General features: G+C 63.7%; 52 protein-coding genes (2 of these 52 only partly in view). 22 read left to right on the top strand and 30 right to left on the bottom strand.

The genetic code is table 11. The features are described 5' to 3' along the window. From BGI01S_RS11780 to BGI01S_RS11765, 4 genes are all read left to right on the top strand, one after another. Positions 1–398: the final stretch of an alpha/beta fold hydrolase gene (locus BGI01S_RS11780; RefSeq protein WP_042325455.1), read on the top strand. It extends 406 nt beyond the left edge of the window; the window shows 398 of its 804 coding nt (coding positions 407–804); its start codon lies off the left edge, out of view; its stop codon occupies positions 396–398. A 4-nt stretch (positions 399–402) separates the two neighbouring features. Continuing rightward, complete coding sequence (locus BGI01S_RS11775) at positions 403–2,733, top strand: hybrid sensor histidine kinase/response regulator (protein WP_042325453.1); 2,331 nt, start codon at positions 403–405, stop codon at positions 2,731–2,733. A gap of 149 nt (positions 2,734–2,882) precedes the next feature. After that, positions 2,883–3,971: a cell division protein ZapE gene (gene zapE, locus BGI01S_RS11770; RefSeq protein ID WP_042325451.1), complete on the top strand. Its 1,089-nt coding sequence runs from the start codon at positions 2,883–2,885 to the stop codon at positions 3,969–3,971. Positions 3,972–4,135: 164 nt separating this feature from the next. Continuing rightward, the gene (locus BGI01S_RS11765) at positions 4,136–6,052 is read left to right on the top strand and encodes an SMP-30/gluconolactonase/LRE family protein (protein ID WP_042325449.1); all 1,917 of its coding nucleotides are present in this window, start codon (positions 4,136–4,138) and stop codon (positions 6,050–6,052) included. 30 nt (positions 6,053–6,082) lie between these two features. Here BGI01S_RS11765 and BGI01S_RS11760 read toward each other — a convergent pair whose 3' ends face one another. The 4 genes from BGI01S_RS11760 to BGI01S_RS11745 all read right to left on the bottom strand — a co-directional run bounded on the left by BGI01S_RS11760 (position 6,083) and on the right by BGI01S_RS11745 (position 10,700). Continuing rightward, entirely contained in the window at positions 6,083–7,195 is a 1,113-nt protein-coding gene (locus BGI01S_RS11760; RefSeq protein WP_052400456.1) for a HAMP domain-containing sensor histidine kinase, read from the bottom strand. A 176-nt stretch (positions 7,196–7,371) separates the two neighbouring features. Beyond that, the gene (locus tag BGI01S_RS11755) at positions 7,372–8,001 is read right to left on the bottom strand and encodes a response regulator transcription factor (protein ID WP_042325447.1); all 630 of its coding nucleotides are present in this window, start codon (positions 7,999–8,001) and stop codon (positions 7,372–7,374) included. 67 nt (positions 8,002–8,068) lie between these two features. After that, positions 8,069–8,443 carry a response regulator transcription factor gene (locus tag BGI01S_RS11750; protein ID WP_042325444.1) on the bottom strand — a complete coding sequence of 125 codons (375 nt, stop codon included), beginning with the start codon at positions 8,441–8,443 and terminating at the stop codon, positions 8,069–8,071. Between the two features lie 226 nt (positions 8,444–8,669). Further along, on the bottom strand, positions 8,670–10,700 hold the full coding sequence (locus tag BGI01S_RS11745; protein ID WP_052400455.1) for a PAS domain-containing protein: 2,031 nt from the start codon (positions 10,698–10,700) through the stop codon (positions 8,670–8,672). A gap of 305 nt (positions 10,701–11,005) precedes the next feature. On the opposite strand from BGI01S_RS11745, the gene BGI01S_RS11740 reads away from it, so the two are divergent. Beyond that, positions 11,006–12,100 carry a branched-chain amino acid ABC transporter substrate-binding protein gene (locus BGI01S_RS11740; protein WP_052400454.1) on the top strand — a complete coding sequence of 365 codons (1,095 nt, stop codon included), beginning with the start codon at positions 11,006–11,008 and terminating at the stop codon, positions 12,098–12,100. Between the two features lie 144 nt (positions 12,101–12,244). Then, positions 12,245–12,847: a cysteine hydrolase family protein gene (locus BGI01S_RS11735; protein ID WP_042325973.1), complete on the top strand. Its 603-nt coding sequence runs from the start codon at positions 12,245–12,247 to the stop codon at positions 12,845–12,847. Between the two features lie 83 nt (positions 12,848–12,930). Here the strand turns inward: BGI01S_RS11735 and BGI01S_RS11730 are convergent, their stop codons facing one another. Next, positions 12,931–13,293, bottom strand: coding sequence for a translation initiation factor Sui1 (locus tag BGI01S_RS11730; RefSeq protein ID WP_042325440.1), 363 nt, complete (start codon positions 13,291–13,293; stop codon positions 12,931–12,933). 121 nt (positions 13,294–13,414) lie between these two features. Then, a complete protein-coding gene (locus BGI01S_RS11725; protein ID WP_042325438.1) occupies positions 13,415–14,377 on the bottom strand; it encodes a 2-hydroxyacid dehydrogenase in 963 nt (320 codons plus the stop codon). Positions 14,378–14,686: 309 nt separating this feature from the next. On the opposite strand from BGI01S_RS11725, the gene BGI01S_RS11720 reads away from it, so the two are divergent. The 5 genes from BGI01S_RS11720 (at position 14,687) to BGI01S_RS11700 (ending at position 19,952) form a co-directional block, all read left to right on the top strand. Next, positions 14,687–15,445, top strand: a complete 759-nt coding sequence (locus BGI01S_RS11720) for an SDR family oxidoreductase (protein WP_042325437.1) — start codon at positions 14,687–14,689, stop codon at positions 15,443–15,445. Positions 15,446–15,500: 55 nt separating this feature from the next. Next, on the top strand, positions 15,501–16,817 hold the full coding sequence (locus BGI01S_RS11715; RefSeq protein ID WP_042325434.1) for an MFS transporter: 1,317 nt from the start codon (positions 15,501–15,503) through the stop codon (positions 16,815–16,817). Positions 16,818–16,843: 26 nt separating this feature from the next. Next, complete coding sequence (locus BGI01S_RS11710; RefSeq protein ID WP_042325432.1) at positions 16,844–17,236, top strand: VOC family protein; 393 nt, start codon at positions 16,844–16,846, stop codon at positions 17,234–17,236. A 108-nt stretch (positions 17,237–17,344) separates the two neighbouring features. Next, on the top strand, positions 17,345–18,580 hold the full coding sequence (locus tag BGI01S_RS11705) for a citrate/2-methylcitrate synthase (protein ID WP_042325430.1): 1,236 nt from the start codon (positions 17,345–17,347) through the stop codon (positions 18,578–18,580). A 277-nt stretch (positions 18,581–18,857) separates the two neighbouring features. Further along, positions 18,858–19,952: a hypothetical protein gene (locus tag BGI01S_RS11700; protein WP_042325971.1), complete on the top strand. Its 1,095-nt coding sequence runs from the start codon at positions 18,858–18,860 to the stop codon at positions 19,950–19,952. Positions 19,953–20,049: 97 nt separating this feature from the next. Here BGI01S_RS11700 and tkt read toward each other — a convergent pair whose 3' ends face one another. The 4 genes from tkt to BGI01S_RS11685 all read right to left on the bottom strand — a co-directional run bounded on the left by tkt (position 20,050) and on the right by BGI01S_RS11685 (position 23,973). Beyond that, complete coding sequence (tkt, locus tag BGI01S_RS11695; RefSeq protein ID WP_042325428.1) at positions 20,050–22,137, bottom strand: transketolase; 2,088 nt, start codon at positions 22,135–22,137, stop codon at positions 20,050–20,052. Between the two features lie 429 nt (positions 22,138–22,566). Next, positions 22,567–23,112, bottom strand: coding sequence for a cupin (locus tag BGI01S_RS11690; RefSeq protein WP_042325426.1), 546 nt, complete (start codon positions 23,110–23,112; stop codon positions 22,567–22,569). A gap of 350 nt (positions 23,113–23,462) precedes the next feature. Beyond that, on the bottom strand, positions 23,463–23,633 hold the full coding sequence (locus tag BGI01S_RS30540) for a hypothetical protein (protein ID WP_167335643.1): 171 nt from the start codon (positions 23,631–23,633) through the stop codon (positions 23,463–23,465). A gap of 76 nt (positions 23,634–23,709) precedes the next feature. Next, entirely contained in the window at positions 23,710–23,973 is a 264-nt protein-coding gene (locus BGI01S_RS11685) for a hypothetical protein (RefSeq protein WP_042325424.1), read from the bottom strand. A 162-nt stretch (positions 23,974–24,135) separates the two neighbouring features. On the opposite strand from BGI01S_RS11685, the gene BGI01S_RS11680 reads away from it, so the two are divergent. Beyond that, complete coding sequence (locus BGI01S_RS11680) at positions 24,136–24,372, top strand: hypothetical protein (protein WP_042325422.1); 237 nt, start codon at positions 24,136–24,138, stop codon at positions 24,370–24,372. 86 nt (positions 24,373–24,458) lie between these two features. Here BGI01S_RS11680 and BGI01S_RS11675 read toward each other — a convergent pair whose 3' ends face one another. Further along, positions 24,459–24,704 carry a DUF6723 family protein gene (locus tag BGI01S_RS11675; protein ID WP_042325419.1) on the bottom strand — a complete coding sequence of 82 codons (246 nt, stop codon included), beginning with the start codon at positions 24,702–24,704 and terminating at the stop codon, positions 24,459–24,461. Between the two features lie 546 nt (positions 24,705–25,250). After that, positions 25,251–26,357 carry a porin gene (locus BGI01S_RS11665; protein WP_042325416.1) on the bottom strand — a complete coding sequence of 369 codons (1,107 nt, stop codon included), beginning with the start codon at positions 26,355–26,357 and terminating at the stop codon, positions 25,251–25,253. Between the two features lie 326 nt (positions 26,358–26,683). Here BGI01S_RS11665 and BGI01S_RS11660 point away from each other — a divergent pair, with 326 nt between their 5' ends. Together BGI01S_RS11660 and BGI01S_RS11655 are read left to right on the top strand one after the other, a co-directional pair. Next, a complete protein-coding gene (locus tag BGI01S_RS11660) occupies positions 26,684–27,925 on the top strand; it encodes an AAA family ATPase (RefSeq protein WP_042325415.1) in 1,242 nt (413 codons plus the stop codon). A gap of 14 nt (positions 27,926–27,939) precedes the next feature. Beyond that, positions 27,940–29,715: a cobaltochelatase CobT-related protein gene (locus BGI01S_RS11655; protein ID WP_042325413.1), complete on the top strand. Its 1,776-nt coding sequence runs from the start codon at positions 27,940–27,942 to the stop codon at positions 29,713–29,715. 37 nt (positions 29,716–29,752) lie between these two features. Here BGI01S_RS11655 and BGI01S_RS11650 read toward each other — a convergent pair whose 3' ends face one another. The 3 genes from BGI01S_RS11650 to BGI01S_RS11640 all read right to left on the bottom strand — a co-directional run bounded on the left by BGI01S_RS11650 (position 29,753) and on the right by BGI01S_RS11640 (position 32,294). Further along, positions 29,753–30,613: an MBL fold metallo-hydrolase gene (locus BGI01S_RS11650; RefSeq protein ID WP_042325411.1), complete on the bottom strand. Its 861-nt coding sequence runs from the start codon at positions 30,611–30,613 to the stop codon at positions 29,753–29,755. 94 nt (positions 30,614–30,707) lie between these two features. Beyond that, positions 30,708–31,541, bottom strand: coding sequence for a class II glutamine amidotransferase (locus tag BGI01S_RS11645; RefSeq protein ID WP_042325409.1), 834 nt, complete (start codon positions 31,539–31,541; stop codon positions 30,708–30,710). 75 nt (positions 31,542–31,616) lie between these two features. After that, entirely contained in the window at positions 31,617–32,294 is a 678-nt protein-coding gene (locus BGI01S_RS11640; RefSeq protein WP_042325407.1) for a MarC family protein, read from the bottom strand. 375 nt (positions 32,295–32,669) lie between these two features. On the opposite strand from BGI01S_RS11640, the gene BGI01S_RS11635 reads away from it, so the two are divergent. The 4 genes from BGI01S_RS11635 to BGI01S_RS11620 all read left to right on the top strand — a co-directional run bounded on the left by BGI01S_RS11635 (position 32,670) and on the right by BGI01S_RS11620 (position 37,373). After that, entirely contained in the window at positions 32,670–32,885 is a 216-nt protein-coding gene (locus tag BGI01S_RS11635) for a DUF3311 domain-containing protein (protein WP_042325405.1), read from the top strand. Then, the gene (locus BGI01S_RS11630; RefSeq protein WP_042325404.1) at positions 32,882–34,354 is read left to right on the top strand and encodes a sodium:solute symporter family protein; all 1,473 of its coding nucleotides are present in this window, start codon (positions 32,882–32,884) and stop codon (positions 34,352–34,354) included. The genes BGI01S_RS11635 and BGI01S_RS11630 overlap by 4 nt, the downstream gene beginning before the upstream one ends. A gap of 334 nt (positions 34,355–34,688) precedes the next feature. Further along, a complete protein-coding gene (gene glgA / locus BGI01S_RS11625; protein ID WP_042325401.1) occupies positions 34,689–36,326 on the top strand; it encodes a glycogen synthase GlgA in 1,638 nt (545 codons plus the stop codon). A 390-nt stretch (positions 36,327–36,716) separates the two neighbouring features. Continuing rightward, complete coding sequence (locus BGI01S_RS11620) at positions 36,717–37,373, top strand: glutathione S-transferase family protein (protein WP_042325400.1); 657 nt, start codon at positions 36,717–36,719, stop codon at positions 37,371–37,373. A 12-nt stretch (positions 37,374–37,385) separates the two neighbouring features. Here BGI01S_RS11620 and BGI01S_RS11615 read toward each other — a convergent pair whose 3' ends face one another. Next, entirely contained in the window at positions 37,386–38,216 is an 831-nt protein-coding gene (locus BGI01S_RS11615) for a phytochelatin synthase family protein (RefSeq protein WP_042325399.1), read from the bottom strand. Positions 38,217–38,443: 227 nt separating this feature from the next. Here BGI01S_RS11615 and BGI01S_RS11610 point away from each other — a divergent pair, with 227 nt between their 5' ends. After that, a complete protein-coding gene (locus tag BGI01S_RS11610; RefSeq protein WP_322786965.1) occupies positions 38,444–38,716 on the top strand; it encodes a DUF1289 domain-containing protein in 273 nt (90 codons plus the stop codon). Here BGI01S_RS11610 and BGI01S_RS11605 read toward each other — a convergent pair. Together BGI01S_RS11605 and BGI01S_RS11600 are read right to left on the bottom strand one after the other, a co-directional pair. Next, on the bottom strand, positions 38,711–39,886 hold the full coding sequence (locus BGI01S_RS11605; RefSeq protein WP_042325397.1) for a GGDEF domain-containing protein: 1,176 nt from the start codon (positions 39,884–39,886) through the stop codon (positions 38,711–38,713). The two genes, BGI01S_RS11610 and BGI01S_RS11605, sit on opposite strands and share 6 nt — an antisense overlap. Further along, positions 39,843–40,754, bottom strand: a complete 912-nt coding sequence (locus BGI01S_RS11600) for a hypothetical protein (protein ID WP_232624399.1) — start codon at positions 40,752–40,754, stop codon at positions 39,843–39,845. Before BGI01S_RS11600 ends, BGI01S_RS11605 begins: the two co-directional genes overlap by 44 nt. A gap of 507 nt (positions 40,755–41,261) precedes the next feature. Between BGI01S_RS11600 and BGI01S_RS11595 the strand changes: the two genes are divergently transcribed. Continuing rightward, entirely contained in the window at positions 41,262–42,329 is a 1,068-nt protein-coding gene (locus BGI01S_RS11595; RefSeq protein WP_042325393.1) for an aromatic acid exporter family protein, read from the top strand. Between the two features lie 13 nt (positions 42,330–42,342). Here the strand turns inward: BGI01S_RS11595 and BGI01S_RS11590 are convergent, their stop codons facing one another. The 9 genes from BGI01S_RS11590 to BGI01S_RS11550 form a co-directional block, all read right to left on the bottom strand. Continuing rightward, positions 42,343–42,687: a cupredoxin domain-containing protein gene (locus tag BGI01S_RS11590; protein ID WP_042325391.1), complete on the bottom strand. Its 345-nt coding sequence runs from the start codon at positions 42,685–42,687 to the stop codon at positions 42,343–42,345. A gap of 66 nt (positions 42,688–42,753) precedes the next feature. Next, positions 42,754–43,698 carry a metallophosphoesterase family protein gene (locus tag BGI01S_RS11585; protein WP_042325967.1) on the bottom strand — a complete coding sequence of 315 codons (945 nt, stop codon included), beginning with the start codon at positions 43,696–43,698 and terminating at the stop codon, positions 42,754–42,756. Positions 43,699–43,899: 201 nt separating this feature from the next. Next, positions 43,900–46,065, bottom strand: a complete 2,166-nt coding sequence (locus tag BGI01S_RS11580; protein ID WP_042325389.1) for a M1 family metallopeptidase — start codon at positions 46,063–46,065, stop codon at positions 43,900–43,902. Positions 46,066–46,623: 558 nt separating this feature from the next. Continuing rightward, positions 46,624–47,640 (bottom strand): aldo/keto reductase, encoded by a 1,017-nt coding sequence (locus BGI01S_RS11575; protein WP_042325388.1) that lies wholly within the window; start codon positions 47,638–47,640, stop codon positions 46,624–46,626. A 125-nt stretch (positions 47,641–47,765) separates the two neighbouring features. Beyond that, positions 47,766–47,963 carry a hypothetical protein gene (locus tag BGI01S_RS11570; protein WP_157004156.1) on the bottom strand — a complete coding sequence of 66 codons (198 nt, stop codon included), beginning with the start codon at positions 47,961–47,963 and terminating at the stop codon, positions 47,766–47,768. Positions 47,964–48,000: 37 nt separating this feature from the next. Next, entirely contained in the window at positions 48,001–48,645 is a 645-nt protein-coding gene (locus tag BGI01S_RS11565) for a glutathione S-transferase family protein (protein WP_042325384.1), read from the bottom strand. Positions 48,646–48,684: 39 nt separating this feature from the next. Further along, positions 48,685–49,137 carry an SRPBCC family protein gene (locus tag BGI01S_RS11560; protein WP_042325382.1) on the bottom strand — a complete coding sequence of 151 codons (453 nt, stop codon included), beginning with the start codon at positions 49,135–49,137 and terminating at the stop codon, positions 48,685–48,687. Continuing rightward, complete coding sequence (locus BGI01S_RS11555; RefSeq protein WP_042325380.1) at positions 49,134–49,469, bottom strand: ArsR/SmtB family transcription factor; 336 nt, start codon at positions 49,467–49,469, stop codon at positions 49,134–49,136. Before BGI01S_RS11555 ends, BGI01S_RS11560 begins: the two co-directional genes overlap by 4 nt. A gap of 101 nt (positions 49,470–49,570) precedes the next feature. Next, on the bottom strand, positions 49,571–50,185 hold the full coding sequence (locus BGI01S_RS11550) for an HAD family hydrolase (protein ID WP_042325378.1): 615 nt from the start codon (positions 50,183–50,185) through the stop codon (positions 49,571–49,573). Positions 50,186–50,428: 243 nt separating this feature from the next. Here BGI01S_RS11550 and BGI01S_RS11545 point away from each other — a divergent pair, with 243 nt between their 5' ends. Next, on the top strand, positions 50,429–51,514 hold the full coding sequence (locus tag BGI01S_RS11545; protein WP_042325376.1) for a TIGR03118 family protein: 1,086 nt from the start codon (positions 50,429–50,431) through the stop codon (positions 51,512–51,514). A 64-nt stretch (positions 51,515–51,578) separates the two neighbouring features. Here the strand turns inward: BGI01S_RS11545 and BGI01S_RS11540 are convergent, their stop codons facing one another. Both BGI01S_RS11540 and BGI01S_RS11535 read right to left on the bottom strand, forming a co-directional pair. After that, positions 51,579–52,916 carry a sigma-54-dependent transcriptional regulator gene (locus BGI01S_RS11540; RefSeq protein WP_042325374.1) on the bottom strand — a complete coding sequence of 446 codons (1,338 nt, stop codon included), beginning with the start codon at positions 52,914–52,916 and terminating at the stop codon, positions 51,579–51,581. Between the two features lie 448 nt (positions 52,917–53,364). Beyond that, complete coding sequence (locus BGI01S_RS11535) at positions 53,365–54,528, bottom strand: epoxide hydrolase family protein (RefSeq protein ID WP_042325372.1); 1,164 nt, start codon at positions 54,526–54,528, stop codon at positions 53,365–53,367. Positions 54,529–54,908: 380 nt separating this feature from the next. Here BGI01S_RS11535 and surE point away from each other — a divergent pair, with 380 nt between their 5' ends. Beyond that, positions 54,909–55,688: a 5'/3'-nucleotidase SurE gene (surE, locus tag BGI01S_RS11530; protein WP_042325370.1), complete on the top strand. Its 780-nt coding sequence runs from the start codon at positions 54,909–54,911 to the stop codon at positions 55,686–55,688. Between the two features lie 71 nt (positions 55,689–55,759). Here surE and BGI01S_RS11525 read toward each other — a convergent pair whose 3' ends face one another. Then, positions 55,760–56,531: the 3' portion of a hypothetical protein gene (locus tag BGI01S_RS11525; RefSeq protein ID WP_157004155.1), read on the bottom strand. 128 nt of this gene lie beyond the right edge of the window; the window shows 772 of its 900 coding nt (coding positions 129–900); its start codon lies off the right edge, out of view; its stop codon occupies positions 55,760–55,762.

The following is a 56,531-nucleotide window of genomic DNA, read 5'->3' as shown; positions in this document are numbered from 1 at the left end:
ACGATATCGAAGACCTGCTGCACACGCTGGAGAGCAACTACCTCGGCTGGTCGAGCACGATGGCGCCGGCCATCATGGGTGCGCCGGAACAGCCGGAGCTCGGCGTCGAACTGACCAACAGCTTTTGCCGTACCGACCCGGAGATCGCGCGGCAATTCGCGCGCGTCACGTTTCTGTCCGACCACCGCGCGCTGCTCCCGCGCAGCACCACGCCCACGCTAATCCTGCAATGCAGCGACGACATCATCGCGCCGCGGGCGGTCGGCGAATACATGCAGCGGGTCATGCCGCGCAGCACGCTGCACGTGATCGACAACGTCGGCCACTGTCCGCATCTGAGTTCGCCGGACGCCAGCTCGGCGGCCATGAACGCCTTTCTCGGGCCGCTGAGCCTGTAGCGCGATGCACAGCACGAACCACCTGCTGCCTTCGGCCGACACGTTGTACGAGCACGCCGCGTGCGGCCTGCTCCTCACCGACGTCAGCGGCCGCATTCAACGCGTGAACGCGACTTTCTGCGGCTGGCTCGGCTATGACGCGGCGGAGCTTGCCGGCACCAGGCACATCCAGGACCTGCTGAGCGCCGGCGGCAAGGTGTTCTATCAGACGCATTGGGCGCCGCTGCTGCAGATGCAGGGCTCGGTGGCCGAAGTCAAGCTGAACATGATCCATCGCGATGGCCACATGGTGCCGATGCTGCTCAACGCGGTGAGTCGTCGTCACGGCGACGCGAGCTACTTCGAAGTGGCGGTGCTGATCGTCGCGGATCGTCACAAGTACGAACAGGAACTGCTGCTCGCGCGGCGCAACGCCGAGGCGTCGGTGGCCGCGCATCAACTGGCGCAGAAAGCGTTGCAGGAAAGCCGCGACGTGCTCAGTCTCGCAATGCGCGGCGCGCGCATGGGCGCGTGGTCGCACGAGCCGAAGTCGGGCACGTTCTGGTGGAGCCGCGAACTGGAAGCGCTCGCGGGTTACGCCGAAGGCCGCTTCGCGAACACGCCCGGCGGCTTCTTCGCGCTGATCCATCCCGGCGATCTGGTGGGGCTGAACGAAGCGGTCGATCGTGCGGTGGCGAGCGGCGACGACTACGTCGCCGAGTTCCGCTTCATGCATGCGAGCGGCGACTGGTGCTGGATGGAAGGACGTGGCCGCGCCACCTACGACCGCCACGGCCAGCCGTTGACGATCTATGGCCTCGGCCTCGACATCACCGAGCGCAAGGAGGCGCAGACCGTGCTGCTGCGTCAGGCCGCGATCTTCGAGCATCTGAGCGACGCGATCGTGATCACCGATCTGCGCGGCAACATCACCGACTTCAACATCGGCGGAGAGCGCATGCTCGGTTATCGCACACGCGAGATTCTCGGCAAGCCGATCTCGATCTTCCATCCGCCGGAAGACGCGCTGCGCATCCGCCGCGAAGCGCTCGCCGCGCTTTCCGCCGACGGCACGTGGCGCGGCGAACTCACCTTCGTGCGGCGCGACGGCTCGCGCGGTGTCTGCGATACCGTCGTCAAGCCGCTCGCGAATGCGCGTGGCGATATCTACGGTGCAGTGTGCGTGAGCCGCGATACGACCGAGCGCCGCCGCGCCGAACAACAAATGAAGCGGCTGAATCTCGAACTCTCGAAAGCCGACCGGCGCAAGGACGAATTCCTCGCCACGCTCGCTCACGAGTTGCGCAATCCGCTCGCGCCGATGCGCAACGTGCTCGAAATCCTGCGTCTGAAGGAGTTCGTCGATCCGCAGTTGAGTTGGTCGCGCGACGTGTTCGACCGGCAATTGCAACACATGACCCATCTGGTCGACGATCTGCTGGAAGTGTCGCGCATCACGCAGGGCAAGCTCGAATTGCGCAAGCAGCGCCTCGAACTCGCGCGTGCGATGCAGTCGGCGATGGAAGCCGCGCGGCCGACCGTGCAAGCGTCGTCGCATCATCTGAGCGTGACGCTGCCGCGCGAGGTGCTTTATCTCGACGCCGATCCGACGCGTCTGTCGCAAATGATCCTGAACCTGCTGAACAACGCGGCCAAATACACGCCGGCCGGCGGCAACATCTCGCTCGCCGCGGAGCGTGAAGGCGACGAGGCGGTGATCGTCGTGCGCGATTCCGGCATTGGCATTCCGCGCGAACATCTGGACAGCGTGTTCGAAATGTTCTCGCAACTCGCGCCCGCGCTGGACCGCTCGCAAGGCGGTCTCGGCATCGGCCTCGCGCTGGTGCGGGGTCTCGCGGAACTACACGGCGGCACAGTCGCCGCATTCAGCGGCGGACCCGGCACCGGCAGCGAATTCATGATCCGCCTGCCGCTGTCCACTGCCGCCGCCGCGCCCGCCGACGATCCCGCGCCCGACACATCGCACGCGGCCGGCCTGCGTGTGGTGATCGTCGACGACAACGCCGACGCCGCCGACAGCCTCGCGATGGTGCTCGAACTCGAAGGCCACGAAGTACGCACGGCGGGCGACGGCCTTGCCGGTTTAAAGTTGATCGGCGAATTCGCGCCGCACGCGGTGATTCTCGACATCGGCTTGCCGCTTCTGAACGGCTATGAGGTGGCGCGGCGCATCCGGCTCGATCATCGCGACGCCGGCATTCTGCTGATCGCCGTGACCGGGTGGGGCCAGCAGCAGGACAAGCAGACCGCGATCGACGCCGGCTTCGATCATCACTTCACCAAGCCGGTCGATCCGCGCGAATTGCAGCGCGTGTTGAACCGGCAGCAGGTTTGACGGGAGACGTGGCTGTTAAAATGGCGCGCTCATCGCCCGCCGTCACGTCATGCTCAACGACCTCGCCGCCGTTTTTCTCCCATCCGCCGCCGCGCGGTTCGCCGCGCTGCCCGCCCCGCCGGTCGCGTCGCGCACCGGCACGTCCGCTCATGTTTGACGAAGCCCACATCACTCGCGCGCTGGCCGCTCGCGGCATCACGCCCGACGCGCGTCAGCGCGACGCGATTGGCGCGCTCGTGGCGATGCTGGGCACCAGTCGCACACGTCATGCGAAGTCCGCCGCGTTCGCCGCGCAAGGCGTGTATTGCTATGGACTGCCTGGACGCGGCAAGAGTCTGGTGGTCGATACCGCATTCGAGTTGGCGACCTGCCGCAAACGGCGTCTGCATTTCCACGAATTTCTGCGTGAGATGAACCGGCGGCTGGTCAGCGAGCCACGCGGCGACGACCGGCTCGGCTCGGTGTCGCGGCAATGGCTCGACGGCATCGAACTGCTGTGCTTCGACGAATTCCATGTGCACGATATCGCCGACGCGTTCCTGATGGGCCGCTTTCTCGATACCGCGATCGATCAGGGCACGCGCATCGTGCTCACATCGAACTACGCACCGGACGCACTGCTGCCCGACCCGGAGTTTCACGAACGTTTCCTGCCGACCATCGCCCAGATCAAACGTTGCTTCACGGTGATTCATTTCGACGGCGCGCGCGACTATCGCTTCGGCGGCGAAGAAGCCGAGGTGCCGCGCTTCTTCGCGCCGCTGGACACGACGAGTCACGATGCGCTGCGCGAGATATTCATGCGCCACGAAGGCAACCGAGGCGTCGAGCCGGTCAAACTGAGCGCGGCGGGCCGGCCGCTCATCGCACGCGCGGCAGGCGCCGCGCTCATGTGGGCGGACTTCGAGCAACTGTGCGTGGCGAGCCGTTCGCACCTCGACTATCTGGACCTCGCCGAGCAATGGCGGGGGCTGATTCTCGACAATCTGCACACCGCGTGGCTCGCGCAAGCGCATACGCTACAGCGACTCGTCTGGCTGATCGATATCTTCTACGACCGCAAACGCGCATTGTTCATTGCATCGGACCGGCCGCTCGCCGCTGCGCTCAACGGACTCGAAGGCGCGCACGATCTGTCGCGAACGCTGAGCCGGCTTGCTGAAATGCAATCGTGTGCGTATCGCAGCACGCTTGAAGAACTCGGCAACACGAGCGCGAGCGACATCATCGAGTCCTGAGCGCGGCACTGCGCTGCCCTCTCCCGCCTTTTCACATTCTCCCTTTACGTCAGCCATTTTTTTTCGACTTTTTATTGTCTGACGTTTCCATTTTTTTCTCCGATACTCAGTGCTCCGCCCTGCGGTTTATGTGACCGAGGCATTCCCTTCAGGACACATCACCGATGGTCAAGCAACGACTCCACGCGCTATTCCTTGGCGCATTGATCGCGATGGCCGCGCCGCTATGTTACGCTCAATACAGCACCGACTGGCTCGCCAACACTTACGGAACCCTCGCCGCTCACGTGGGTAATGCCGCGCGCTCGATGTGGGTCTCGCCCGAAGGCGTCATCTACACGGCGTCGCTGTGGGACGAAAACGAAGGCGGCGTGGCGATCTACCAGAACGGCAAGAGCATCGGTTCAATTGGGATCAATAGCGAGTTCCAGGGCGGTGCCATTACGGGCAATGCTACCTCGATCTTCGCGGCGTTGCAGTTCGGCAACCCGGCCGGCACGGGTTCGGTCGCGCGATACAACCGCGTTACCGGGCAGCGCGATCTCGTCATCAACGTCAGCGTATGGAACGCGGTCAGCCGCGGCGATGTGATCACCGGACTCGCCACCTCGGGCTCGCTCCTCTACGTGAGCGACACGTTCAGCAATCGCGTGCGGGTCTTCACCACCGACGGCGGCTGGCAGCGGGACATCGGCGTGTCGAGTCCCGGCGCACTCGCCGTGGATGGCACGGGCAATCTCTGGGTGGCGCGGGAGAGCGCGGGCACCGTCGTCGAATTCAGTCCGGCCGGCGCTACGCTGAATACGATCCAGATGCCGGTTGGGTCGCGACCGTCCTCGCTCTATTTCGATGCGTGGTCCGGGCAACTCATGATCGGCGATCAAGGCCCCGACATGAATATCAAGCTGTACAACATCGCGGGTACGCCGACTCAAGTCGGTACGTTCGGCGTTCAGGGCGGCTATCTGGACACCACCACTGGCACAAAAGGCCAGGTCGGCGACAAACGCTTCACGCGCGTCGTTGGCATCGGCAGGGATGCGGCCGGCAATCTGTACGTGCTCAACAATCCGTGGGGCGGCGGCTGGGACCTGGGCCGCAACGGCGCCACCGACCTTCATGCCTACGATAGCGCTGGCAATCTGCAGTGGAAGCTTCAGTCCCTGAACTTCGAGGGAGTGGCCGCGCCGGACCCCGCCACCGACGGCGCTTACTTCTATGGCGGCTCCCATATCTACACCGGCACGGCGGGAGGAACGTTCGTCGCGAATACGATCGACCCGTTTACCTATCCATCCGATCCGCGTCTGAACATGAACGATACACAGCGCGACGAGCACTTCGGTCAGCTCGTGACGGTCGGCGGCAACCGGATACTCGTGGCGTCCGGCCAGAACCCCGATACCTTCTACTTCTTTCATTTCAACGCGGCGAATGGCTACATCGCAATACCGGACGCATCGCTTCCGGGGACCGCATTCAATACGAACATCAAGGTCACGGGCGGATTTTGCATCGATAGCCGCGGCGACGTGTGGGCCGGTCTGGACCGGACGAACCATATCTACCACTACCCGCTGACCGGCTTCGACAGCAATGGCAAACCGACATGGGGACCGGCGGTCACGATATCGATACCGCAGAGCATCCGGCCGCTCACGCGCATCATTTATCTGCCGGAAAGCGACACCATGATCCTGGCTCAGGGCATCGCCGGAAGTTGGGACTGGACGGCCATGCAGACGCGGATCGAGGTGTATCACGGCTGGAGCGCGGGCAATACCAGCAAGCCCGACCCGGTAATCAACATCACGAGCGCCAATCCGAAGTCGATCACGGCGGCCGGCAACTATCTTTTTCTCGGGTACGTGCATACCGTGCCGAACATCGACGCGTTCAATCTCACCACCGGACAGCTGGACACCACATTGATCAATACGAGCGCGGGCACGGTGGATGTGGGTAACGACGTGGATTCGATGTACGGGCTCAGGGCTTACCTGAGATCGACCGGCGAATATGTGGTCACGAAAGATAACTACAACGGTTCGAGCATCGTTGTTTATCGCTGGACGCCTTGAGGGTGATGCCGGGTTCGGTTCGATGCTTCGTCATCTTCTGGTCGACAACGAGAGACCCACAGCGCCCGCCGCGTGGCCGCAATCGCGAACCGTCGCGACAGCGGCACGTCCCCGGCAGAGTCCTTCGGCTCCGTTTTCGTCGACGACACGCGATACGCCACCGAGTCCGTGTACAACTGACGCATGGCTCAGGCTCAACCGTGCTTCGAGTCCGCCTTCATTGCGGTTCTCCAGCCGCAAATCCGCATTCATGGCTATCGCAAGCTGGCGAGCGATCGCGAGTCCCAGCCCCGAACCCGCGACACTTTTCTGATCGCGCGGCGGGCCGCGATAGAAAGGCTTGAATACATTTTCCAGTTGATCGGGGCGAATACCCGGCCCGTTATCCAGCACAGAAATCACCGGCCCCGATGATCGGCGGCACGCACAAATGCACACCGCGCTGCCGAATTTCAACGCGTTATCGACGAGGTTGATCAAGATTCTGCGAAGCGCATTCGGAAGCGTCATGACCGGCTCTGCGATGCGGGAGTCCAGTATCACGATATGTCCGGCGTCTTCGTAGTCCGAGATGATGCTTTCGAGCAGCGCGCGAAGATCGATGCGCGACGGCGGCTCCGTCGTGCCATGCAGCGTGCGCGCGTAGGTGACGCCTTCCTTGACCAACGCGTGCATCGTGTCGAGATCCTGCAAGAGCCTGGCGCTGTCCTGCCGGCTTTCCAGCGACTCGGCACGCAGTCGCATTCGTGTGATCGGTGTTTGCAGATCGTGAGAAATCGCGGCAAGAACCTCGACGCGCTCGGCGGTGCACCGTGCAAGCCTTTCCTGCATGTTCCTGAAGGCCAGGATTGCCTGCGAGATCTCTTTGGAGCCATACTCCGGCAATTCTCGCGGCCGTAAGTCGGGGCCCAGATGATCGGCGGCATCCGTCAAACGCGTAATCGGCTCGCTTATCAGCTTCTCCACATGAGAAGTGAACACGCCGAGAACAATCAACTGGATTATCAGAGCCAGAAACGCCCAGACCATGATGGACGTCTGCGATAGCGCCGATAATGAAACTATCGCGCACACCTGACCGAGCACCGCGCTCGTCGCCAGTACGCAGAACAGTAATCTCGCAACAGGCAACTTGTTGAGCATCGACAGCTCCCTTTGGAAGGCTAGACGCGACGGACAGCACGGAGTCGACTATTGCAATTAAAGCGCGAGATAGAGAAGCTTTCTATTGGACGATGGTGTTGGTCGGTACTTTGGTATCGATTGAATACGCGCGGTCCGTAATATGCCGCGCGTGATGCAAACTGGCTAATCGCGTATTAGCGTTTCGACTCTGCCGACAGTTGCAGTTTTGTAGCCATGATGACCAAATCAGGCAGTGACGCCGCTTTCATTTTTCGCATGACATTCCCGCGGTGGGCTTTAACGGTGATTTCGCTGATGCCCAATTCGCCACCAACCTGTTTGTTGAGGCGACCCGCCACCACGAAAGCCATGACTTCGCGCTCGCGCGGAGTCAGCGACTCATAGTCTTCCCGGAGTTCGCATAATTGCGCCTCGTCCGCCAACGCCGCGGCACTGCGCTCGATAGCGTGATTGATGGCGCTTAATAAAGCCTCGTCGCTGAACGGCTTGGTGAGGAAATCGACCGCGCCCGCTTTCATGGCCTGGACAGTCATGGGTACGTCGCCGTTGCCGGTTATGAAAATAATGGGCATGTCGGCGCGCTTTCCACTAATCAGCTTCTGGAGATCCAGACCGCTCATTTCAGGCAGCGATACGTCGAGCACAAGGCAGTTCGGCACGAATACCCGTGGATGGGCGAGAAACATCTGCGCGGACGCAAAGGTTTCCGGTTGCCAGCCCATGCTGGCAATAAGCAATTCCAGAGATTCGCGAACCGAGATATCGTCGTCGACAATGAATATGACTGGAACAGGCTTCTCCATGGTTTTGCGATCTCGACAAGGTCTGATCAATTATGTGAGTCAAGTATTCGTCCGGCGATATTGCACGTCAATGCTTGCCGAACGCTCTATGCAGTGCCTCATGCAACGCGCTTTCGCTAAAAGGCTTTAGCAGGCACGCGACCGCGCCCTCGCCAATCAGGTGCGCAGCCATTGCTCCATCTCCCTGCGCGGTGATGAAGATGACGGGAATCTGCTTTCGCCGCTGTGCCAGTTCGCGCGCCAACTCGGGGCCGGACATACCCGGCATGGCGATGTCGAGAATCAGGCAACCGGTCGCATCGATCTTATCGGAAGCCAGAAACGCTTCCGCCGACGCAAAAGTTTCCGCGGCAAAACCCAATTCGTTCAGCAAATCGGGTAGCGACTCGCGCACGGATTCATCATCGTCCACCACCGACACGAGCGACCGCAAGACCGTCATAGATTCCCCACCAGATGCTGGTTATACACATGCCAGCGTCCAGACAACGGAAGTCGCCGTTAAATATTCGACTGTCCCCTCCGTCCGGACGCACGTCAACATCAAGCATGCGCCATCGAAGGGACAAATGGATATGATACTTTGGTATCGAACTCGGGGAAGCAGCGGCGGCACTTTTCCATCGACGATCGCTCACGGCCCGCTCCAGCCGTCGCGGCAAAGCCAGTCATTTGGACTGCGGCGAGTCGGTCACGCCGGCGATCCAGCGCCCGGTCCGGCCATTACCGCCTTTATGCTGCTTCGGGTGCTTCGGAATCGAGAACGAAAACGTAGCGCCGCCGCTGTCATTCGACGCTGCCCACAAGCGGCCATCATGATTGTCGATGATCGACTTGCTCACCGATAACCCGATGCCCATGCCGCCGGGCTTGGTCGTATAGAACGGATCGAATACCCGCATCGGCTCATGGCCGCCGAAGCCGGTGCCCGTGTCCGCCACGGACACACGCACGCCGTCGGCGGCATGATATTCGGTTTTGACGAGCAGTTGCCTTGGACGATCGTCGATGCCGCTCATTGCCTCCAGCGCATTCAATAGCAGATTGAGGATCACCTGCTGAAGCTGGATCCGATCTCCAGCAACGTACGGCAGATCGCCGGCAAGTTCGATCTGAACCGTCACCCGGCTACGGTGCAGTTCACTGCGGAACAGCGTGACGATCTCGTTGATGGATTCGTTCAGATCGACGTTTTCGATCGTGGCGTCCGTCTTGCCAAAGAGCGCACGCAACCGTTTGATCACGTCCGACGCGCGGTTGCCGTCCCGAATCGTGCGCCGTGCCGTTTCGCGCGCACCATCCAGGTTCGGAGGATCGGCGCCCAGCATCCGCAGACACGTGCTGGCGTTCGTGATGATGCCGGACAGCGGCTGGTTGACTTCATGCGCGATGGAAGCCGTCAGTACGCCGAAGCTCGACGCCCTCGCCACTCTCGCCAGCTCCGATCTTGCCTCGATCAATGCGGCTTCCGACCGGCGGCGCTCGGTCACGTCCTGAATGGCGGCAATGTACTCGACCCGGCCGCTCACGTCCTTCGTTGCGTGCGCCACGACGTGCATGTACTTGACGGACTGATCGGGCATCAACAACCGGTATTCATGTTCATAGTCGATGCCGCGTTGCTGCCGGTCCAGCATATCGTCGAAAGAAGCGCGGTCTTCGGGATGCACACGCGAGCGGATCAATTCGAGCGAGACAGGCTTGCTCGCATCGAATTCGAACATCCGGTACACCTCGTCGGACCAGTTGATCTCGCCGGTAGATACGCACTTGGAGAAGCCGCCGGTCGAACTCAATCGTCGCGTTTCCGCGAGGAACGCCTCGCTTCTTCTGAGCGTCGCGTCGCGCTGTGTGCGCTCGACCGCCACACTTGCAATACGCACGATCTGGCCCATCAACTCATGATCGAGCGGCGCGGACGTTCGACGGCGATCGTAATGGATCGAGCACACGCCCATCACCTTGCCGCTCGCCGAAACAAGCGGCGTCGACCAGCAAGCATCGATTCGACGATGCACGGCCAGTTGCCGCCACGAACAGCGCTCCCACCGGCAATCCGCCAGGAGATCGGCCACGATGACCTGCTGGTTCGACAGAGCCGCTGTCGCGCATGGGTCGCTGTCGGCGGGACCGTCGATAACCGATTGGATGAACTCGCGAGGCAGGCTCGGCGCCGCTCCGAGTTCCAGACGCTCGCCCTCCTGCTGCATGACCGCAATGCTGCAATAGCAACCGGCAGCGACGCTCTCGACAAGACGACACAGCCATTCGAGTATGACCGGCATGGGGCGGGCACCCGCCACCATCTCCAGCAGTTCCGTCTCGCCGGCAAGTAGCGCCTCCATTCTTCGCCGGTCTTCGATCTCCGTATTCAATCCGCACCACTTCACTACGTGACCGGATGCATCCAGGATGGGACGCGTGCGAATCAGGAACCAGCGGTATTCGCCATCGAAGCGGCGCAGGCGCGCATCGATCTCCCTCGGTTCGCCCGAGGTCAGATTGTCGCTCCAGCGTCTAAGTAGCTCCGGCAAGTCGTCCGGATGAATTGCGTCCTGCCAGTATTGAAGAATATTTTCCGCGCTTATGCCGGTGTATTCACACCAGCGTCGACTGAGAAAAGTGACTTCACCATTGGGTAGCGCGGTCCATACGAGGCCCGGCAGCGCATCGACCACTTGAAGGAATTCGTTTTCCATTCCGATAATGGGGCGGAAAGTTGTTGTTCATGCCGGGAATAAGCGCCACTCACTAAAGCAGCGGCGCTCGCATGGCCGAATACGCCGCGTTGCATGACGACGGCGGTATTCGGCCATCAATAAACCGCGTGAAGTACGCGCTATTGACTCCAGCCGACCCTTACCATTAGATTGACGCCTTCTTAATACGCGTTGTTGCAGTGCGCTATTTATCGACACACAAGGTGACAATGTCTTATCAATTGGGGCGAGCACCGTCGAGATATTACCACCCGCTCAAAAGGCTGTTTGCCACCGCGCTCGTTATGGCGACCGTATCGTCGGCACGGGCGGACAGTGTTGTGGTGATCGGTTACGCGGGTGCGTTGACGGGCCCGCAGGCGCATCTCGGCAAAGACATCGAGCATGGCATCAGGCTCGCTATCGATGAGATCAACGCGTCGCATCCGGTCATTGCGGGCACACCGACGACGTTCCGGCTCGACGCTCAGGACGACGCGGGCGACCCGCGAATTGCGACGCTGATTGCACAGCGTTTCATTGACGCCGGTGTGAACGCGGTGGTCGGGCATCAGAGCTCCGGCACATCGATCGTGGTCGCGCGGCTCTACGCAGCCGCCAACATTGCCGAGATCACGCCTTCCGCGACGAATCCGCAGTTCACTAAACTCGGCTATCGCACGACATTCCGGCTGCTGGCGAATGACAACTTCCTCGGTACGGCGGTGAGTCGTTACGTCATCGACACGATGCACATTCGGCGCGTGGCGGTTATCGACGATCAGACTGCTTACGGCCAGGGGCTCGCCGATGTATTCGTGGACGCCACGCGTCGCGCGGGTGGCACGATCGTCGCTCGTGAATATACGACCGATAAAGCGGTGGATTTCAATTCATCGCTCACGCTCTTCAAGGGGAAACGGCCTGAAGCGATCTTCTTTGGCGGCGTCGACGCGCAAGCCGGCCCGATGCTGCGCCAGATGAAGAAGCTCGGCGTCACTGCGCCCATGCTCGGCGGCGACGGCCTGTGCACCCGTGAACTGGCAAGATTGGCGGGCGACGCGCTCGCCGGCAATCTTTATTGCGCGGATGGCGGATTGAGCCTCGCCTCGATGCCGGGCGGTCCTTCCTTCGAAAGGAAATTCCATGCGAAATTCGGCGAGCACGTGCAACTCTATGCCCCTTACGCTTACGACGCAATGATGGCCGTGTATTACGCGATTGTGCGAGCGCAATCGGCGAACCCGGCGAAGATCGTCGACGCGCTGCGCAGTGTCCAGTTTCAGGGCGTGACCGGACAGATTTCATTCGACGACGCAGGCGATCTGCGCATGCCCGCCGCTACTATCTCGACGTTCAGGGAGCATAAGAAAGTAACGCTGCTGGAAATCAAAAGATAGTACTGGGTGCACGGTCAGTCGGCGCGTAAGGGGCTGGCTGAACGTGATAAAGTCGGACTTCTTTTGCTGTTGCGCAGCGCTTATTTCTTGGCGCATTCGCGCATTGAATTGGGACCCGTCAAACCGGCGGATGATCAACAAAGCATGGAAAGCGCCCTGGCCGCGCAAAGCCTGAACATGCAGACTCCATCGATCGTTCCAGCACAAACCGCTCTGATAGTGATGCATTATCAGACCGACATCATTGGGTTATTCCCATCGGTCGCGCCTGCTTTGCTCGCCAATACGCGCAAGTTGTGTGACGCCGCACGGGCGATAAATGTCGGCGTCTATTTCGCGCAAATCCACTTCAGTCCCGGTTATCCCGAAGTCAGTGCGCTGAATAGAAACGGCCAGGGAATCAGGCAACTGGGTCTTTTCGTCGACGACACGATCGCACCGCAACTCGGCCGGCGCGCGACTGAACCGCTCATCATCGCGCATCGCGCCAGTGTTTTCTTCGGCACCGATCTTCAGGCGCAGCTTGCCGCGCAGGGTATCGATACGTTGATCATGGTGGGCATAGCATCGACCGGCGTCGTGCTGTCGTCGGTTGCGTACGCGAGCGATGCGGACTACCGCTTATTCACGGTCAAGGATTGCTGCTACGACCCGGATCAGGTCGTGCACGATCATCTGTTTTCAACGGCATTCGATTCGCGCACGACGGTGCTCTCACTTGCGGAGACCCTGGTGTTGCTTGCTTAAACGAGCGCCGCGCTTCGACAGCTTGCAGTAAAAGCAACGCGCGCGAACCATTGAGTGCTTCGCGGCGCCATTCATCGAAGCGATTAGCCCCCGGCCCGCTTCGCGTTGTGGCCGTGCTTTTTGAGCGTTTCGATGATCCGCTCGCAATGGTCGCCCTGCACTTCGATCACGCCATCCTTGACCGTTCCGCCAGAACCGCAAGCCGTGCGCAACTGCTTGCCTAACAGCGCCAAAGCAAGCGGATCGAGTGCAAGCCCTTTCACAACAGTCACACTCTTCCCGCCTCGGCCCTTCGTCTCGCGAGTCACTCGCACCGCACCGTCGCCGACCGGTTGTGACTTTGCAACTGTTTTGCACGCACATGCCGCAAGCGGTTGTCTGCATTCGGGACACATCCGGCCGCCTTCGGTGGAATAAACAAGGCCGCCTTTCGAACTGGTCTTCATGGTTGGCTACTCAAAAACGCTCGGCGCGAGTTTAGCAGGTGGGCTGTGGCATTGATGGACGAGTGGCCGGGCCCGCCCCAACCACTCGCACCCCGCAAGCCCGCAGCTGTCCACACCGCCCTTAAACCGGATTCAACGCCGCCCGCCCCTCCAACACCGCAGCAACATTATCCAGCGCCGTAAAACCCATCTGGTCGCGCGTTTCGAGCGTGGCGCTAGCCATATGCGGCGTCAGGAACACGTTGTCGAGTTCCGCGAAGCGCTTGTCGACATTCGGCTCATTCCGGTACACGTCCAGACCCGCGCTAAACAGATGCCCCGAAGTCAGCGCTTCATACAGCGCGTCCTCGTCCACCAGCCCGCCACGCGCCGCGTTGACGAAAACCGCGCCCTTGGGCAAGCGCCCAAACTTGTCCTTCGTCATCAGCGGTACGCCCCCGCCGGGCACGTGCAGTGTCAGCACCTGGCAATGCGGCAGCATCTCGTCGAGGCTGGCGTAATACGTCGCGCCATTTTCCAGCGAAGCCGGCGCGCGATTGATGTCCGTGTAGATCACGCGCATGCCGAAACCCTGCGCCCGCTTCGCGACCGCCCGCCCAATCCGCCCAAAGCCGACGATGCCGAGCGTCTTGCCATTCACGCGCGTACCGAGCATCTCCGTCATGCCGAACGATTTGCCCCAGCCGTTGCGCATGATCCGTTCGTATTCCGACGCACGGCGGCACGCCGCCAGCACGAGCAGCATCGAGAAATCGGCCGTGCATTCGGTCAGCGCGTCGGGGGCGTTCGTGACGACAATCCCTCTTGCGCGGGCGGCCGCCACGTCCATGTGATCGAACCCGGCGCTCGCGTTCGCAATGATCCTCACCGTTGAAGGCAGCGCGGCGATGTGCTCCGCCTGCAAACCGGACTTCTTGCCGATCAGCACGGCGGGCACTTCGTGCTTCTTGAGGAAGTCGACGACGGACCACGAGTCCATATCGGACTCGGTCACGAACGCATGGAATTCGGCCTCGGCGCGATTCGCCACGGCCGTGGGGACTTTTCGCGCAATCAACAGCCTGGTGCGGTTTTGCTCCGACATGGTTTTTCCTTGGGTAGACAGACGTCGAGAGACTACGAAACCGCGGACTGGCCCGTCAATGTTGATTGGATGAATCAACCTCTCGGCAATCATGCGCCGCTCATTCGTGTCGACGCGCGTCGCGCGTTGCGGTTCGCTTGCCTTCCTGCCCCCGTCGGTCGCGTTGCCAGCCGCGTGCCCATCAGGAAAACCCTGGTGCACTCCCCGTCGGCTGGGCGCCCAGATGTTGATTCAATCAATCAAGATTGCTCGACACATGATGCGGATGCAACCTCCTCCCATGTTCAATCGAATCATCGAGGAATTGAAATGCCTGCATCGAAGAAGTTTGCCGCTGTCACGGGTGCCGGGTCCGGGATCGGTCGCGCCGCCGCCGTGGCACTCGCCAACGCCGGATTCGCGGTCGCGCTGATCGGGCGCAGAGCCGAGCCGCTGCTGGAAACGAAGGAACTCATCAGCGTGGCGGGTGCGGAAGCGGAGGTGTTCCAGGCCGACGTCGCCGACGCGGCATCGGTCGAGCAGGCGTTTTCGAAAATCGCCGGGACGTTCGGCCGGCTCGACGTGCTCTTCAACAACGCGGGCCGCAACGCGGGCGCCGTGCCGCTGGAAGACTACGAGACCGATTTCTGGAACGACGTCGTGGCCACCAATCTGACCGGCGTCTTTCTGTGCGCGCGAGCCGCGTACCGCCTGATGAAAACCCAATCCCCGCAAGGCGGACGAATCATCAACAACGGTTCGATCTCGGCGCACTCGCCGAGGCCGCATACCATCGCTTATACGGCGACAAAACATGCGGTCACCGGCATTACCAAATCGATTGCGCTCGACGGCCGCGCTTACAACATCGCGTGCAGCCAGATCGATATCGGCAACGCGGCGACTTCCCTCACGGAGCGCATGAACCGCGGCGTGCTGCAAGCGGATGGACGCATGGCGCCCGAAGCACGAATGGATGTGACGCACGTGGCGAACGCGGTCGTGCATATGGCCAGTCTGCCACTGGAAGCCAATGTGCTCAGCATGACCATCATGGCGAGCGCCATGCCGTTCGTCGGCCGCGGATAAAACGCCCTTTCGCCTGAAAAATAAAAAGCAGCAGGCCAATGTTATGGAGACACCGATGAAAATCGCAGAGGAACAAACATTGCCGGCGCGAAACCCGGCCTACGCGGATACCACGCGGCGCACGAGAGTCCGCTACGTCGTGCTGTCGATGTTGCTCATCGCCACGATCCTCAACTACGTGGACCGCTCGGCACTCGGCATCGTTGCGCCGGGCCTCTCGAAGAGTCTCTCGCTCAACCGGATGCAGATGGGCGAACTGTTTGCCGCTTTCGGTCTGGCCTATTCCATCGCTCTCGTGCCCGGCGGCATACTGACCGACGTTCTCGGCTCGCGCCTTGCGTATGCGCTGTCGCTGGTCGGCTGGTCGTTCGCCACGCTGACCCAGGGCCTCGCGACCGGCTATCAGATGTTGCTCGGATCGCGGCTCGCCATCGGCGCACTCGAAGCGCCGGCCTTCCCGTCCAACGCGCGCGCCGTGACGTTATGGTTTCCCGCGCGCGAGCGCGGCTTTGCCACCAGCGTGTACGTGATGGGGCAATACATCGGCACACCTCTGTTCACCGGCCTGTTGCTGTGGATTTCCGCCGCGTACGGCTGGCGTGCGGTCTTCTTCGTGACCGGCGGCTTCGGCATTCTGTTCAGTCTGCTCTGGTACAAGGTGTATCGCGATCCGCTGCAGCACGCGAACGTGAATGCCGCCGAACTGCAATACATCAACGAAGGCGCCACCGCGACGCGCAAGGCGCGCGAGAAGTTCGACTGGCGCATGGCACTCAAGCTGCTCGGCTATCGGCAGATTCTCGCCATCTGTCTCGGCAAGTTCTGCAACAACACGTTGCTGGTGTTCTTCACGACGTGGTTCATGACCTATCTGATCGAAGCGCGTCACATGTCGATGATCAAGGTCGGGATCTTCCAGGCGCTGCCTTTTATCGGCGCGACGGTCGGCATTCTGCTGGCCGGGTTCCTGTCGGACTTTTTCATTCGACGCGGCGTGTCGATTTCGACGGCGCGCAAAACGCCGCTCATCATCGGCACGTTGCTGGGTGCGTCGATCGTTCTCGTCAATTTCGTCGAGTCGAACGAGTTGGTGATTGCGATCCTGACCATTGCGTTCTTCGCGCAGGGCATCGGCTCGATGTCGTGGGCCGCCGTTTCGGAAATCGCACCCCGGCAGTATGTAGGACTGACCAGCAGCATCACGAGCCTCGCGGCCAACATCGCGGGCGTCACCACGCCGCTGATGATCGGCTACATCACGCACCACACGGGCCACTTCTACTGGGCTCTCAACCTGATGGGCGCGATCTGCCTGCTCGGCGCGCTCTCTTATTCCGTGTTGCTGGGGAAGCTCTCCCGCATCGAACTGTGACGCTGTTTACTTTCCGGTGAAATCGAATGATTGAATTCAAGTGGGATCATCTGCAACTGTGCTCGGCCGATGCCGAGGCCACCGCCGCGTGGTTCGCGCGCTGCCTGAACGCCGAGATCGTGCGTCGGCCCGGCCGAGTGGATTTGCGCATCGGCGGCATCAATCTTTTCATCACGCCGCTGGCGAGCGCGTTGACCACTCGACCATCTCATGACGAGCGCAAACAGGGCATCGATCATTTCGGCGTGGTCGTCGAGGATCTCGATGCCGCGTTCGATCACCTGGTGCGCTGCGACGCGGAAATCGTCGAGCCGGTCAAGCAGGTTCGCGCGGGTGTGAGAGCGTGCTTCGTGCGATCACCCGGCGACATCCTCGTCGAGATTCTGGAGCGGCGACCCGCCGAGATGACTTTTACCTGAAATGGCGTCAGAATCGATGCCCGGATCGTCGCGCTCGCATGCGACGCGCGGCCCGCAGAGTGAGTCCGCTACTGCGCCGCTCCACTGCACCACCTGGCCTGTCACCCTATGCGAAACTGGATCACTCTGACTGAAGCAGCCCGCCAACTCGGAGTGCGCGCGCAGACCGTCTACGCGTACGTCAGTCGCGGCAATATCGCGGTCATGCCGGATCCGCACGATCCACGCAAAAGTCTCTATCGCGCCGAAGATGTCGCCGGCCTGTGCCGCAAAAAGCAGGTGGGACGAAAACGGGAGGCGCTGGCCGCCGGCACGATCTTCGGTGCGGAGCCCTGCATTTACAGCAGCATCACCGCGTTCGCGAAGGGACGGCCCTATTACCGGGGACGCGACAGCATCCGGCTGGCGGAGACAGCGACACTCGAAGACGTGGCGACCATTTTGTGGAATGCCAGCGCGCCGGTTTCCTTCGACTCCGTCGACATGCCGCTACAAGGCGACGAGCGCGGCAGGCAATGCGCGTTCACGTCGCTGGCGGCGCTCGCGGCCAGCGGACACTCGACCCTCGGACGCACGGATGGCGCGTTGCATGTCGAGGCCGGCCGGCTGGTGGCGCTCATCGCGCAGGCGTTCGGCGCGCGCCGTGACGCGAGCGCGCCATTGACACATGAACGGCTCGCGCTCGGTTGGGGCCAGGATCGCGACGGCGCCGAGTTGATCCGCCGTGCGATGGTCCTCGTGGCCGATCACGAGATTACGAGTTCGGCGTTCGCCGCGCGCATTACCGCGTCCACCGGCGCATCGTTGCCGGGCTGTCTGCTCACGGGACTCGCGACGCTCTCCGGTCCGCTGCATGGCGATGCGTCGGGCCGCGTGCGGGCCGTGTTCGACGACGTGCGAAGACTCGGCGCGGAGCACGTCGTCGCGCATCATTTGCAATCGGCGATTCCGCTGCCGGGGTTCGGGCACCATCTGTATCCCGACGGCGATCCGCGTGCGAGCGCCCTGCTCGACGTGTTGAATCCGCCGCAAGAGCTTACGTCCTTCATCAACCAGGTGGTCGCGCTGACCGGGCTCAAACCGAATATCGACGTTGCGCTCGCCGCGTTGGCGGCGCAGTTGGAATTGCCGCGCGATGCTTCGTTCGGGCTGTTCGCCACGGCGAGAAGCGTCGGTCTGCTCGCGCATTGCATCGAACAGTTGCGGGTCGGCAAGGTCATCCGGCCGCGTGGTCGCTATACCGGTCATGCACTGGAGGACGAGAACCCGGCGGAAGACGATGGGAAAACGCTCGATCCCATCACGCTCGACAAGAACCGGTTGTTCAAGGCGGTCGAGAGTTGAGCGGACCCATGAATAAACGTTGTCATTGGGCGCGATTGAATAAATCTTCGCGCTTGCCGTCCCGCACTCGTCCCGCACTCGCCGCGCATTCATGCAAATCTTGCAAGCAGCCGGCAAATCCTGCGCAGCTTCTCTCGTATGGCACGCGAGCGCGAAGCGCCTATCGACAGGGCCAAACAGAAAAACCCCGCCACTTTTTCATCGCGCGGGAATGCGCCCTGCTACCGCCGTTGCGGGTCCATTCTTCAGCGGATTGCCGTCCGCCATTCTCGCCGCCATGTTCAGAACAGCTTCCATCGCCGCAGCGCTATGCGCCGCGTGCCTCACTTCCGCCTGCGTGCATATCGGACCGTCCCGCCTGAAGGCGGATCAGGTCGACTACGCGCGCGCGCTCGGCGATGCGAAGAAACGCGAGATACTCGCCGCCGTGATAGGTTTGCGTTATGGCGATGCACCGGCCTTTCTGACCGTCAGCAGCATCATCGCGGCCTACACGTTCGACACCACCGGCGGCGCCACCCTCAACGCCGGTTCCGGCAGCATGCCGAACTACGCGCTCGCGACCGGCAGCGTGTCCTATTCGAACCATCCGACTTTCACGTTCACGCCGACCACCGGCGAAGCGTTCGCGTCCGCGTATATCCGGCCGCTTGCGCCGTCGCTGGTATTGCCGCTTGCCGAAGGCGGCATTCCGATCGATCTGCTGTTGCGCATCACCGCGCAGTCGGTGGGCGGCTTGCAGAACGGCAACGCGCTCGGCGGCGAGAACAGCGCGGGCGCGCCGGGTTTCTTCGAATTACTGCGGGCGCTGCGGCGTCTGCAACTGGCCGGCGAACTGAACGTCGAGTCGCGCCAGGCGGACGGCAAGAACGGCAAGAGCGGCCCGATGGGCGTGTTCCTCGTGATGGGCGCGACCACCAGCGGCGAGTCGCCGCAAACGGCTGCGGATCTCGCGCGCGTGCGCAAGCTGCTGCGGCTGTCGTCGAATACGCGGACCTATGAGATCGTCTACGGACCTTCTTCGACCTCGCAAAAGGGCGACCGGATTCCGATGGTCACGCGCTCGGTGCTCGGCATCCTGACCGATCTCGGCGCGCAGGTGCAGGTGCCGGTCGAGCGCATCAGCGACGGCTCGACGAAGCCCACCGTCGGCCTGATCGGCGGCGAAACGCGGCCGACGATCATCATCCACTCCGGTGAGCGCGCGCCCGATAATGCGTATGTGTCGATCGCTTATGGGTCTTCGGTGTATTGGGTCGAACGCAACGACTTCGATTCGAAATATGCGTTCACGGTCGTGCAGAATCTGATGGCGCTCGCCGAAGCCGATACGAGCAGCAAGGCGCCGGTGGTGACGATTCCGGCAAATTGACGGTGACGGGTGGCGAATGAAAAAGCCGGCGGTTGTTCCACCGCCGGCTTTGTATCGACACTCAGGCTTCACCACTTCTCGTATCACTCCGTGCACATCACTCCGAACTGCTTCGCTTCGACTGAACGCGCGCGATCTGCTGCTTCGCCGCTTCATACACATGCTCCGGCGTGAAGCCGAACTTCTTCTTCAGATCGGCAAGCGGCGCCGATGCGCCGAACGTATGCATCACAATCTGCGCGCCGAGCCGGCCGACATAGCGGTCCCAACCGAGGGTGGCGGCCTGTTCGACGGCGACGCGCGCGTCCACGTCGGCGGGCAGCACCGACTCCTTGTACGCGTCGTCCTGTCGCTCGAAGACGTCCCACGACGGCATCGACACCACGCGCGCCGCGATGCCCTCGCCCTTGAGCTTCTCGTACGCGTCGACGCACAGCGACAGTTCGCTGCCCGTGCCCATCAGAATCACCTGCGGCTTCTGCCCATCGGCCGCATCGGCGAGCACGTACGCACCTTTGCGAACACCGCTCGCCGCCGCATAGCGGCTGCGGTCCAGCGTCGGCAACGCCTGGCGCGACACGACGATGCACGAGGGCCGTCGCGGATCGGCCAGCGCCACGCGCCATGCCTCGGTCACTTCGTTCGCATCGCCGGGACGCAGCACCGTCAGCCCCGGCACGCCGCGTAGCGACGCCAGCTGTTCGATCGGCTGATGCGTCGGACCATCCTCACCCACGCCGATCGAATCGTGCGTGAACACGTAAATAGCCGGCACTTCCATGATCGCCGACAGACGGATCGGCGGCTTCATGTAGTCGCTGAAAATCAGAAAGGTCGAACCGTACGGCCGCAGATTCGACAACGCGAGTCCGTTGACCACCGCGCCCATCCCATGTTCGCGAATGCCGAAATGCAGATTGCGGCCGCCGTAGTTGTCGGCTTCGAAACTGCCGGCCCCTTCGAATTTCAGGTTGGTCTTGGTGGACGGCGAGAGATCGGCCGCACCGCCGATCATCCACGGAATGCGCGCGGCAATCGCATTGAGCACCTTGCCCGACGATTCGCGCGACGCAACACCCTTCGGGTCCGCGTCGAAAGTTGGCATATCGCTGTCCCAGCCGGCCGGCAATTCATGCGCCTCGATCTGCGCGAATTCACGCGCGAGTTCCGGGTACTTCTTGTTGTACACGTCGAGCCGCGTCTGCCATTCGGCACGCGCCGCCTTGCCGCGCGCGCCGACGCCGGCGGCGAAACGTTCGGGCACGCCGTCAGGCACGTAGAAGAATTTGTCCTCGGGCCAGCCGTAGAATTTCTTCGCGAGCGCCACTTCCTCGACGCCGAGCGCTTCGCCGTGCGCCGCCGACGTGTCCTGCTTGTGCGGCGCGCCCCAGCCGATGATGCTGCGGACCACGATCAGCGTCGGCCTGTCGGTAATGCTCTTCGCTTCGACGAAGGCCGCTTCGAGCGCGGCGGCGTCGTTCGCGTCGTTCACATGCAGCGTATGCCAGTTGTAGCCGCGAAAGCGGCTCTCCACGTCGTCGCTGTACGCGAGGTCGGTGTGGCCTTCGATCGTCACGCGGTTGCTGTCGTAAATCCAGATCAGGTTCGACAGCTTCAGATGCCCGGCCAGCGATGCCGCTTCGTGCGAGATGCCCTCCATCATGTCGCCGTCGCCGCATAGCGCGTAGACGCGATAGTCGAACAGGGGCGCATCCGGCTGGTTGAACCGGCTCTCATACCAGCGCGCGGCCATCGCCATGCCGACGCTGTTGCCGAGCCCCTGGCCGAGCGGACCGGTCGTGGTTTCGACGCCGGTGGTCATCCGGTACTCGGGGTGCCCTGGCGTTTTGCTGTCGATCTGGCGGAAATGCTCGATGTCGTCGATCGACACGGCGGGACCACTGGTCGGGTTGCCGTCGTGATCCACGGCCTTCACGCCGGCCAGGTGCAACAGCGAATACAGCAGCATCGATGCATGTCCGACCGACAACACGAAGCGGTCGCGATTCGGCCACAGCGGCTCGTCCGGGTCGTAGCGCAAATGGTTTTGCCACAGATGGTAGGCAACCGGGGCCAGTGCCATCGGCGTGCCGGGGTGCCCGGAATTGGCCTTTTGCACAGCGTCCATCGACAGCGTGCGGATCGTGTTGATGCACAGCTGATCGAGGGCGGGATCGTTTTGCATGGAACACTCCTTGTTCGGCGTTGAAGAAGATGGCCGCGACGCACTGCTCGAACGAGCGTGCCGGCGAACCGTGTGAGTGGGAAACGGAACAACGCATCAGGAACGCAGCGAGGCTCATCGATGATGCGCCGATGCGCGCAACTCTGCACGGCGCTTTACAGATGCAGCCATGTGATGACTTTGAGGCGCGGGAAGTTCAGAAAAGCGACGGCCGGCACGATGGCGGTTCTTTCAGAGCGCTTGCGGGCTGCTTGCGACAGCAGGCTCCGCTGCCTGTCTTTGAGATCGCTCGTGTCGCTCGTGTCTCTTCGCGTTCTTCCATCCCGCGAAGGCGCAGCGCTTTATTCACGCAATGCAACGATTCCGCGCGGAAAGAAACGACGGGCGCTTCTGCGACGCGCGACCAACCGCGCGCGTCTTCGCGCCGCATCAAGCCGCATGCAGCCAGTGCTCGATGAGCGGGCCGCGCTTACCGTCGATCGGGTCCAGCGGCGGGAACGGCAACGCCTCCATCGTGCGCTGCTCTTCCGGCGTCAGCGCTTCGCGGCGAATGTCCCATTGCTGGCCTTCCGGATAACCGGCCACCACCTGAAAATGCCGCGCGAACGATTGCAGACAGTGGCCGGTACCGGCCGGCAGCAACAGCGCGTCCCCCGCGGATATCGTCACCACTCTGCCTCCCGGCCCGCCGACGATCACCTGCGCCGAGCCGCCGCAAACGCCGAGCACTTCGTGAGCGGTCGCGTGGAAATGGTGGTAATCGAAAATGCCGTCGCGCCATTGCGGCGGCCAGTCGTTGCTCTCGAAGAGGATTTCGAACGCGGTCGCCAGATCGCCGCTGTCCGGCATCAGCACGCGACGATAAATCACGACCGGCAGCTTGCGGTTGTTCGGCACCCAATCGTGCGGTTCGAGCATGAACGTCTCGTACTCGGTTTGAGCCGCATCGAATCCGTGTTGCGTATCGTTGAACATGTTGGCTCCTGGCTTGATGATGCTTGGGCGCCGTCTCTGAGGGGGCTGCGGCTGGATGCGGGCGACGAGGCGTGGTGTCCGGCGGGCACCGTGGCATGACTCGCTACGGGCTGCGAATGCCGCGAGCCTGGCTGCTGCGCCAGGTGTTCACGGGTGTTCACACGTACGCGCAAGCATCTCAGTGTCGCAGCATAAAGCACGCCCGGCCCGCGAACAGGCATAACCGCGGCCTTGCTGGGTATCAGCGGCAGAGGCCGTCGCAAACGAACACGCAAAGGTCATCGGCTGGCAGCGCGCAGCGCGACCGGCACCGCCGGATAGATCGCTTGCCGCGCGTGTACACCGTCACCTCACCCGCCACCAATGCCTTGCAGCACCTTTCCCGTGCCGCCGCACACCGCGCAACGCGCCCCTTCAACCTTGCCCGTGCCGTTGCACGCGGCGCACAGATCTTCGCCGGCGCCCGGCGTATTGGGCGGCGCTTCGTCGCCGGGATTCATTGCTTCGTTGTCCTGTTGCATACATTGCTCCGTTCGGTTTCCACATTTATCGCGGTCGATGCGACTCGACCCACTACGCGTGACGCGAAGCGGCGCGTCAATTTTTGCGCTGAGGTTCGCGCCCGCCACCGCCCGGCGGCTCGGCCCGTTCGCCGGTGCCCAACGGCACCTCGGCGGTCTGCGCGGGCCGTTCGCTCGAACGTTGCGGATTGGTCTGTTCGTCCACGCCGGTTTGCTCCACCGGCTCGATGCCGAGCGGACTCGGTTCGACATACTGCGCTCCGCTGGGTTTGTTGCGCGCTTCCGTTTCCGGCGAGACGCTCGGCGCGTCGCTGCTATCGGCGGGTTTGTCGTCCTGCATGGCGTTCTCCTCGTTTGGGCACACAGTGTATGCAGCAACATCCGGTCCCTCTCCATCATCGTGCGATGCGAGCGGTGCAATGCCGGCCAGCGTCACGTGGGCACAGCCATTGCGGCGCCCCTACGGCAGGTCCGGGCCACTGTTTGTAAAAAGGAGAACCTCATGACAATCACGACGATTCGCGTATCCGATACGGAAGTCCAGGTGGAACGCACGCTGTACACGTTCGCGCAGAAAAGCGACGCCGACGCATTCCAGCGCTGCCTGGTCGACACGTCGATCGATAGTTGCTATCGCTCGCATCCGCCGTTGTCGGCGCAGCCCACGGTGCCCGACGCGCAACCGGACGATCCCGCCCGCGGCAGCACGATTTCGCCATCGCTCGGCGGCATGCCCTAACACTTGATGCACGACTTGACGCGCGCGCCGACTCATCCGGCCGCACGCGCGCCGGTTAAGCGAGTCGCTATCGCGATCGCTGTCGCTTACTTCTCCGGCGCCGCGCGATCGGCGGCCACGATCTCGCGACCGTAATCGATCGCGGCGCGGCGTGCCTCGTCGGCGGTCGCGTAGGGGCCGATCTGCGGCGCACCGTCGAATGGAAACAGGATTCTCCTGTCCGCCTTCCTGACTACCTTCAGTCCACCTACGTAACGGCCGTCGCCAGTTCCGTGATAGCTCGCAAAAATCTCGAAGTCATCGTCAGCAACGTCGGCCTTATGTCGCGCCATGGGTTGTCCTCGTCCTGCACTTTCAGTGCGCCATATGTCGTATGTGGTGCGCGCGGCCATCGCGGCAGCGCGTGTCTGCCGGAATCGAGCAATAGCCGTTCCACGCGGCGCAAGCCGCGTCCGCCATGACGATTAGCGTCGAGGCATGAGGGTTGCGTGGCTCGGATCACGTGAGAGACTGGAGGGAAAAGCGATGAATTTATCGAGTGCTTCGGATCGCATCCGTGACGCCTGCCGCGTGCGCGGACTGCGATTGCATACACCAATGCCGCCCGAAATCGATCCCGACGCGCCGCCGCCTCCGGCCGTCGATCCCGATCCCGTGCCGAACGACGATCCGGCAAACGATCCGTCCCGTGCGCCCGAAGGCGATCCACCGATGAAGCCGCCGCCCGTCGCCACGCGTGCGCGTTGCCGCGTTGTCGGTAGCACGGACGGTAGGCGCTGTACGCGCGCGTTCAGTCAATACACGGAAGCGGCGTCTCCAGACACAGGCCGCGCGCTGCGAACGATGGCGAACGACGACGAACGATCGCGAACGACGCGTCAGAACTGATGCATCATCCCGACGTAAGCGCCGGTTTGCGACTGGCCGACCAGCGGACTCGTATTGCTGGTCGAATCGCGCGGTGAGGCTTCGAGCGAGAAGTTGGAATTGCTGCTGTTGCGCACATACCCGACCGTGCCGTACAGGAAGGTGCGCTTCGAGAGGTTGTAGGTGGTGCCGAGCACGTACATCATCGCGTGGCCGGACGGATCGTGCGCGACGTCGCCGTCACCGTCGCCCACCTTGATGTAATAGCCGCCCGCCGTCACCGCCCAGCGCGACTGAAGGTTGTAGGTCGCGCCGAGCCAGTAGTGGTCGGCGGTATCCGCGACGCCGACCGGCGAGTCCGGCGCCGAGTAATGCGTATAGGCGCCCTGAATCTTGATCGAGTCGAAATGCAGGTTCGCGCCGACGAAGTATTCGCGCGACGCCTGGAAGATGTTGCTGAAGTGGCCGTTGCTGTCGCGCAGTTCGTCGTAGATGCCGCGCACGTCGAAAAGCGGCGAGTGATACGTCAGCATGATGCCGTTTGAACGGCCGAACTCGCCCGGCGCGCCGCTGTTGAACGCACCCGGCTGATTGCCGAGCGCATACTGCCCCTGCACGTCGAAGCCCCAGAACACCGGGCTCTTGTATTCGATGTTGTTGTTGGTCTGCTGCCAGTTGCGTCCGCGCACGAGCGACGCCGACGAAAACGCCTGCTGCACGAATGGGTCGAACTCCCACACGCCGTCGCTATCGATGAACAGATTGCGCCCGGCCTGCAACGTGCCCCACTCCTCGCTCTTCAAGCCGACGAACGCGCGCCGCGACCAGAGTCGTCCGCCGCTGGTCGTGCCGTCCATCACCTGCAAACCGGTTTCGAGGTTGAAGATCGCACTGAGGCCGCCGCCCAGGCCCTCGCTGCCCTTCAGCCCCAGCATACTGGTGCCCCAGTTGCCGCCTTCCGCACGCCAGCGGCTCGAACTGCCGCCCGCGCCGTCGTTGATGTGATTCAGATATTCGACGCCGCCGTCGAGGCGGCCATACAGGCTCACGCTCGTTTGACCGTATGCCAGCGGACTGACCACCGCCAGCGCTGCAATTAATTTTGTGGGGAGTCTCATTGTTTGCCGTGAATTTTTCTGTTGCGGTGCCGACGCAAAAGCGGAACCCAAAGCGTGACCAAAGCGGTGGCAAAGCGGACTGCGGATGAATCGACGCCACCCACGGCCAGCGGCCGAACTATAGGGGATATGCGTGCGACGGCCTAACCGTTTGACGCAATAAACTCTTGCGAGCCACCGGCTCGACAGGCAAACCCGCCACGCCATACCCGCCACCTGAAACGATTCGCGTGGAAGATCGAAAGCTGCCCAAGATAAGATAGTCGGTCATTCGGCTTCAGCCAAATCGAAATGTACTTTTTGTTTATCGACCATTCATCCTTGCCATGAACGCGCCCGACCTGACTGAAGACGACAACGCCGAACACCTCGGCCTTTACCAACGCGCGACGGAAAGCGGCGCGGAGTGGTGGCGCGTCAGCGTGGCCGACCGGCCGCAGACCTATCGCCTCGAACATGGCGTCGACGATGCCGGCCGCGTCGGCACGGTCGATATCGATCTGGTGGTCGATGCGGAGAACCTGCGCGCGAAGCTGAAGAAGTGGCGCCGCGAAGGTTTCGCAATCGATGCTGACGACAATGGCGAAAGCGACTCCGATTTGAATCGGCGGCTCGCCTTCATGCCGGAGTTGCAGCGAGTCGCGGCGCTCGCATCGGCTTCGACGGCGAAGCAACGGCCGCGCGCGGACAGCGGCGAGACCGTGCGCATCGCTCAGGTCGAAGTGCCATGCGGCGTCGGCGGTGCGCTCGTGCCGCCGGTCAACGCCGCGTATCTGTTCCCCGCGCGCTTCAACGACATTGTCGAGGATGTCGTCGAGAACCGCCGCGTGATGCTGATCGGTCACACCGGCGCGGGCAAGACCAGCCTGATCGAACAGATCGCGGCGCGCTCGCGTCACGGCGTGTTGCGCTCGAACATGAACGGGCAGACCACGGTCGGCGACTTCGTCGGCTTCTGGACCGTCAAGGGCGGCGAGACCCTGTGGGTCGACGGTGTGCTGCCCACGGCAATGCGCGAGGGCTTGTGGCTGATCGTCGACGAAATCGATTTCGCCGAGCCGTCGATTCTCGCCGCGCTCACCGCGGTGCTTGAACCGCACGGCCGTCTCGTGCTGAAGGAGAAAGGCAACGAGATCGTCGCGCCGCATCCGTCGTTCCGGCTCTTCGCGACGGCCAACGCGGTCGGCGCGATGAGTCAGTTCCGCCATCTGTACCAGGGCGCGAATCTGATGAACGAGGCATTTCTCGATCGCTGGCGCGTGTACCTGCTCGACTATCTGACGCCCGCCGAAGAAGCCGACGTGCTGATGCGAACGCTAGCGCCGAATATGACGCGCACGCTGGCTACGACGCTCGCCGCGATCGCCGCCGACTGCCGCGCGGCGTTCGCTCGCGAAGATCTGTCGAGCGCCTTCTCGACGCGCCGCCTGCTCGACTGGGCCGAGCTGATGCTGCGCACCGGCGACCCCGAACGCGCCGCCGCGCCGGCGATCTATGCGAAGGTGAGCCCGGAGGACGCCGCATTGATTCGCGGCATCGTTCGTCATCACATCGCGCCGGCCGACTGAGCGGACCCGAGCGCATGAACGTGAGAACGAGCGCAGGCACACACGCGGCACGCGGCGCGCGCGATACGCGAGGCTTCGCGTTCGAATCGACGCTCGGCAAGGTAGCGCGCGTGCTGACCGGCCAATACGGCGTGACGGTCGTGTTCAGTCCCGACGGACCGCGCGTCGAACCCGGCCGCATCGTGATTCCCGACTATGCGGGCAACGGCGGCGTCGAACGCGATGTGTTGATCGGCTATCTGGACTTGCTGGTGGCGCGTGCGAAGCATGCGTCGCTCGCACAACTCGACGCGCTGCCCGCCGGTGTCATCGCGAATCTCGCGCAGGTGATCGAGGATCGCCGCGTGTGCGGTCAGTTGCTCGACGAATATCCGGGCGCGCGCTGGTTCATCGGCAAACTGCGCGCGCATGCCGCCGAACGCGTCGCGCAACGCTGGCCGACATTGCATTGGCGCGACCGGCTCGTGTGGCTCATCGAGCGCGCACTGTGGGACGAAGCGCCGAGCCGCACCGAAGCGAGCCATTCGCTGCTCGCCGCGTTGGATGCCGCTCAAGAACTGCTGCACGACGCGCGCGCGAGCGGCTCGACCGCGCAAAGCATCGCGACGGCGCACGCGCTGCTGGCGCGCGTGCGGGCTTTGTCGGCGGGCGACGTGAACAGCATGACGTTCACCGCCGATCCGGTCGAGGACATCGACACCGACAAGGCTCGCGCTTCGTCGTCTGCGTTCGACGACGACACCGTGCTGCCCGATCGCGACAGCGCGGCTGCGCCGCCCAGCGAGCGCAGCGGCGGCGCACAGACGGACGACGCGGTCGGTATGGGGCAATCGCTCGCGGATGCGCAACAGCCATCGGTGCAATCCGACGGCGAAGCGGGCGCGACGACCACAAACGCGACCCGGCCACAACTATCCATTCCGCTCGCCACCGAATTCGACGTGATCGCCGACCTCACGGGCCAGGGCGACAGCACCACGTGGCGCGCGTTGCGTGCGCAAGCCCGCGCGGACACCGCGCCGCTGAAGGAGAAACTCGAACGCGCATTGAGCGCCGATGAGCGCGTCCGATGGCGCCGCGAACAGGAGCGCGGCGAAATCGATCGCACCGCGCTCGCGCGGCTCGCGACCTCGCCGGGCTATCGCACGCCGTTTCGCACGCAGCGCGCGGCCAAGGGGCGCGACGTCGCGGTGACGCTGCTGATCGACCGCAGCGGTTCGATGGCCGGGCGCAAGATCGAACTCGCGCGCCTGTGTGCGACCGCGCTGTGCGATGCGCTCACGCAGTTGTCGTTCGATTGCGAAGTGCTCGGCTACTGCTCACTCGAATCGGCGTCGATGCGGCAGCTTCACGAGCGTCAGCTTGCCGCCGGCGCGGATATGCGGCGCTACAACCGCTTCGTCGAACGGCTCGATCTGAAGGTGTACAAACGTTTTGGCGCAACGGACCTGAGCGGCATCGCCGCGCTCGACTGCGGGCACGAGAATCCGGACGGCGAAGCGCTCGCGTGGGCGGCGACGCGCCTCGCCGATCACCAGGCCGCGCGGCGCATCCTGATGGTGTTTTCCGATGGCTATCCATCCACGGGCGACGGCGACCCGCAGGTGTTGCGCAGCGATCTGCGCGAACGCGTCGCGGCGATCGGCAAGCGCGGCATCGAGCTGGTGGGGATCGGTGTGCTGACCGACGCGGTCGAGGACTTCTATCCGCGCAACGTGGTGGTGAGCCGCCTCGCCGAGTTGCCGTCGATCGTGTTTTCGGTGTTGAGTTCGATGCTGCTGACGCGCTGACCGCACGCGTTCGCCTGCGCATCCACCTGCGCGACGCTCAGAACGCGTTCAACGGAATCTTCAGATAACGCACGCCGTTCTCTTCCGGCTCCGGCAAAGCGCCCGCGCGAATGTTGATCTGGATCGCCGGCAGGATCAGCGTCGGCATGCCGAGCGTGCGGTCGCGCGCGGTACGCATCGCGACGAACTGCTCGGCGCTCACCGCGTCGTTCAGGTGAATGTTGTCGCGGCGCTGCTCGGCAACCGTTGTCTGCCAGCAAGGCTCACGCGACGGCGGCGGGTAGTCGTGGCACATGCACAGCCGCGTATCCGGCGGCAGCGTCAGCAACTTGCGCACGGACTTGTACAGCGCATGCGCATCGCCGCCCGGAAAATCGCAGCGCGCCGAGCCGAGATCCGGCATGAACAACGTGTCGCCGACGAACACCGCGTCGCCGATCCGGTACGCCATGTCCGCCGGTGTATGGCCGGGTACGTGCAGCGCTTCGCCGCCCAGTTCGCCGATACTGAAGTGCTCGTCGTCGGAGAACAGATGATCGAACTGGCGGCCGTCGGTCGGCAGTTCGTCACCGAGATTGAAGATGCGTTTGAACGCGCTTTGCACGATGCGAATGCTCGCGCCGATCGCGATCTTGCCGCCGAGCACGTCCTTCAGATAATGCGCCGCCGACAGATGATCGGCATGCGCATGCGTTTCGAGCAGCCACACCACACGCAAGCCGTGCTCCCTGACGAACGCGACGACGCGTTCGGCCGACTCCGTCGACGTGCGGCCGGACTTCGGATCGAAGTCGAGCACCGGATCGATCACCGCGCATGCCGAGCCGGCGCCCGCATGGACCACGTACGTGAAGGTGCCGGTGATGACGTCGTAGAACGCTTCGATTTGAGGTGTCATGGTCGTCTCCATGTCGGTCCCCGCCATCGCGCACGGCGGATGGCGACGCGGCATCCCGGCGCGCACGCCCGCGAACCCATTCTCTCCGCACCGCTCACGCCGACTGCGGCCTGAACGGAAAGTGCTCGATCTCGCCGCCGCGCGCGACCACCGCCGTGCTCTCGGGAATCTCCTGCCACCAGCCGGGCAAATCCGCGAGCGGCTCCGACAGCACCAGAAACGCATCCTCGCCGGCCATCTTGATACGCGGATCGTCGGGATACAACTCGAGCAGATGACGGAACGACGAGCTGTGAAACAGCGAGCGCGACTGCCCTTCGCTCGAATACCGCACCGCGACGATCTGCTCGCCGTCGGTCGCGCACACGGTCATGTTCAGCGGCTCGTCGACGCCGTGCTTGCGGCCGGTCGCCTCGACGAACGCGACCATCCGTTCGAGCGCGGTGACGGGCGCCAGCTCCAGGCCGAAGCTGAGCGCGAGGAAAAACAGCACTTCGGAATCGGTCGAGCCTTCGATGGACGGGAACAGGTCCGCGTCGATGGCGACCATCAGATCGCGGCGCACCGCCGGATAGTTGCGCACCAGTCCGTTGTGCGCGAAGAGCCAGCGGCCATGACGGAACGGATGGCAGTTGGTTTCCTGCGACGGCGTATCGGTCGCCGCGCGGATATGCGCGACGAACAGCGGCGCGTGAATCGCCCGCGCGGCTTCGCGCAGATTGCGGTCGCTCCACGCGGGCTGAATGCAGCGGTAGCGAAACGGAATGTCGGTCGGATGGCCGTACCAGCCGATCCCGAAGCCGTCGCCATTGGTAGTGGTGTGCCCGAGCCGCGAATGCAGGCTCTGGTCGATCAGCGAATGTTTGGCATTGAACAGCACCGTTTCGAGCTGAAGTGGATTACCGGTATAAGCGAGCCAGCGACACATGAATGCACTCCTCACGCAAGACGTTTGCGGTCTGATACGACCGGCCCCATGACACGACGCGCCGCCCGCTTCAGGCTATTTGGCCACCGGCGCCATCGTCGCGATCGGAATCAGAAATTCGGAGAATCCGGTCAGCATGATCTGCACGCCGATGCACAGCAGCAAAAACGAAGATACACGCATTGCGACCTTCGTTCCCTCGACGCCCAGATAGCGCGCGAAAATCACCGCGCGGCTGTAGATCAGGTAAACCGTGGCAGCCACCGCGAACGAGATCACCACCGACGCAATACTCGACAGCACGAACTCCGACAGCTTGTGCGTGCGGTTCGCGGTCAACGCGACGGCTGTAGCGATCGAACCGGGCCCGGTGGTGAGCGGAATGGTGAGCGGGAAGAACGCCTTCGACATCGCGTTGTCCGCGTCGACGCGCTTGACGGCCGACGGCTCGGCCGGCTGCGTGTCGGGCGCATTGAGCATCTGCCAGCCGCCGACCGCCACCGCGAGTCCGCCGCCGATGCGCAGCGCCTCCATCGAGATGCCGAAGAAATGCAGGATCGGCGTGCCGATGAAGAACGCCACCAGCAGCACGCACACCACGTTGACGGCGATCTTCCTGGCGAGCGCGGTGCGCTCCTCGGTGGTCAGCGCCGCGGTCCGGTCGAGGAAGACGAAAGCAATGCCGATCGGGTTGATGATGCTGATCAGCCCGGTGAAGCCAAACAGAATGTCCGTGATCAGACTGACGACCATATGCGATCCGTGTCGAACGGCGGCGCTCCCGGCGGGACGATCTGTCCGCGCAGCCTGGACGCCGCGTCATGTTGATGAAGCCGGAGCGCCTCACGCGGTCCGGACCCTGCTCGCTCTGCGTGACGGGAATCATATCGCGGCGCGCCAGCCGCAGCCGCGAAACGCGTCACGAGACGAGGTATCCCACCGCGTGCCGCCGCCCGCGCGCCGTCTTGCAGCGCAGCAGGCGCGGGCCGAAAGATGCATTTGCAACTTTCAGAAAGCCTACACTTTTTTGAACAGCTTTACGTAAGCAAAGTATCCGGCATACAGTCCTCAGCGAAGCCGCACTTTCAACGAGACGTACTTATAAACCGGTTCGAGGAGTCGCCCCCCATGTTGCTTCGTGTACTCGCCGCGTTGCCGTTCATCGGCATCCTGCTCGGTGTTCCGTTTGTGAATCGCGTCGAGCCGCTGGTGCTCGGCATGCCGTTCGTGCTGGCCTGGATCGTCATGTGGGTGGTATTGAGTTCGATCCTGATGGCGATCGTCTATCGTCTGGACCCGGCCAACCGCAACTTCGTGGCCGACGCCGAGGAGGTCCGATCATGAGCGCACTCGTCATCATCGCGGCCGTCACGCTGTTCGCCCTCTACCTCGGCGTGCGCGCGCGGCGCGGCCACGACATGAACCTCGAACAGTGGAGCGTGGGCGGCCGCAGCTTCGGCACCGCGTTCGTGTTCCTGCTGATGGCCGGCGAGATCTACACGACCTTTACGTTCCTGGGCGGCAGCGGTTTTGCGTACGGCAAGGGCGCGCCGGTCTACTACATTCTGGCGTACGGCACGCTCGCGTACATCCTCTCGTACTGGATGCTGCCGCCGATCTGGCGTTACGCGAAGCAGCACCGCCTCGTCTCGCAACCGCACTTCTTCACGCGCAAATACGAGAGCCCCGCGCTCGGCACGCTGGTCGCGCTGGTCGGCGTGGCCGCGCTGATCCCCTACCTCGTGCTGCAACTGAAGGGGCTCGGCATCATCGTCGCGACGGCCTCGTACGGCGCGATTTCGTCGACGGCGGCCGTGTGGATCGGCGCCGCTGTCGTGACGGCCTACGTGATCGTGTCCGGCGTGCGCGGCTCCGCGTGGAACTCGGTGGTCAAGGATCTGCTGATCCTCGCGATCGTGCTGTTCCTCGGCATCTATCTGCCGCTGCACTACTACGGCGGTCTGGGCGACATGTTCCGCGCGATCGACGCCGCGCGTCCCGGCTTCCTCGCGTTCCCGGCGCGCGGCTCCAGTGTGACGTGGTTCCAGTCGACCGTTCTGCTGACAGCGCTCGGCTTCTTCATGTGGCCGCACACGTTCGGCTCGATCTTCACCGCGAAGGACGAACGCATCTTCCGCCGCAACGCGATGGTGCTGCCGCTGTATCAGCTGATCCTGCTATTCGTGTTCTTCGTCGGCTTCGCGGCGACGCTGCGGGTGCCGGGCCTCAAAGGCGGCGACATCGACCTGTCGCTGTTCCGCCTGTCGTTGCAGACTTTCGACCCGTGGTTCGTCGGCGTGATCGGCGCGGCCGGCATCCTGACCGCACTGGTGCCGGGCTCGATGATTCTCACGTCCGCGTCGACGCTGCTTGCCAACGACGTCTATCGCGGCATGGTGAACCGCAATGCATCGGACGCTTCGGTCGGGATGCTCGCGCGCTTTCTGGTGCCGGTGGTCGCGCTGGTCGCGGTGGGCTTCACGCTGAACGGCGGCGAGACCATCGTCGCGCTGCTGCTGATGGGTTACAGCTTCGTCACGCAACTGTTCCCGGCGGTGATCTGCAGCCTGTTCCCGCATAACCGCGCGACCAAACAGGGCGCGTTCTGCGGGATTCTCGCCGGCGTGGCGGTGGTCGCGCTGACGACCACGCTGCACTGGAGCATCGGCCAGTTGATGCCGTTCCTGCCCGACGCGTTGAAGGACGTCAACATCGGCTTCCTCGCGCTGGCGGTGAACGTGGTCGTGTTCGTGGTGGTGAGCGCGATGACGCAGCCGCGACCGGCTGAACAGACGCACGCGCCGGTGCACTGAGCGGCGTTTTTTCCGGCGTTCGTTCCGAGGGGTGAGGAAGGGGCTGCTCGCGTAAGCGACAGCCCCTTCCACGTTTTATGTCCCATGCATCTGCGTGAGCGTCGCGCGGCGTGATCGAGCCGCTACGCCCGAGAGTCAAATCTACACATCAATGAAAAAACGCCCTTCACCTCGAAGCGCGCGTTCGACCTACATCGCCGTCCGCACTGCAACACGAAACCCCTTCACGCCGCGCTCAGCCATGCCGGACACAGGCACACCCCTTGCTGATGCTTCGCGCTTGCGAACCCTATCGCACTGTGCATGTGCAATAAACCCGTCCCTGGGGGCCACCTTGTCGCTCAACGTTCTTCTCGTCGCATCGGAAGCCTTGCCGCTCGCCAAATCCGGCGGCCTCGGCGATATGGTCAGCGCCTATGCCGCCGCACTACGCGATGCCGGCGTCGATGTCTCGATCCTGATGCCCGCTTATCCCGCCGCGCTCGAACGCGCGCTCGACGTCACGCCTGTCGCGCGCATGACCGGCCTGCCCGGCGGCGACGCCAAACTGCTGCGCGGCCAGATGCCCGACAGCGGCGTGCCGGTGCTGCTTCTGCAAATGGATCATCTGTTCGCACGCGAAGGCCTGTACCGCGATCCGCAAGGGCGCGACTACCTCGATAACCTGACGCGTTTCGCGTCGCTCGCGGCAGCCGCGACGCGCGTCGCGCGCGGCGTGCGCAACGTGAAGCGCCCCGACATCGTGCACGCGCACGATTGGCATGCAGGGCTCACGCCGCTTTATATGCGCGTTGCCGGGGTCGCGGCGAAGAGCGTCTTCACGATCCACAACCTCGCGTTTCAGGGCAACCATCCTTTGGCGATGGGCGGCTGGATCGGCATACCGCCCGAGCTGCTCGCGCCCGCGCTGTCGGACGAGCGCAGCATCGAATTCTACGGCTCGCTGAGCATGATGAAAGCGGGCATCGTGCACGCGGATCGCGTGAGCACCGTCAGCCAGCGCTATGCACGCGAGATTCTCACGCCGCGTTTCGGGCACGGCATGGAAGGCGTGTTGCAGGCGCAGGCTGGCAAGCTGTCGGGCATCGTCAACGGCATCGATACGGCGGTCTGGGACCCGGCCACCGACGCGCATATCGCGCGTCCCTACTCGGTCGCCGATACCGCCGGCAAGCAGGCCTGCAAGCGCGAGCTGCAACAGGCGTTCGGCTTGACGCGCGATCCGTTCGCGCCGCTGGTCGCGATCGGCAGCAGGCTCACCGAACAGAAGCTCGCCGACGTGGTCGTGCGCGCGCTGCCCGAGTTGCTCGAACGACACCCACGGCTTCAGTTCGCGATTCTCGGCCAGGGCGAGCGCGCGCTCGAAGAGGCGCTGCTGGCGCTGTCGGCGGCATGGCCGGGGCGCGTCGGCGTGCAGATCGGTTATGACGAGCGGCGCGCGCACATGCTGCATGCGGGCGCGGATATGCTGCTGCACGGCAGCCGCTTCGAGCCGTGCGGGCTGACGCAACTCTACGCGATGCGCTACGGCACGATTCCGGTGGCGTCGCGCGTGGGCGGGCTGGCCGATACGATCGTCGATTACGTCGACTCCGACGATCACGCTGCGCAGGAAATGCAGGAGGCGCGTGGCGAAGACGGCGCGACCGGCTTCCTGTTCGACGGCGAAACACCGGATGACGTCGTGCACGCGCTCGGCCGCGCGTTGGCCGCTTTCGCGCGGCCGTCGTCGTGGCACGCGTTGCAGCGCAATGCGATGAGCCGCGAGTCCGGCTGGGATGCGTCGACGGCGAACTATCTCGCGTTGTATGCAGAGCTGGTCGACGCACGGCCCGCACTGCGCGATACGCGCATCCGCAAGACAGCGGCTGGCCCGCGCACGGCTGTTGCGGCTTCGGCCGGCAGCGCGCGCAGGACTCGTGTGGATGAAGCATTCGCGACCGGCGCGGGCGAGATGGCGCGCAGCGCGTGACGGCGTAACGCTTCGACACTGACTGACGGCCGCGCCGGTTGGGCCCGCGATATGGCCGGGCCGCGCTGTCTGCCGTTCGTCGTGCTGCGGTTGTGCCGCAATAGCGGGCGCCCCGCTTGCGTGGAGTCGCGCGCTCCCGCAACGATTCGCGTCAGGTCATGCGGGCTATTTCCGGCGACGCGCTTCAGCACGCAGGCCATGCAACGCACGCGGGGTTCTTGCGTGCGCAACGTATCGCGTTCGCGGACTCCAGATCAATCAGCAAGATCGATCGCTGTCCGAACCCGCAACCTCGCGACGACGTCCCCCTCGCCCAAACGCCGCTAAACTACGCGCGAGCCCTCGGCCAATAAACGTTCACCGGGGTTCATCAACACGCGGAGCGCACGCATGTCCTACGTTCTCTACTACTCGCCGGGCGCGGCAAGCATGGCCGTCCACTGGATGCTGATCGAAATGCGCGTGCCGTTCGAAGCGCGTCTCGTCGATATCGACGCGGGTCAGCAGCACGACCCCGACTATCTGCGGCTCAATCCGTCCGGGCGCGTCCCCACGCTGGTGGTCGACGGCTCGCCGCGCCACGAATCGGCGGCCTTGCTGATGCTGCTGGCCGAGCGGCATCCCGACGCCGCGCTCGCGCCCGCGCCTGGCTCGACGGATCGCGCCGCGTGGCTGGAGCTGATGATCTATCTGGCCAACACGCTGCTGCCCGCGATGCGCGACTGGTTCTACGCGGACAGCGACGGCGATCCCGCGGGCGCCGACGCGGTGCGCGCGCTCGCGCAACGGCGGATCGAACAGGCCTGCGACCGGCTCGACGCGCGCCTCGCCGACGACCGCCGTTATCTGGTCGGCGGCACGCTCAGCACGGCGGACTTCCTCGCCATCATGTTGATGCGCTGGACCCGCAACATGCCGCGCCCCGCCATCGGGTGGCCACATCTGGGGCGTTATATCCGCGCGTTGCGTGCGCTGCCTTCGTTCATCGAACTGAATACGCGCGAGCAGCTTACCGAGTGGCGCAACGACGACGACCGGCGCGCATGACGCATGCTCGCGTCAGTTCGCGCGCCGGCTGACGATCACCAGCCCGCGCGACAGATGGCTCACGTTATCGACCGCCTGCGCGCCCGCGTACAGTTGCGCGACCGGCACCCACACGGCTGGATACTTGTACCTCGCGACGTCGAGCAGCAACGCGCTGTCGCTCGCGGCGCCGTACGCGGCAAGCGGCGACCAGTGCCCGCCGCCCGTTTCGCCGATTTCCACGCGCCTGAAGTTCAGCAACGCGAAGCGATCACGACGGGCCGTCGTGTCACGAATCAGATCGCGAAACTGATCGAGTGTCATGTCGCTCGCGTGGAATTTCGCCACGTCGACGGGAAACGTGCGCAGCGCGGCGCTCAGTTGATCGAGCGTCATGCCCTCTTTCGATACGCGCGCGGCGTCGGCCACCTGCGCATCGATCCCGCGAAAGAAGTCCTGCTGCGAGAAAAACGGGAAGTCCGGATACAGGCTCGACTCGGGTCGGCGGATGCCCAGCGCGTTGAGCGCCATGACCGACGTCGCGACCGAACAATACGCTTCGTTGCGCTGCGTTTCGAAGTACTGGGAGAGCGGCCAGTACGACTGGCTGTACGGGGTGGACATCAAACGCTGCTGTCCGGCCGGCTGCGTCAACGGGAGCAGATTGGGCGGGACCGGCAACGGGCCGTCGGCCGGGCGTACTGCCATTGACGCCATGGCTTGCGGCGCGGCTGAACCGGGCAGCTGGGCGACGGTCGTTGACTGCAACGGCGCGCAAGCGGCCAGCGTTGCCGCCACGATCGCCGTGAACCATGCGGACCGGCTGATGCGCCCCGCGACGCGTATCGACGAATCTCTGGACATTGCTCCTTTGCGTTGCGAATGAACCTGGAATAACGACGCCCGCCCACGCGCTTCGCGGCAAACCAGCGAGCCACGGTTTTTTAACACGAAACAAAACCGCGCGTGCGGCGCTATTGCTGCGGGATTGGATATACTCGCGGCCCCGAGCGCGTTCGGCCTGTGCCGCCGCGCCTCGCGTTTCTACCACGCGTTTCTATCACGCGGTGATACAACGAGCGAAAGAGCGCGTGACAAAGCGGCTCGCCACGGCTTTCGCCGGTCAGCGTCGCAACCCATCCACCGGAAATGAAGATCTGAACATGGCCATCCAATCACCGTGCGTCGACGTTTGCAGAATCGACGCCACCTCGGGCTTCTGTGTCGGCTGCCTGCGTACGCGCGAGGAAATCCGCGCATGGAAAGGCATGACCGATCCTCAGCGCGAGGCGCTCATCGGCGACCTGACGCGCCGCGTGGCGACGCCGCCGGCCGCCGCAACGACGACCCCGGCCACCTCATGAGACCGCCGGCCGGCCTGCCGGCGCAACGAACGCGTAGCCGTTCTTGCCGCTGCGCTTGACCTGATACATCGCGTCGTCGGCGGCCGCGACCAGGCGGCGATAGTCGTCGACGGGTTCGGGAAAGCTGGCGATGCCCACGCTCGCACGCACGACCCCGATCCCGCTCTGCTCGTCGGTCTGCACCACGCACGCGATCAACCGCCGGGCGATGTCGGCGAGTTCCGGCTCGCTCGAAAACGCGCGCACCAGCACCGCGAATTCGTCGCCACCAATGCGCGCGACCAGGTCGGTCTTGCGCACCGCTTCGCGAAAGCGCGTCGATACCGCGACCAGGAATTCGTCGCCCGCGCGATGCCCTAGCGAGTCGTTGACCTGTTTGAAGCCGTCCAGATCGACGTACAGCACCGCGATCCGCTGTGTCGTCGGCGCGGCGCCCGCGTGCGTCGCGGCTTCTTCGAGCACGGCCAGCAGCTTGCGCCGGTTCGGCAGACCGGTCAGCGAATCGTGCAGCGACGCGTGCTCGAACTCGTGCGAGCGGCCGGCCAGCTGACGGTTGCGTTTCGCGTACATGCCGACGGCGGTGATCGACAGACAGAACAGCAGCGCCGCCAATCCGATCAGCGTGCGCGCGACGTGGACGATCCGCAGGCGGACGTCGGCGCTATCGGCATCGCGCTGCGCGTGCCAGTAAGTCGACACGTCGTGCAGCAACGCGTCGGTCTCCGCGAGATTGGCGTTCGCGCTCAGCGCGGCGGGCGGAATGCGCGGCGTCGCGGACGGGCTCGCGTTCACCAGCGCCGCGAGCGACGTGAGGTGCCGCGCGAGTTCGGCGCGCGCGTGACGATAGTCCGCAGCGTAGTCCCGACCGTCCGCTATGTGACCGGCCGGCATGCGCTGCCAGACGCCGACCTGTTCGCGGGCGCTTTGCGCGCGGGCGGCCGCTTCGAGTACGAGGCCCGCGTACTCCTGCTTCAACTGATCGGAAAAGACCGTTCTGATCTGCAGCGCCAGATACAGCAGGCCGATCAGCAGACACAGCAACGACGCCACGGCGACCGTCGCGGGACCTGGGCTGAAGCGCATCGCCGGGACGCGTTCGCGATCCGCACGCCGGCTCGCGAGTGGCTCAGGGATGCGAGTAGAGGTCTTGTTGCTGGCGTCCGCTGTCATGTTGCGGATAGTTCACGCGTCGAAACAACAGGTCCATTCGCGCGAACAGACTGTTCTTATGGCGCGCGTTCGCCGCATTCGCGTTGGCGTTCGCATTCGAGGACGCAACGCGGCGCTCGGGTTGTGCGGCTCGTGCATCCTTGCCCGTGCGGCCGGAGGTGGCTTGCTGGGTCGCGGGATCGGCGGCGTTGGTCGCGCGCCGGCTCGAACGCGGTGACGGCGATGGTGACAGTGAACGCGCGGACGTCGTGGAGGTCGCGTCGGCGAGCGTGGTCTGCGGCGGATTCGCCACCGCCCGGGTTCGCGCGACCTGCCCGGACCAGACGGCCTGCCTGCTGCCCTCTTCGCCGTCCGACACCAGCGATGTCTTCGTGCTCGAAGCCATATTCGGCGTAGGCGCGCCCGGCGGCGCGACGGTCGGTGAGTCCGGTGCCGTCGCGGCCGTGGCAGGCGCGGACGTGGCGGTGACTGCGTTAGCCGGGCCGGCCGACGTGAGCGCGGGCGCTGTCGTCATGTTCTGCGACGTGGTCGTGGCCGTGGCAGTGCCCGGCACGGCAGCCGGCTCCGCGGCCTCGTGCAAGGCGACCGGCTCCGCCAGTCTCCCGTTCGTCGCGCCTGCGGCCGCCACTGAGGTCGAACCGGGCATCCCAAGCGCCTGCCGCACACCTGCGATGGCCTCGGCATACGTCTGCTGATCGTGATTGAACCAGACGCCGTAAGCGACGGTGCCCAGCACGCCGAACGCCAACGCACCGGCGGCGGCTATGCAGAGCGCGAGGCGGCCGAAGGCAGGCGGCGACGCAGTCGTGGGACGCGGGCCGCGAGTGTCGAAAGCGCTCCCGGGACCCTCGGTTTCGGATTGAGGCATGTCGGAATCGTTAGCCATTGCAATTACTCCGGAGTACGTCTTACTTCTGGCTGACAAGCCACTATCAGACTTCGATCACGCGACGTCGCAAGGTCGATGCAAGGAAGGAATGTACGCCGCTCCTCACCCGGCGACAACAGAGTGTCGGCGCTTTAAACGCCGCTGCGCCAGTCCGCGTTTTGCGCGCTAAAAACGGGTAAAAAATTCAAGCGGCATGGGCCGCCGGCGCTGCCGCCGATCGCGCATGTGCCGCGCCCGCCTTTCTGCTCGCGGGTTTGCGCGAGCATCCACGGCATCGGCCGCCGCGTGGCTTTTCTGCACGCAACAACCAAGCCCATCGATACGTCCCGCGCGCCGCTTCCCGGCGGTCGCTTGAAACGCGTTTTCGCTCGACGCCTCGCCGGGCCGGCCGGCTACCGTCGGGTTCCGAAGGCTGCGACCGCAATGGTAAGGTCACGTCCACCTGTTGCCGCGCCTGGCTTAACGTCATCGGTTCACATAAAAACCATGTCCAACGTCTACTCCCACAAGCCGCTCACGCCGTTTCGCCGTGCCCTCGCGCGCTTCTCTCTGTCCGAAACGGCGAAATACACGAAGCTGACACTGGGCCTCTGGATCGGCTTCTTCATTCCTTCGCTGCTTGGCTATCCCGATGCCGCAGTGTCGCTCGCCGGTTCGGCCATGCTGACGCTGGCGCTGGGAAGCTCGATTTCGGCGGCCAGAAGCTACTTCTACAAGCGCGTGCTGTCCAATGTCGTCGCGATGCCGCTGGGCACGCTGCTGATCTGGCTGACCGCGCCTCACCTCTGGCTGGGCGCATTGCTGCTGCCGGTGGTGATCTTCGGCACCGCCGGCCTGAGGCCGTCGCTGTTCCAGATGACCAGCGTCACCGTGCCGATGACCCTCGTGCTCTACACCGGCGAACATCTGCCGCTGCTCGAACAGCGTCTGATCGGTGTGGTGCTGGGTATGCTGCTCGGCTTCATCATCCAGGAGGTGGCCTTTCCGCCCGATCACGGCTACTGGGCGAACACGCTCGTCAACGACGGCAACGAGCAGGCGACCGACACCTTCGCCCAACTCGCCGCCGGCACCCTGGCGCGCGCGCAGATCAAACCCGCTGCCGCAAAACTGCGCGCGCTGAGCACCAATCTCAAGCAGGCGCACCAGCTGCTGAAAACCGATATCGAGCAGGCCTGGGTCTCGCCGCATCTGGCGCGCAATCGCGCACGGGCGCCGCTTTTCGCGTGCTATCAGGAAGTCTTCGATTCATTGGTCAATTTTCTGGAGACGATGGACACGTTCCACGATCAGTTCGCCGCGCTCGATGCGTCGTGGCGCGAAGCCTTCTTCGCGCGCCTTGGCACGCTGGTGGCGGCGCACCGGCAACTGGCCGAGGCGGCGGATCTGCGGGTCGAGCGGCCGCCGTTGCCGAGGCCGCCGCTGCAGATGGAAGAGCTGCGCCATCTGATCGAAGACCTGCCGGGCGCCAGCGTATTCACGAGCGTGTATCTCGGCCACCTGAGCGGCTACGGCATTCTGCTTTGCCGGCTTAGCGAGCTGCATACCGCGTGAACGGCTGCGTTGACTACTGCACGGTGATGGTCTCTTTCATGTTCGGATGGATGCCGCAAAACACGTTATAGACGCCGGGCTTGTCGAACTTGAACTGATACGAGTCGTTCTGATCGAGCGCTGCGGAACGGAACAGGCCGGCGTCGTTGACGACCGTATGCGGCTCGCCGTCCAGATTCTTCCAGGTCACGGTCGAGCCGGCCTTCACCGTGAGCGCCATCGGCGAAAACATGAAGTTCTTGATGACCACCGCGCCGGGCGTTTCCGCGTGCGCCGCGTACAGTCCCGCCGATGCCGCGATCAGCGCGGCGCCGCCGAGCAGAACCCGAAGCGCGCGGCTCATCCTGTTAGTTTGCATGACTAATCTCCTTTGCGTGAATGCTGAGTGCTGAGTTTTAAGTGCTGCATACGGAACGGTCCGCGATCAGACCAGCGTGGTATCGGCGAGCGTCGCCTTCAGTGGATGCTGCGCAATGCTGATGCTGGTGACGCCGAGCATTCTGGGAAGCTGATCGCTTGCCACTTTCAGCGGCCCGGGTCCGTCGCCGATGCCGGCGCTCGGCTGCGGATAGGCCGTCGAACGCGCGGTGTGGAAGGTGATATTGCCTTCGACCTTCGACACGATCTGATGAATATGGCCGTTGAGCACCGTCACCGAGCCGAAACGCTTCAGGTAGCTCATCGCCTGGCCCGCGTCGCCCGTGCCCCAGCCCCACGGCTCGTAGATGGTCCACATCGGCATGTGCGCGAACACGACGATCGGCGTGCTCGACGCGCGTCCCTTGAGATCGCTTTCGAGCCACGCGAGCTGCTCGTCGCCGAGACCACCGAGGCCGTTCGGCTTGAAGTGCATCACGTTGACGAGGCCGACGAAGTGCACGCCCTGATGATCGAAGCTGTAATAGCCCTTGTTGTCCGACGCCTGCCCGAAGCGGCTGAAGTATTCGGTGCCGGGGCCGTCCGTCACGTCGTGCTCGCCGGGCACGGTGTGCAGTTCCGTGATCTTCAGGCCAGACATCAGCTGCGCCGCGAGATCGAACTCCGACGCCTTCGACAGATGCGTGATGTCGCCCGTATGGATCGCCAGCGCGGGCTTGACCGGCATCGCGTTGACGAAGTCGATGGTCTGCTTCAGCGTACCCGCGACGTCCGGGTTGGCCTCCTTGTTGAAGCCGATATGCGTGTCGCTGATCTGCAGGAAGAGCGGCACGCCCTGCATGGCCGCCGGCTTTGTCGCGTCGGCGGCGAGCGCCAGTTCGACCGGCGTGAGCACGCCGCCCGTCAGCACGAACACGGTGCCGAGCCCGCCGAACGCAAGACATTTCAGCGCGCCGCGACGCGCCGGATCGAATGAATGATGTGACGACATGGTGACCTCACGATAAGGATTCGCGGGCGAGCCGCACAATCGTGCGGCGGCCTTTGCGACTCGGTTCATGAGGCATGACCGGTCTTGCGCCGGTTTTATTCCTGCGTCGTGCGATGCGCTGAAAAAAAACTGGCGGCCCGCTTCGCATGATGCTGCGATGCGGGCGCCTTATTGCCATTGCGCTCCCTTACGACATCCTCCTCACTGCGCCTGCGGCTTCTGCCTGAGCTTGCCCTGATAGCGGATTGCAGGACGCAGCGACTGTGTGGTCGGCGCGACGGTCGTCAACTGACGCGCGAGCGGCGTGACCGTCGGGCTCAGCGAGCCGATGCTCGTTTCCCGCGACGGGTCCGCGAGACCGTTCTTCACCAGCAGCTTCGCCTCGAGTTGCAGGCTGGTCAGCAGCACCGGATCCTGCAACGCGCTGCCCTGCGCGAGCAACTGACTCCACGCGTTGTTGCTGTAGTTGGTCACGTAGTAGTCGAGACCGCTCGGATCGGCGAGCACCGCCGAGCAACCGTTCAGCCGCACCTGAGTCTGCGTGTTCTTCATCGCGACCGTCTTGCGCGAGGTCAGTCCGTCGCCGTACGCGAGCGTCAACGGAATCGTCCACTGCGTGCCCGGATACGCGTTCTGGTTCGGGAACGGCGACTGTTTCAGCGTGACCACTGTCTGGTTCGTCGTCAGATCGCACTGGGTGTCGAGCGAGATCAACGGGACGCCCGTTTGCCGCACGAAGCTGTCGCCGATCGCCACCATCGGTTCGCCGCTCGCCTTGGCCAGTTCGTCCCACAGACGCTTCGGCGTACCGTTGCCGAGCGAATAGTCGGCCAGATACGTTTGCAGGCCACGGCGCATCACGTCTTCGCCGAGATAGTTCTCCAGCATCTTCAGCACATGGCCCCCCTTGTCGTACGTGAATGCGCTCGCACTCAGCACGAAATCGTTCGACGCCCAACCGTTGAAGTTCGGCTGCACCGGGAACGCGGTGGACTTCAGATCCGCGTTGATCACCGCGTACTTGTTCTTCACGTCGTCGACCCAGCTGAAACGATCCGGGAAGAAGCGCACCTTGGTCTTGTTCTCGAAGAACGTCGCGAACGATTCGTTCAGCCACACGTCGTCCCACCAGTCGAGCGTGACGAGATCGCCGAACCACTGGTGTGCGGCTTCGTGCGTGAGCACAGTCACGCCGTAATCGGACATCGTCGTGCCGGGGGCCGGGAGGATGTCGTCGGCGAATTCGAGAATCGCCCCCCAGTTCTCCATGCCGCCGAAGTTCAGGTCCTTCTGTTCCTTGAACGCATCGTTGGCGGCGATCGTGTCGAACTTGGTGAGCGGCAACGAGATGCCGGTGTAGCGATAGTAGTAATCGAGCGCCTGCTTGGTCTGCTGCATCGCCGGCTTCGCCCAGTCACGCATACCGGGCGGCGTGAAGATGCGCAGATGCAGACCCTTGCCGTCGGGCAGCGGGCTCGTGAAGTCGTCTTCGAGAATGTCGAACTGGCCGCCGCCAAAGAACAGCAGATACGACGGCATAGGCGGCGTCTTCTCGAACGACACCAGCTTGTAGCCGCTATCCACGTTGACCGCCGGCTTCTCGGCCGCGTTCGACACGACCTTCCAGTTCTGCGGGACTTCCGCGCTCACCTCGTAGGTCGGACGGAACGCGGGTTCGTCCCAGCCGGGGAACCATTGACGGGCGAGGTTCGATTCGCCTTGCGTGAGGATCGCGCCGCTCGTGGTGCCGTCGGTCGCCTTCAGGTCGACGCGGAATACGCCTTCGGCAGCGGAGCAGCCGGGATAGGGATCGTCACCGCAACTGCCGCCGGTCTTCGCGACCGGATCGTCATAGGTCTTGAAGTTGATGATGCCGCTCCACTCCATGTGCAGCGAATAGTTGCCCGCGGCGATCTGGCCGCTCACCGGCCGCAGCTGATAGAAATCGCCGTCGTCCTGCGGCGTGGCGATCAACGGGATGTTGCCCGGTTGCAGCGTGATCGAGCCGTTGACGAACTTGACACGGTGTCCGGCAATCGTGATTGCGTTGACCGCCTTGAGCACCTTGATCTGCACGTCCGCGCGGCCGTCGAACGAAGACAGTGCCGGGTTCGGCCGGAACCACAGCTTGTAGTTGACCGGCGTGACCGTGTCGGGCAACTCCACCGGCGGCACGGTCTTGTCGATCGACGTGTTCGCGGCGGGCGGCGCGGCCAGCGCAACCGGTGCCGCGTCGGAAGCGGCGGCCGGCGTCTGTGCGGACTTGCTCGACAACGCGGACGAGCCGTCGCTGCCGCCGCATCCCGCCAGCGCCGTGATGCCGGCTAGCGCCAGGCACTGTATCTGCAATCGGAAATTTATACGCATTTTAATCCTCGACTGACAAAATCGGCTTAAAGAAAGTGCGTTGAGTGCTTCTGCTGTGTTTCTGTGTTTTTCAGCGAAAAAGGTCTCCCGCACCAGCACCGAATTGCTAGCGAGAATGAATGGACGTGTTGACGCCTCAGCACTGGCGGCTGATTTTTTAATCACGATCCATTTTTATTACAATGCTTTCAAAAAGACTGCGTGAAACGCCTTACTGAACATCCATGCGACGTCCGACCAACCGGAAAACGAAGGCATGCCTGCGTCTGCGGGCAGATAAGAAGAAATATCGAGGTCGGTTTCTGGACGACAGTGCGTAGCCTAGTTTGGCAAACGTTCTCGTGTCAACTTCCTTTCACAATCTTTCCTGCGCGAGTGCTTCGTGTATGCAATTCGAATGGGAGTGGTAATCGGTAGAGTTAATCGATGCGAAAACGGAATATGGCGCCTTACTACGGAAAATTTTATTTTTCTCTGTTCCGTATTGTGCTAAGGAAGCCTGAAAACTCGACTGCAAATGCGTTGACTATTTCAACAGCGTTCAAATAGGATTTAATTTTAACTAGCTATTGAGTTCACCGCCGCCACGATCCGCGCGCGCATCGCTTTGTCGGGCAACGGACCGGAGCCGGCCCGAACGTTGTCGGCCATGTACTGCGGACGGCCCGTGCCGGGAATCACCACGGTCACCGCCGGATGCGCGAGCACGAACTTCAGCAGGACCTGCGCCCAGCTCGTGCAGCCGATCTCCGCCGCCCATTCGGGCAACGGCGTTTTGACGACGCGCGCGAGCAGGCCGCCACCGCCGAACGGCTGGTTGATCACCACGCCGATGCCCAGTTCCGCCGCGAGCGGCAGGATGCGTTCTTCGGCAACGCGGTCGTCGGCGGCATAGTTGATCTGCACGAAGTCGGGCTTTTCGCTGCGCATCACAGCCGCGACTTCGCCGAAGGCGCTCGACGTGTAGTGCGTGATGCCGATATGGCGAATCCGCCCGCGTGCTTTCCAGTCGCGCAACGTCGCGATTTGCGTGCGCCAGTCGAGCAGATTGTGAACCTGCATCAGGTCGATGCGCGGCTGCTGGAAACGGCGCAGCGATTCTTCCATCTGCGCGATGCCTGCATCGCGTCCGTCGGTCCAGACCTTGGTCGCGACGAACGCCTGGCGGTGCGCGTCGAGTTGGGTGAGCAGCGCTCCGGCGACGGCTTCCGACGAGCCGTACATCGGCGACGAATCGATCACCGAACCGCCGGCTTCGAAGAGGATGCGCAGCACGTCGGCGAGTTGGGCGCGCGCGGCGGGATCGTCGCCGACGTCGAAGGTGCGCCAGGTGCCGCAGCCTATTACCGGCACGCGTTCGCCCGTGGCAGGGATCGCGCGCTGGGCCATGCGCGGCAGCGGCGTCGTCGTGGCGGATGGCGTTGCAGCGGGCGTTTGAGTATGGGCTGGCGATTGAGCCGCCGTTAGCCCTGACAATGCGAGCGACACCGGCAAGCCGATCGCCGCGCCGCCCGCCGCACGCAGAAACCGGCGTCTGTCGATGCGACGCCCATCGTGTTTCGACGAAAGTGCCATGACGTACCCTCGATCCGCAATGAGACGCGTGACTTCGTACGATACGGCAATTCGGCCGGACTGGTTGTTTCGAGAAGCGTGAAGCGCCGTCATGCTTTCAGGACGCACGACGACAACGCACGACGCTACCTGATGAAATGCACCCCACAGATCGGCGTGAGCAACGACAGTTGCCCACTATCGGCCTGCGCGAACCGGTCCGCCGCCATCGCGGACCCGGCCGCCGCGGCGATTGCGATCAGCGCGAGTGCAACCTGCCGCAATCGTCCGATACGGCCGACGAACGTGGACGATAGGCTGCGCCAGCCGGCCAGCAGGGTCATTGTCAGTGCGACGATCGCGCAGCACATACTTCGCCCTTCACCCGTGCGCCGCGGTCTGTGCAGGCCGCGCGGGAAATGGATTACGCCACGAGTCGAACGCGTTCAACTGATCGTGCCAGCGCCGCACCTCCGGAAATTCGTCGAGCGGTATCGCCGCGCTTTTCGCGTACGGTAGCGTCACGCCGACGGCAAAATCCGCGACCGACAGATCGTCGCCGAGCAGCCACTTGCGTCCGGTCAGATGCTGATCGAGCACGCTCGCATGCTTGCGGAAAAAGCCCTGCGCTTCCTCGACTTTCGACGGGTCGGGTTCGCCCATGCCGACCCACCGCTTGATCAGGTGCTCAAAGTAAAGTGCGTTGCCGTGCCGGTATAGATGCTGATTGTTCCAGCTCAGCCAGCGCACGACGTCGATCTGCTGCTGTGCGTCGCGCGGCCAGAGGCCCGATCCCGCGCGCTGCGCGAGGTGGCAGATGATGGCGTCGGCTTCCCACAGCTTTCTGTCACCGTCGACGAGGCTCGGCACCGTGCCGTTCGGATTGATCGCGAGATAGTCGGGACTCTTCTGCTCGCCGTCGCCCTTGCCCAGATCGACGAACACATATTCGATTGGCAACCCTAAGTATCCGGCCACCGCGCATGCCTTGCGTGGCGCGAGCGTTTCAGCATAGTAGAGCTTCATGAGCGACCTCGGTATGCGTTGACATCGTTGCGGCGAACCTCAATCGCCCGCGCTTTCCAGCTCGTCGATGAGACTGTCCAACTTCTCGAACGCCCCGCTCCAGCCGGCCCGATGACCGTCGCGCGCGGCTTCGTCGAAAAATTGCGCGTGCGTGAACGTCATCTCCGTGCCTGCATCGAGCGGCCGGAGCTGGATCGTCACGAGAGAACGCCGCTCGGGCAGCGTGACCCACTCCCACGTAAAGACCAGTTTGCGCGCCGCCTCAACCTGACGGTATTCGCCGCGACAATCGTGCGTTTCGCCGTCGAGCGTCTGGAACACCACGCGAAAGCGGCCGCCCACGCGTGGATCGGCTTCGGCACTTAGCACCGGCCCGGCGTCCGGGCCCCACCAGCGCGCCATCAGTTCGGGCCGTGTCCATGCGGCGTAGACCTTTGCCGGTGGCGCTTTGAAATGCCGCACGATCGTCAGGCTCGGCTTCTCTTCACTCATTCCTCTTCCCCTTCGACAAAATCAGCAAGCCGGTCGAGACTCGCGGACCAGAAGCGCTCGTAGCGCCTTAACCACGCCATCGCTTCTTCCATCGGACCGGCAACGAGTTCGACCGACACGGTGCGCCCGCTCTTTGTGCGCGCGATCAGGCCGGCGTCGCTGAGCACGTCGAGATGCTTCATGACCGCCGGCAGCTTGAGCGGCAGCGGACGCGCGAGTTCCGTCACCGACAGGCCGGGCTCACGCTCGAGACGCGCAAGGATGGCGCGCCGCGTGGGGTCGACGAGGGCGGAAAACGTACGATCGAGTTGACTGACAGGACACTTCACCATGTGGTGAACTATAGGCGCTGAATGCGCGGCGTCAAGTTTTTTCGAGGGCGTCGATAGGCGATGTGCGAGTGCAAACGCGGAGCAATGCCGCGGCTTATCGCCTACAGCAGTCCATGACGCTGCAACTCATCGGACAGTTGCGCAGCGCTGACGAACTTGTGTCCTTGCAGACCGGCGGCAATCGCGCCGTTCACGTTGGCGTCGGTGTCGTCGACGAAAAGCGTTTGCGCCGCGCGCACGCCGAGTTGTTCGACGCAGCCAAGATAGGTCTGCGCCGCCGGTTTCGCCGCGCCGAACGCGGCCGAAGAATAGACATGCGAGCCGAACAGCCGAGCCACAGGCGGATTCAGATAGCCGATGTGATCGGTCAGCAACCGGCAGTTGTTCGTCAGTATCGCGATGCGATGATGTTCGGCCAGCCTGGCGGCCAGCGCGATTACGGACTCGTCGGGTGTGATCGATGCGTGGCGCGCGGCCAGCCAATCCGCGCGACTGACGGGATAGTTCAGCAGAGCGCCGAGTTCGCGCAGATACTCGTCATCGCTGATCTGGCCGGCATCGGCGCGGGCTTCGAGGCCGGAGCCCCAGATCGCATCGCGCACAGCTTCCGCCGTGCAGCCCGAAATCGCTGCCAGACAATCGACCCGCGCCGCGCGGTCGTAGCGGGACAGGACGCCCTCCATGTCGAACAGAACCAGCGTAATCGATGCAGTCATGCTGTCGGCCTCGCGTCGGGCAACACCGGTTCGTATTTTGCCTCGACGAATCTCCAATGCCATACGGAGAAAAAAAAACAAAAGATCGCCCGCTCATGGGCGGTGCGTTTGCCGCTTGATGTCTTTCGAAGCGGATCGGGCGAACGCGGCTCCTCGAAAAAATCGCTTCACTCCCGGGAATAAAGCCGCGGCGCCGCGCGTTCAATAACCGCAATGACCATCGGTCATCAGAGAGGTGCGGCCATGAAGTCTGTGCTTAAGGTACTCGGCGCCGTCGTGGGCGGCGCGGCGTTGACGGGTCTCGTCGCATGCGGAGGGAATTCCGATTCGCTCAGCACGCAGTCGTTTACTTCGACCATGCTGGTGTCCGACGGCTCGGTCGCGGCGGCGCACACGGACCCCAACCTGAAAAACGCGTGGGGCGTCGCGTTCAACCCGAAGGGCTTCGTCTGGGTAGCGGACAACGGAACATCGCTCGCGACACTGTATGACGGCAACGGCACGCCACAATCACTGGTCGTCAGTATTCCGAACGGAACCAGCGGACCGGCCAATCCGACCGGCATCGTGTTCAACGGCACCAGCGATTTCACCGTCACACAGGGCGGTAAGACCGGCGTCGGCGCCTTCGTTTTTGCTGGCGAAGGCGGCACGATCACCGCGTGGGCGCCTGCCGTCGCGCCCACCACCGCGTTCGTCATGTTCGACGGCGGCAGCACCGGCGCGGTCTACAAAGGGCTCGCGCTAGCGAGCAACGGCGGCGCCAACTTCCTGTATGCCACCGACTTTCACAACAACAGGATCGACGTGTTCGACCGCAGCTTCGCGAAGGTGGCGATGCCCGGCAAGTTCCAGGACACGACGTTGCCGGCAGGCTTCGCGCCGTTCGGCATTCAGGCGATCGGCGCAAGACTCTTCGTCACTTACGCCAAACAGGATGCGGCTGCGCACGACAACGTGGACGGTGACGGCCTCGGTTTTGTTGATGTCTTCGATACGGCGGGCAATCTGATGCAGCGCTTCGCGTCAGCCGGTTCGCTGGATGCGCCGTGGGGCGTCACGCAGGCACCGGCCAATTTCGGGCGCTTCAGCGGCGATGTGCTGATCGGCAACTTCGGCGACGGCAAGATCAACGCATTCGATCCCGCGAGCGGCCAACCGCTCGGCACGATCAATCTGCCGGATGGCTCGGCATTCGCACAAAGCGGCTTGTGGGGTATTGCGTTCGGCAACGGGCTCAGCAATCAGCCGGTCAACACGCTGTTCTTCGCCGCCGGGCCGAACGATGAAGCCAACGGAGTCTATGGACGCATCGACGTGAAGATGTGAAGCGCGGCGCTCGACGCCCGGCACCCCGGCGGCGCGCTTCACGGCACGGCGTCACGCGAAATTTTCAACCGTGTGCCAAGCACTCATCGGCATAACGCATGCCGTGCTCGGCGAGCAGGCGATACAGCGTCGCGCGCGAAATGCTCAGTTCGCGTGCCGCGTCGCCCGGGCGGCCGCGATGACGCAGCAACGCAAGTTCGAGCGCCTGCCGCTCTGCGGCTTCGCGCGCATACGCGAGGGTCAACGGCGCAGCCGCGGCGTAAGCCGAGAGGTCGAGATCGGCAGCGCTGATCGCGCGCCCTTCCGACATCACGACCGCACGCTGCACGCGGTTGATCAACTCTCGTACGTTGCCCGGCCACGCGTATCGACGCATCGCCGCGATCGCGTCGGGCGAAAAGCCTGACAGGCGACGACGCGCATCCTTTCTGTGACGGTCGAGCGCATCCAGCGCGAGCAGTTCGATGTCGTTGCCGCGCGTACGCAGCGGCGGCACGTCGATCCTCGACACGCACACGCGATAGTAGAGATCCGCGCGGAAGCGGCCGGCCTCAATCGCCGCATCCATATCGACGTGGGTCGCGCACATGATGCGCACGTCGACGTCGATCATGCTCTCCTGCATGAAGCGCAGCAGGCTCGCCTGACTCTCATACGGCAGATCGCCGATTCCATCGAGAAACAGAGTGCCGCCGTTCGCGCTTTCGATGCGGCCGATGCGCCGTCGATTCGCGCTGTCGAACGCGCTGCGCTCGTAGCCGAACAATTCCGCTTGCAGCAGATCGGGGGAAATCGATCCGCAATTGATTACGACGAACGGCGCGTGGCGGCGCGACGAACGCGCGTGGATCGCGGCGGCCGTCAGTTCCTTGCCGGTGCCGGATTCGCCGGCGATAAAGACCGGCGCATCGATCGCCGCCACGTTGCCGATCCGATCGAACAACGCGAGCATCGCGTCGCTATTGCCGACCAGTTTGCCTTCGCCCACTGCCGTGTCGACGCGAGTGGATTCGCCGAGCGAGACCATGCCGCATGCGTGGCCCACGGTGTCGAGAATCCGCGCGTTGGCTGCGGGCAACGTGACGTAGTCGAAGCAGTACTCCCGCACCAGCCGGCGCGCGGTCGGGTCGTCGAGTTGCGCCGCCGAAGCCATCGCCACCCAACTGACATCCGGTTGCGCGAGACAGTCTTCGAGCGCGCGCGCCTCGTAGAGATCGAGCACGCTCGACAGATCGACGAGCGCACCGACCGGCGTGCCGACCCGCATCGCGCGCCGGACCTCCTCGATCGAGCCGACCACTTCCACTTCCCAGTCGCGCTCCACGATGTCCGCCAGCAGTCCCGGAACAGGCTCGCGTGTGAAATAAACGACACGCTGCGTCATGGCTTTGGTTTTCAGCATCGTTGTGCGTGTAGTCGCAGCGCCAGCCCTGATGCGTGTTGCGCTCAGGCCCCTCGCCCGCTGCGTTGTTCCGGTTGTGCCAGTAGCACGACATCCCGCCGATGGGGCGCAGGTGCGTGCATGAAACGGTCGTTTTCGATCACGGCATCGGATGCTGCGTGTCGACAGTGATAGCGGAGTCGATCGACGAGAACCAATGCGCATGACGTCAGCCGATCATACGTGGCGGCATGGGGGTTTCGACGGTGTCTGACGATATTTAAAGAACCCGGCGACCGGGCGATTTTTCGTCGCAAACACATAGGCCAGCGCAGCGAATGCGGGGGTGTCGCTCGCGTAGTCGGGAGCGGCGCGCGCGGCGTGCAGGTCGGCGTGGCGCGTCGGTTTGGCTGCGGATTGGAGTGCACTGGCCCGAACCCCGGCGCGGAAGATTCGACAACGCAGTGGCCTAGCGCCTCGCCTCTCTCAAAGGCCTGAAAAATCGCCGAATCTCCGTGGCGAGCAAACCCGGCTTCTCCATCGCGGCGAAATGTCCGCCGCTCGGCATGTCGGTCCATTGCGTCACGTCGAAGGTTCTCTCCAGCCAACTGCGCGGCGGATGACTCAGTTCCTTCGGAAAATGCGCATAGCCGACCGGTGGCGACACGCGCTGCCCGTCGGCGAAACGCATCGGCTGCAAGCGGTTCTCCCAATACATCTGCATCGATGACCCGATGCTCTGCGTGTGCCAGTACAGCGAAATATTGGTGAGCAGTTCGTCTTTCGAAAACACGCGCTCGACCTCGCCGTCGCAATCGCTCCACGCGCGAAACTTTTCGCCGATCCATGCCGCGAGTCCGACCGGCGAATCGTTGAGCGACGCGGCCGCCGTCTGCGGTTTGGTGGCGTGCATGTGCGCATAGCCGCCTTCGAGCGCGGTCCACTCGCTTTTATCGCGCAGAAATTTTTCCTCCGCCGGTGTGAGCGGCTGACGGGCCGCGCCGATTGCGGGCTCGTAGGTACCGGGCAGGAAGTTGAGGTGAATGCCGTCGACGGCTTGCGGATGCCGCGCGGCGAGCGCGATCGACACGCCCGCGCCGAGATCGCCGCCCTGCGCGCCGAAGCGCTCGTAGCCGAGACCGCGCATCAGCGACGCCCACAGGTCCGCCACCTGAAATGCGGATGTGCCGGGCCGCGTCGGCGCCGGCGAAAAGGCGAAGCCGGGTAGAGACGGAACGACGACATCGAACGCGTCGGCGGGATCGGCGCCGAACGCGCCCGGGTCGCAGAGTTGATCGAGCAGCGCGCTGAACTCGAAGAACGAACCGGGCCAGCCATGCGTGATCACCAGCGGATAAGGCGCAAGCCCCTCGCCTCGCCGATGCACGAAGTGCACGCGCTGACCGTCGACCTCGGCGATGAATTGCGCCTGCCGATTCAGCTTGCGTTCAGCCGCGCGCCAGTCGAAATGTTCGGCCCAATACGACGCCAGCTCGCGCAGCCACGCGGTATCGGCGCCCTGCTGCCACGCGGGCGCCGGCGTGACCCGCGGCCAACGCGTCGCGCGGAGACGCCGGCGCAGATCGTCGATATCGTGGTCGGGAATGGCGATCTCAAACGGTTCTATCTGCATGGCGACACGTCCGGCATGAGGTGGTGGATGACGCGCGCCGCCGATTCGATCACGTGTCGACGAAGTCCGACCGCAACCCCGGCCGACGCCGGCGCACGAAGCAGTCTGCATGGTACCCGCGTCGCGATGAAAGCAGAAGCAACGGGAAAAGCCCGCAAATTGCGGGCTCTTCCACCGCGCTGCGTGAGCGTCCGTTTAGAAGCGGTGACGTATACCGACCGTGGCGCCCCCCTGCGTATCGGTCGACGAAGCGCCCGCTCGGTGAACGTGCACATGCCTGATACCGTCCGCGCGGGCTTCTGGCCGCTTCGCGACACGCACTCGCCGATAGCCGGATAATGAGCCTTCCATTCCCTTATCCCCGAGAGGAGTTTGTCGCGATGTCCACCTACGAATCCAAAGTGCCGCGCGTGCTGCTGACGAACGACGACGGTATCGACGCGCCCGGCCTCGCCGTGCTCGAAGCCGTCGCCGCCGAACTCGCGCACGAAGTCTGGGTGGTCGCACCCGAACACGATCAGAGCGGCACGTCGCATTCGATCAGTCTGCATTCGCCGCTGCGCGTCAGCCGCCAGGGCGAGCGGCGTTTCGGCGTAACGGGCACACCGGGCGATTGCGTCGTGATGGGCGTGCGTCATCTGATGCGCGATGCGCCACCCACGCTGATCCTTTCCGGCATCAATCGCGGCGGCAACCTCGGCGTCGAGACGATGTTCTCAGGCACAGTCGGCGCGGCGATGACCGGCCTGCTGCTCGGATTGCCTTCCTTTGCATTGAGCCAGACCTTCAGCAATCGCGACAACGTGCGCTGGGATACCGCGCGTACGCTCGCGCCCGGCGTGATCCGCCAGTTGCTGGCGATCGAGCACGCCGTGCCCACCTGCCTGAACATCAACTTTCCCGATGTCGACGCAGCCGCCGCTGGCCCGCTCACGCCGACCCGGCAAGGTGTCGGCCTCGTCGAGGATATCGACGTGCTGCCGCAAGTCGACCCTCGCGGCATGGCCTATCACTGGCTGCGCTTTCAACGCGGCGCACGCGCGAACGATCACGATAGCGAGACCGCCGTGGTTGCATCGGGCCGCGTGTCGGTCACGCCACTCGCCTTCGATCGCACCGACGAACCGACTTTCGCGCGGCTCTCCGCGTCGCTGCGCTGACGCGCAGCGCCGGCGGTTCGGCAGTCTCACGCGATGTGTCGATGCCCTCTGCCGGCGTGGCCGCGCTTCACTCACGGACGTGGCGCGCCGGTCAGGCTCGGCGCACCGCCCGGGCCTGCGGGATCGGGATTGCCGAACGCGGGAAGGCTGCCGTCGTCCCGCGCGCGGACGATCTCCGCGCGTACCTCGGCGCGGCTTTTCGGCCCGCTATCCAACTTCGGCAATACGCCCTCGGCCGGCATCGTCTGAACCAGCGGTGGCGACGAGATGGCTTGCGCGGTCAAGTCGGCTTGCGATTTCGATAGCTCTGATTGCACGGTCGGCTCCGGCTGTTGCAACCGCGGCGCCGCGAGCGGCGCCATCGGTACGATCGGCGCAATGGGCGCATTGAGCGTGGCGGGCGCACTGTCCACGGCATTCAATTCGGGCAGTGCATAAGCTGGCTGACTCGCGCGAGGCGGCAGACTCGACGCGCTTGCGCTATAGCTGCCCGCGATCGTCGTCACGGTTTGCGCCGCGTGTCTGTGCTGCGCATAGCTCGACTCGTGTATCGAACGCTGGCGCGTTGCAAGCTGAGCATCCCGCGACTGAGGACTTTTCACCGCTAAAGGCGACGACGTTCGCGTCGCTTTGCCCTCCGGTCGCGCGGCCTTATCGACCGGCGCGGCCGCAAGTGCGCGCGGCTCCTTATCTGCCTGCTTTTTTAGCGCGACGAGCGGACTGTCGTTCTGACGCGCCTGGCGCGCCGCATTCGGTTGCACGCGTGCCGCTGCCACATCGTCGCGCAGCAGACTTTTGCGCGCCGCATGCAATCGATCCGCCTCGCTCGCGGCGGAATCGCTG

The organism is Paraburkholderia ginsengisoli NBRC 100965, from assembly GCF_000739735.1.
GTDB lineage: Bacteria > Pseudomonadota > Gammaproteobacteria > Burkholderiales > Burkholderiaceae > Paraburkholderia > Paraburkholderia ginsengisoli.
Note: the sequence above shows the minus strand (reverse complement) of the source record. Positions and strands in the feature narration are given on the sequence as shown.

Excerpts from the sequence above, each read along its gene's own strand:
- BGI01S_RS11775 (WP_042325453.1), top strand. The coding sequence starts at position 403 with ATGCACAGCACGAACCACCTGCTGCCTTCGGCCGACACGTTGTACGAG.
- zapE (WP_042325451.1), top strand. The coding sequence starts at position 2,883 with ATGTTTGACGAAGCCCACATCACTCGCGCGCTGGCCGCTCGCGGCATC.
- BGI01S_RS11765 (WP_042325449.1), top strand. The coding sequence starts at position 4,136 with ATGGTCAAGCAACGACTCCACGCGCTATTCCTTGGCGCATTGATCGCG.
- BGI01S_RS11760 (WP_052400456.1), bottom strand. The coding sequence starts at position 7,195 with ATGCTCAACAAGTTGCCTGTTGCGAGATTACTGTTCTGCGTACTGGCG.
- BGI01S_RS11755 (WP_042325447.1), bottom strand. The coding sequence starts at position 8,001 with ATGGAGAAGCCTGTTCCAGTCATATTCATTGTCGACGACGATATCTCG.
- BGI01S_RS11750 (WP_042325444.1), bottom strand. The coding sequence starts at position 8,443 with ATGACGGTCTTGCGGTCGCTCGTGTCGGTGGTGGACGATGATGAATCC.
- BGI01S_RS11745 (WP_052400455.1), bottom strand. The coding sequence starts at position 10,700 with ATGGAAAACGAATTCCTTCAAGTGGTCGATGCGCTGCCGGGCCTCGTA.
- BGI01S_RS11740 (WP_052400454.1), top strand. The coding sequence starts at position 11,006 with ATGGCGACCGTATCGTCGGCACGGGCGGACAGTGTTGTGGTGATCGGT.
- BGI01S_RS11735 (WP_042325973.1), top strand. The coding sequence starts at position 12,245 with ATGGAAAGCGCCCTGGCCGCGCAAAGCCTGAACATGCAGACTCCATCG.
- BGI01S_RS11730 (WP_042325440.1), bottom strand. The coding sequence starts at position 13,293 with ATGAAGACCAGTTCGAAAGGCGGCCTTGTTTATTCCACCGAAGGCGGC.
- BGI01S_RS11725 (WP_042325438.1), bottom strand. The coding sequence starts at position 14,377 with ATGTCGGAGCAAAACCGCACCAGGCTGTTGATTGCGCGAAAAGTCCCC.
- BGI01S_RS11720 (WP_042325437.1), top strand. The coding sequence starts at position 14,687 with ATGCCTGCATCGAAGAAGTTTGCCGCTGTCACGGGTGCCGGGTCCGGG.
- BGI01S_RS11715 (WP_042325434.1), top strand. The coding sequence starts at position 15,501 with ATGAAAATCGCAGAGGAACAAACATTGCCGGCGCGAAACCCGGCCTAC.
- BGI01S_RS11710 (WP_042325432.1), top strand. The coding sequence starts at position 16,844 with ATGATTGAATTCAAGTGGGATCATCTGCAACTGTGCTCGGCCGATGCC.
- BGI01S_RS11705 (WP_042325430.1), top strand. The coding sequence starts at position 17,345 with ATGCGAAACTGGATCACTCTGACTGAAGCAGCCCGCCAACTCGGAGTG.
- BGI01S_RS11700 (WP_042325971.1), top strand. The coding sequence starts at position 18,858 with ATGTTCAGAACAGCTTCCATCGCCGCAGCGCTATGCGCCGCGTGCCTC.
- tkt (WP_042325428.1), bottom strand. The coding sequence starts at position 22,137 with ATGCAAAACGATCCCGCCCTCGATCAGCTGTGCATCAACACGATCCGC.
- BGI01S_RS11690 (WP_042325426.1), bottom strand. The coding sequence starts at position 23,112 with ATGTTCAACGATACGCAACACGGATTCGATGCGGCTCAAACCGAGTAC.
- BGI01S_RS30540 (WP_167335643.1), bottom strand. The coding sequence starts at position 23,633 with ATGCAACAGGACAACGAAGCAATGAATCCCGGCGACGAAGCGCCGCCC.
- BGI01S_RS11685 (WP_042325424.1), bottom strand. The coding sequence starts at position 23,973 with ATGCAGGACGACAAACCCGCCGATAGCAGCGACGCGCCGAGCGTCTCG.
- BGI01S_RS11680 (WP_042325422.1), top strand. The coding sequence starts at position 24,136 with ATGACAATCACGACGATTCGCGTATCCGATACGGAAGTCCAGGTGGAA.
- BGI01S_RS11675 (WP_042325419.1), bottom strand. The coding sequence starts at position 24,704 with ATGGCGCGACATAAGGCCGACGTTGCTGACGATGACTTCGAGATTTTT.
- BGI01S_RS11665 (WP_042325416.1), bottom strand. The coding sequence starts at position 26,357 with ATGAGACTCCCCACAAAATTAATTGCAGCGCTGGCGGTGGTCAGTCCG.
- BGI01S_RS11660 (WP_042325415.1), top strand. The coding sequence starts at position 26,684 with ATGAACGCGCCCGACCTGACTGAAGACGACAACGCCGAACACCTCGGC.
- BGI01S_RS11655 (WP_042325413.1), top strand. The coding sequence starts at position 27,940 with ATGAACGTGAGAACGAGCGCAGGCACACACGCGGCACGCGGCGCGCGC.
- BGI01S_RS11650 (WP_042325411.1), bottom strand. The coding sequence starts at position 30,613 with ATGACACCTCAAATCGAAGCGTTCTACGACGTCATCACCGGCACCTTC.
- BGI01S_RS11645 (WP_042325409.1), bottom strand. The coding sequence starts at position 31,541 with ATGTGTCGCTGGCTCGCTTATACCGGTAATCCACTTCAGCTCGAAACG.
- BGI01S_RS11640 (WP_042325407.1), bottom strand. The coding sequence starts at position 32,294 with ATGGTCGTCAGTCTGATCACGGACATTCTGTTTGGCTTCACCGGGCTG.
- BGI01S_RS11635 (WP_042325405.1), top strand. The coding sequence starts at position 32,670 with ATGTTGCTTCGTGTACTCGCCGCGTTGCCGTTCATCGGCATCCTGCTC.
- BGI01S_RS11630 (WP_042325404.1), top strand. The coding sequence starts at position 32,882 with ATGAGCGCACTCGTCATCATCGCGGCCGTCACGCTGTTCGCCCTCTAC.
- BGI01S_RS11620 (WP_042325400.1), top strand. The coding sequence starts at position 36,717 with ATGTCCTACGTTCTCTACTACTCGCCGGGCGCGGCAAGCATGGCCGTC.
- BGI01S_RS11615 (WP_042325399.1), bottom strand. The coding sequence starts at position 38,216 with ATGTCCAGAGATTCGTCGATACGCGTCGCGGGGCGCATCAGCCGGTCC.
- BGI01S_RS11605 (WP_042325397.1), bottom strand. The coding sequence starts at position 39,886 with ATGACAGCGGACGCCAGCAACAAGACCTCTACTCGCATCCCTGAGCCA.
- BGI01S_RS11600 (WP_232624399.1), bottom strand. The coding sequence starts at position 40,754 with ATGCCTCAATCCGAAACCGAGGGTCCCGGGAGCGCTTTCGACACTCGC.
- BGI01S_RS11595 (WP_042325393.1), top strand. The coding sequence starts at position 41,262 with ATGTCCAACGTCTACTCCCACAAGCCGCTCACGCCGTTTCGCCGTGCC.
- BGI01S_RS11590 (WP_042325391.1), bottom strand. The coding sequence starts at position 42,687 with ATGCAAACTAACAGGATGAGCCGCGCGCTTCGGGTTCTGCTCGGCGGC.
- BGI01S_RS11585 (WP_042325967.1), bottom strand. The coding sequence starts at position 43,698 with ATGTCGTCACATCATTCATTCGATCCGGCGCGTCGCGGCGCGCTGAAA.
- BGI01S_RS11580 (WP_042325389.1), bottom strand. The coding sequence starts at position 46,065 with ATGCGTATAAATTTCCGATTGCAGATACAGTGCCTGGCGCTAGCCGGC.
- BGI01S_RS11575 (WP_042325388.1), bottom strand. The coding sequence starts at position 47,640 with ATGGCACTTTCGTCGAAACACGATGGGCGTCGCATCGACAGACGCCGG.
- BGI01S_RS11570 (WP_157004156.1), bottom strand. The coding sequence starts at position 47,963 with ATGACCCTGCTGGCCGGCTGGCGCAGCCTATCGTCCACGTTCGTCGGC.
- BGI01S_RS11565 (WP_042325384.1), bottom strand. The coding sequence starts at position 48,645 with ATGAAGCTCTACTATGCTGAAACGCTCGCGCCACGCAAGGCATGCGCG.
- BGI01S_RS11560 (WP_042325382.1), bottom strand. The coding sequence starts at position 49,137 with ATGAGTGAAGAGAAGCCGAGCCTGACGATCGTGCGGCATTTCAAAGCG.
- BGI01S_RS11555 (WP_042325380.1), bottom strand. The coding sequence starts at position 49,469 with ATGGTGAAGTGTCCTGTCAGTCAACTCGATCGTACGTTTTCCGCCCTC.
- BGI01S_RS11550 (WP_042325378.1), bottom strand. The coding sequence starts at position 50,185 with ATGACTGCATCGATTACGCTGGTTCTGTTCGACATGGAGGGCGTCCTG.
- BGI01S_RS11545 (WP_042325376.1), top strand. The coding sequence starts at position 50,429 with ATGAAGTCTGTGCTTAAGGTACTCGGCGCCGTCGTGGGCGGCGCGGCG.
- BGI01S_RS11540 (WP_042325374.1), bottom strand. The coding sequence starts at position 52,916 with ATGCTGAAAACCAAAGCCATGACGCAGCGTGTCGTTTATTTCACACGC.
- BGI01S_RS11535 (WP_042325372.1), bottom strand. The coding sequence starts at position 54,528 with ATGCAGATAGAACCGTTTGAGATCGCCATTCCCGACCACGATATCGAC.
- surE (WP_042325370.1), top strand. The coding sequence starts at position 54,909 with ATGTCCACCTACGAATCCAAAGTGCCGCGCGTGCTGCTGACGAACGAC.